This window comes from Photobacterium lutimaris (assembly GCF_003025555.1).
Lineage (GTDB): Bacteria > Pseudomonadota > Gammaproteobacteria > Enterobacterales > Vibrionaceae > Photobacterium > Photobacterium lutimaris.
In genome coordinates, this window is record NZ_PYMH01000001.1 from 519,043 (window position 1) to 576,470 (window position 57,428).

At 45.3% G+C, this 57,428-nt stretch carries 56 protein-coding genes (2 of these 56 only partly in view); 26 read left to right on the forward strand and 30 right to left on the reverse strand.

Annotated features, from left to right (window positions below; genetic code table 11):
- From acnD to C9I99_RS02075, 5 genes are all read left to right on the forward strand, one after another.
- Positions 1 to 2,453, forward strand: partial view of a Fe/S-dependent 2-methylisocitrate dehydratase AcnD gene (acnD, locus tag C9I99_RS02055; RefSeq protein WP_107347179.1) — the 3' portion only. The gene continues 133 nt to the left of window position 1, outside the view; only the last 2,453 of its 2,586 coding nucleotides appear in the window; the start codon falls outside the window, past its left edge; its stop codon occupies positions 2,451 to 2,453.
- 12 nt (positions 2,454 to 2,465) lie between these two features.
- Positions 2,466 to 3,671: a 2-methylaconitate cis-trans isomerase PrpF gene (prpF, locus tag C9I99_RS02060; RefSeq protein WP_107347180.1), complete on the forward strand. Its 1,206-nt coding sequence runs from the start codon at positions 2,466 to 2,468 to the stop codon at positions 3,669 to 3,671.
- Positions 3,672 to 3,784: 113 nt separating this feature from the next.
- The gene (locus C9I99_RS02065) at positions 3,785 to 5,659 is read left to right on the forward strand and encodes a propionyl-CoA synthetase (protein ID WP_107347181.1); all 1,875 of its coding nucleotides are present in this window, start codon (positions 3,785 to 3,787) and stop codon (positions 5,657 to 5,659) included.
- 145 nt (positions 5,660 to 5,804) lie between these two features.
- A complete protein-coding gene (locus tag C9I99_RS02070; RefSeq protein WP_107347182.1) occupies positions 5,805 to 6,113 on the forward strand; it encodes a hypothetical protein in 309 nt (102 codons plus the stop codon).
- 487 nt (positions 6,114 to 6,600) lie between these two features.
- A complete protein-coding gene (locus C9I99_RS02075) occupies positions 6,601 to 7,437 on the forward strand; it encodes a (2Fe-2S)-binding protein (RefSeq protein WP_107347183.1) in 837 nt (278 codons plus the stop codon).
- Between the two features lie 5 nt (positions 7,438 to 7,442).
- Here C9I99_RS02075 and C9I99_RS02080 read toward each other — a convergent pair whose 3' ends face one another.
- The gene (locus C9I99_RS02080) at positions 7,443 to 8,264 is read right to left on the reverse strand and encodes a bestrophin-like domain (protein WP_107347184.1); all 822 of its coding nucleotides are present in this window, start codon (positions 8,262 to 8,264) and stop codon (positions 7,443 to 7,445) included.
- Between the two features lie 202 nt (positions 8,265 to 8,466).
- Here C9I99_RS02080 and C9I99_RS02085 point away from each other — a divergent pair, with 202 nt between their 5' ends.
- Entirely contained in the window at positions 8,467 to 8,898 is a 432-nt protein-coding gene (locus C9I99_RS02085) for a universal stress protein (protein ID WP_107347185.1), read from the forward strand.
- Positions 8,899 to 8,906: 8 nt separating this feature from the next.
- On the opposite strand, the gene C9I99_RS02090 is transcribed toward C9I99_RS02085, so the two are convergent.
- Positions 8,907 to 9,434 carry a GNAT family N-acetyltransferase gene (locus tag C9I99_RS02090; RefSeq protein WP_107347186.1) on the reverse strand — a complete coding sequence of 176 codons (528 nt, stop codon included), beginning with the start codon at positions 9,432 to 9,434 and terminating at the stop codon, positions 8,907 to 8,909.
- Between the two features lie 275 nt (positions 9,435 to 9,709).
- Between C9I99_RS02090 and C9I99_RS02095 the strand changes: the two genes are divergently transcribed.
- From C9I99_RS02095 to C9I99_RS02105, 3 genes are all read left to right on the forward strand, one after another.
- Entirely contained in the window at positions 9,710 to 11,974 is a 2,265-nt protein-coding gene (locus C9I99_RS02095) for a glycoside hydrolase family 3 protein (RefSeq protein WP_107347187.1), read from the forward strand.
- 152 nt (positions 11,975 to 12,126) lie between these two features.
- Positions 12,127 to 12,609, forward strand: a complete 483-nt coding sequence (locus C9I99_RS02100) for a NanQ anomerase/TabA/YiaL family protein (protein WP_107347188.1) — start codon at positions 12,127 to 12,129, stop codon at positions 12,607 to 12,609.
- 13 nt (positions 12,610 to 12,622) lie between these two features.
- The gene (locus C9I99_RS02105; protein ID WP_243734282.1) at positions 12,623 to 13,003 is read left to right on the forward strand and encodes a hypothetical protein; all 381 of its coding nucleotides are present in this window, start codon (positions 12,623 to 12,625) and stop codon (positions 13,001 to 13,003) included.
- A gap of 92 nt (positions 13,004 to 13,095) precedes the next feature.
- Here C9I99_RS02105 and C9I99_RS02110 read toward each other — a convergent pair whose 3' ends face one another.
- The 8 genes from C9I99_RS02110 to C9I99_RS02145 all read right to left on the reverse strand — a co-directional run bounded on the left by C9I99_RS02110 (position 13,096) and on the right by C9I99_RS02145 (position 20,832).
- Positions 13,096 to 13,596, reverse strand: a complete 501-nt coding sequence (locus tag C9I99_RS02110) for a YgjV family protein (RefSeq protein ID WP_107347190.1) — start codon at positions 13,594 to 13,596, stop codon at positions 13,096 to 13,098.
- Between the two features lie 62 nt (positions 13,597 to 13,658).
- Entirely contained in the window at positions 13,659 to 14,309 is a 651-nt protein-coding gene (locus tag C9I99_RS02115) for a hypothetical protein (protein ID WP_107347191.1), read from the reverse strand.
- 76 nt (positions 14,310 to 14,385) lie between these two features.
- On the reverse strand, positions 14,386 to 15,012 hold the full coding sequence (locus tag C9I99_RS02120) for a bifunctional 4-hydroxy-2-oxoglutarate aldolase/2-dehydro-3-deoxy-phosphogluconate aldolase (protein ID WP_107347192.1): 627 nt from the start codon (positions 15,010 to 15,012) through the stop codon (positions 14,386 to 14,388).
- Between the two features lie 14 nt (positions 15,013 to 15,026).
- Entirely contained in the window at positions 15,027 to 15,992 is a 966-nt protein-coding gene (locus C9I99_RS02125) for a sugar kinase (RefSeq protein WP_107347193.1), read from the reverse strand.
- Complete coding sequence (gene uxaC / locus C9I99_RS02130) at positions 15,989 to 17,413, reverse strand: glucuronate isomerase (RefSeq protein ID WP_107347194.1); 1,425 nt, start codon at positions 17,411 to 17,413, stop codon at positions 15,989 to 15,991. The genes C9I99_RS02125 and uxaC overlap by 4 nt, the downstream gene beginning before the upstream one ends.
- Before the next feature lie 54 nt (positions 17,414 to 17,467).
- Positions 17,468 to 18,931 (reverse strand): fructuronate reductase, encoded by a 1,464-nt coding sequence (locus tag C9I99_RS02135; RefSeq protein WP_107347195.1) that lies wholly within the window; start codon positions 18,929 to 18,931, stop codon positions 17,468 to 17,470.
- A 66-nt stretch (positions 18,932 to 18,997) separates the two neighbouring features.
- Positions 18,998 to 20,299, reverse strand: coding sequence for a TRAP transporter large permease (locus C9I99_RS02140; RefSeq protein ID WP_107347196.1), 1,302 nt, complete (start codon positions 20,297 to 20,299; stop codon positions 18,998 to 19,000).
- A 20-nt stretch (positions 20,300 to 20,319) separates the two neighbouring features.
- Positions 20,320 to 20,832, reverse strand: a complete 513-nt coding sequence (locus C9I99_RS02145) for a TRAP transporter small permease (RefSeq protein ID WP_166645351.1) — start codon at positions 20,830 to 20,832, stop codon at positions 20,320 to 20,322.
- A gap of 301 nt (positions 20,833 to 21,133) precedes the next feature.
- On the opposite strand from C9I99_RS02145, the gene C9I99_RS02150 reads away from it, so the two are divergent.
- The 5 genes from C9I99_RS02150 (at position 21,134) to C9I99_RS02170 (ending at position 27,123) form a co-directional block, all read left to right on the forward strand.
- Entirely contained in the window at positions 21,134 to 22,117 is a 984-nt protein-coding gene (locus C9I99_RS02150) for a TRAP transporter substrate-binding protein (protein WP_107347198.1), read from the forward strand.
- A 104-nt stretch (positions 22,118 to 22,221) separates the two neighbouring features.
- On the forward strand, positions 22,222 to 23,007 hold the full coding sequence (locus C9I99_RS02155) for an FCD domain-containing protein (protein WP_107347199.1): 786 nt from the start codon (positions 22,222 to 22,224) through the stop codon (positions 23,005 to 23,007).
- 145 nt (positions 23,008 to 23,152) lie between these two features.
- On the forward strand, positions 23,153 to 24,337 hold the full coding sequence (uxuA, locus tag C9I99_RS02160; RefSeq protein ID WP_107347200.1) for a mannonate dehydratase: 1,185 nt from the start codon (positions 23,153 to 23,155) through the stop codon (positions 24,335 to 24,337).
- 182 nt (positions 24,338 to 24,519) lie between these two features.
- On the forward strand, positions 24,520 to 26,259 hold the full coding sequence (locus C9I99_RS02165; RefSeq protein ID WP_107347201.1) for a methyl-accepting chemotaxis protein: 1,740 nt from the start codon (positions 24,520 to 24,522) through the stop codon (positions 26,257 to 26,259).
- Positions 26,260 to 26,316: 57 nt separating this feature from the next.
- The gene (locus C9I99_RS02170; protein WP_243734284.1) at positions 26,317 to 27,123 is read left to right on the forward strand and encodes a siderophore-interacting protein; all 807 of its coding nucleotides are present in this window, start codon (positions 26,317 to 26,319) and stop codon (positions 27,121 to 27,123) included.
- Positions 27,124 to 27,199: 76 nt separating this feature from the next.
- Here the strand turns inward: C9I99_RS02170 and C9I99_RS02175 are convergent, their stop codons facing one another.
- Genes C9I99_RS02175 through C9I99_RS02190 form a run of 4 tightly spaced genes read right to left on the reverse strand, consistent with a single transcriptional unit; the run spans position 27,200 to position 30,829 of the window.
- The gene (locus C9I99_RS02175; RefSeq protein ID WP_107347202.1) at positions 27,200 to 27,961 is read right to left on the reverse strand and encodes an iron ABC transporter ATP-binding protein; all 762 of its coding nucleotides are present in this window, start codon (positions 27,959 to 27,961) and stop codon (positions 27,200 to 27,202) included.
- Between the two features lie 6 nt (positions 27,962 to 27,967).
- The gene (locus C9I99_RS02180; protein ID WP_107347203.1) at positions 27,968 to 28,915 is read right to left on the reverse strand and encodes an iron chelate uptake ABC transporter family permease subunit; all 948 of its coding nucleotides are present in this window, start codon (positions 28,913 to 28,915) and stop codon (positions 27,968 to 27,970) included.
- Positions 28,908 to 29,867 (reverse strand): ABC transporter permease, encoded by a 960-nt coding sequence (locus tag C9I99_RS02185; RefSeq protein WP_107347204.1) that lies wholly within the window; start codon positions 29,865 to 29,867, stop codon positions 28,908 to 28,910. The genes C9I99_RS02180 and C9I99_RS02185 overlap by 8 nt, the downstream gene beginning before the upstream one ends.
- A gap of 38 nt (positions 29,868 to 29,905) precedes the next feature.
- Positions 29,906 to 30,829 carry a siderophore ABC transporter substrate-binding protein gene (locus C9I99_RS02190; protein ID WP_107347205.1) on the reverse strand — a complete coding sequence of 308 codons (924 nt, stop codon included), beginning with the start codon at positions 30,827 to 30,829 and terminating at the stop codon, positions 29,906 to 29,908.
- A 298-nt stretch (positions 30,830 to 31,127) separates the two neighbouring features.
- Between C9I99_RS02190 and C9I99_RS02200 the strand changes: the two genes are divergently transcribed.
- Both C9I99_RS02200 and C9I99_RS02205 read left to right on the forward strand, forming a co-directional pair.
- On the forward strand, positions 31,128 to 32,051 hold the full coding sequence (locus C9I99_RS02200; RefSeq protein ID WP_107347207.1) for a LysR family transcriptional regulator: 924 nt from the start codon (positions 31,128 to 31,130) through the stop codon (positions 32,049 to 32,051).
- A 148-nt stretch (positions 32,052 to 32,199) separates the two neighbouring features.
- Entirely contained in the window at positions 32,200 to 34,194 is a 1,995-nt protein-coding gene (locus C9I99_RS02205) for a TonB-dependent receptor domain-containing protein (protein ID WP_107347208.1), read from the forward strand.
- Positions 34,195 to 34,279: 85 nt separating this feature from the next.
- Here the strand turns inward: C9I99_RS02205 and C9I99_RS02210 are convergent, their stop codons facing one another.
- From C9I99_RS02210 to C9I99_RS02220, 3 genes are read right to left on the reverse strand one after another with little or no spacing between them, the layout of a single operon-like run.
- Positions 34,280 to 35,125, reverse strand: a complete 846-nt coding sequence (locus tag C9I99_RS02210; protein WP_107347209.1) for a DmsC/YnfH family molybdoenzyme membrane anchor subunit — start codon at positions 35,123 to 35,125, stop codon at positions 34,280 to 34,282.
- Position 35,126: 1 nt separating this feature from the next.
- Positions 35,127 to 35,744 (reverse strand): DMSO/selenate family reductase complex B subunit, encoded by a 618-nt coding sequence (locus tag C9I99_RS02215; protein WP_107347210.1) that lies wholly within the window; start codon positions 35,742 to 35,744, stop codon positions 35,127 to 35,129.
- A gap of 10 nt (positions 35,745 to 35,754) precedes the next feature.
- Entirely contained in the window at positions 35,755 to 38,184 is a 2,430-nt protein-coding gene (locus tag C9I99_RS02220; RefSeq protein WP_107347211.1) for a DmsA/YnfE/YnfF family dimethyl sulfoxide reductase, read from the reverse strand.
- 406 nt (positions 38,185 to 38,590) lie between these two features.
- Between C9I99_RS02220 and C9I99_RS02225 the strand changes: the two genes are divergently transcribed.
- Positions 38,591 to 39,172, forward strand: coding sequence for a molecular chaperone TorD family protein (locus tag C9I99_RS02225; RefSeq protein ID WP_107347212.1), 582 nt, complete (start codon positions 38,591 to 38,593; stop codon positions 39,170 to 39,172).
- Positions 39,172 to 39,723, forward strand: coding sequence for a ferredoxin-type protein NapF (gene napF / locus C9I99_RS02230; protein ID WP_107347213.1), 552 nt, complete (start codon positions 39,172 to 39,174; stop codon positions 39,721 to 39,723). Before C9I99_RS02225 ends, napF begins: the two co-directional genes overlap by 1 nt.
- Before the next feature lie 55 nt (positions 39,724 to 39,778).
- Here napF and lhgO read toward each other — a convergent pair whose 3' ends face one another.
- Positions 39,779 to 40,996, reverse strand: a complete 1,218-nt coding sequence (lhgO, locus tag C9I99_RS02235; protein WP_107347214.1) for an L-2-hydroxyglutarate oxidase — start codon at positions 40,994 to 40,996, stop codon at positions 39,779 to 39,781.
- 340 nt (positions 40,997 to 41,336) lie between these two features.
- Between lhgO and C9I99_RS02240 the strand changes: the two genes are divergently transcribed.
- Positions 41,337 to 41,549: a hypothetical protein gene (locus tag C9I99_RS02240; protein ID WP_107347215.1), complete on the forward strand. Its 213-nt coding sequence runs from the start codon at positions 41,337 to 41,339 to the stop codon at positions 41,547 to 41,549.
- 60 nt (positions 41,550 to 41,609) lie between these two features.
- On the opposite strand, the gene C9I99_RS02245 is transcribed toward C9I99_RS02240, so the two are convergent.
- Together C9I99_RS02245 and C9I99_RS02250 are read right to left on the reverse strand one after the other, a co-directional pair.
- Positions 41,610 to 42,035 carry a DUF3010 family protein gene (locus C9I99_RS02245; RefSeq protein ID WP_107347216.1) on the reverse strand — a complete coding sequence of 142 codons (426 nt, stop codon included), beginning with the start codon at positions 42,033 to 42,035 and terminating at the stop codon, positions 41,610 to 41,612.
- Positions 42,036 to 42,135: 100 nt separating this feature from the next.
- Complete coding sequence (locus C9I99_RS02250; RefSeq protein ID WP_107347217.1) at positions 42,136 to 42,642, reverse strand: M48 metallopeptidase family protein; 507 nt, start codon at positions 42,640 to 42,642, stop codon at positions 42,136 to 42,138.
- A gap of 130 nt (positions 42,643 to 42,772) precedes the next feature.
- On the opposite strand from C9I99_RS02250, the gene C9I99_RS02255 reads away from it, so the two are divergent.
- The gene (locus tag C9I99_RS02255) at positions 42,773 to 43,225 is read left to right on the forward strand and encodes a methyltransferase family protein (protein ID WP_107347218.1); all 453 of its coding nucleotides are present in this window, start codon (positions 42,773 to 42,775) and stop codon (positions 43,223 to 43,225) included.
- A gap of 35 nt (positions 43,226 to 43,260) precedes the next feature.
- Here C9I99_RS02255 and C9I99_RS02260 read toward each other — a convergent pair whose 3' ends face one another.
- On the reverse strand, positions 43,261 to 44,037 hold the full coding sequence (locus tag C9I99_RS02260; RefSeq protein WP_107347219.1) for an AraC family transcriptional regulator: 777 nt from the start codon (positions 44,035 to 44,037) through the stop codon (positions 43,261 to 43,263).
- A gap of 148 nt (positions 44,038 to 44,185) precedes the next feature.
- Between C9I99_RS02260 and C9I99_RS02265 the strand changes: the two genes are divergently transcribed.
- From C9I99_RS02265 to C9I99_RS02275, 3 genes are all read left to right on the forward strand, one after another.
- Entirely contained in the window at positions 44,186 to 44,566 is a 381-nt protein-coding gene (locus C9I99_RS02265; protein WP_107347220.1) for a SpoIIAA family protein, read from the forward strand.
- 95 nt (positions 44,567 to 44,661) lie between these two features.
- A complete protein-coding gene (locus C9I99_RS02270) occupies positions 44,662 to 45,345 on the forward strand; it encodes an outer membrane beta-barrel protein (protein ID WP_166645352.1) in 684 nt (227 codons plus the stop codon).
- Positions 45,346 to 45,432: 87 nt separating this feature from the next.
- Positions 45,433 to 46,329, forward strand: a complete 897-nt coding sequence (locus C9I99_RS02275; protein ID WP_107347222.1) for a 6-pyruvoyl trahydropterin synthase family protein — start codon at positions 45,433 to 45,435, stop codon at positions 46,327 to 46,329.
- A gap of 59 nt (positions 46,330 to 46,388) precedes the next feature.
- On the opposite strand, the gene C9I99_RS02280 is transcribed toward C9I99_RS02275, so the two are convergent.
- From C9I99_RS02280 to C9I99_RS02295, 4 genes are all read right to left on the reverse strand, one after another.
- Positions 46,389 to 47,915, reverse strand: coding sequence for a phospholipase D family protein (locus C9I99_RS02280; protein ID WP_107347223.1), 1,527 nt, complete (start codon positions 47,913 to 47,915; stop codon positions 46,389 to 46,391).
- Between the two features lie 236 nt (positions 47,916 to 48,151).
- Positions 48,152 to 48,718: a cytochrome c3 family protein gene (locus C9I99_RS02285; protein ID WP_107347224.1), complete on the reverse strand. Its 567-nt coding sequence runs from the start codon at positions 48,716 to 48,718 to the stop codon at positions 48,152 to 48,154.
- Between the two features lie 8 nt (positions 48,719 to 48,726).
- Positions 48,727 to 49,125 carry a cytochrome c3 family protein gene (locus C9I99_RS02290; RefSeq protein WP_107347225.1) on the reverse strand — a complete coding sequence of 133 codons (399 nt, stop codon included), beginning with the start codon at positions 49,123 to 49,125 and terminating at the stop codon, positions 48,727 to 48,729.
- A gap of 53 nt (positions 49,126 to 49,178) precedes the next feature.
- A complete protein-coding gene (locus C9I99_RS02295; RefSeq protein WP_107347226.1) occupies positions 49,179 to 50,774 on the reverse strand; it encodes an FAD-dependent oxidoreductase in 1,596 nt (531 codons plus the stop codon).
- A 194-nt stretch (positions 50,775 to 50,968) separates the two neighbouring features.
- Here C9I99_RS02295 and C9I99_RS02300 point away from each other — a divergent pair, with 194 nt between their 5' ends.
- Positions 50,969 to 52,735 carry a sensor histidine kinase gene (locus C9I99_RS02300; protein ID WP_166645353.1) on the forward strand — a complete coding sequence of 589 codons (1,767 nt, stop codon included), beginning with the start codon at positions 50,969 to 50,971 and terminating at the stop codon, positions 52,733 to 52,735.
- A 2-nt stretch (positions 52,736 to 52,737) separates the two neighbouring features.
- Positions 52,738 to 53,349: a response regulator transcription factor gene (locus C9I99_RS02305; protein WP_107347228.1), complete on the forward strand. Its 612-nt coding sequence runs from the start codon at positions 52,738 to 52,740 to the stop codon at positions 53,347 to 53,349.
- A gap of 472 nt (positions 53,350 to 53,821) precedes the next feature.
- Here C9I99_RS02305 and C9I99_RS02310 read toward each other — a convergent pair whose 3' ends face one another.
- A complete protein-coding gene (locus tag C9I99_RS02310; RefSeq protein WP_107347229.1) occupies positions 53,822 to 54,409 on the reverse strand; it encodes a LysE family translocator in 588 nt (195 codons plus the stop codon).
- 110 nt (positions 54,410 to 54,519) lie between these two features.
- Here C9I99_RS02310 and C9I99_RS02315 point away from each other — a divergent pair, with 110 nt between their 5' ends.
- Positions 54,520 to 54,963, forward strand: coding sequence for an Lrp/AsnC family transcriptional regulator (locus tag C9I99_RS02315; protein WP_107347230.1), 444 nt, complete (start codon positions 54,520 to 54,522; stop codon positions 54,961 to 54,963).
- Positions 54,964 to 55,005: 42 nt separating this feature from the next.
- On the opposite strand, the gene C9I99_RS02320 is transcribed toward C9I99_RS02315, so the two are convergent.
- The 4 genes from C9I99_RS02320 to C9I99_RS02335 form a co-directional block, all read right to left on the reverse strand.
- Positions 55,006 to 55,773: a DUF2076 domain-containing protein gene (locus C9I99_RS02320; RefSeq protein ID WP_107347231.1), complete on the reverse strand. Its 768-nt coding sequence runs from the start codon at positions 55,771 to 55,773 to the stop codon at positions 55,006 to 55,008.
- A 175-nt stretch (positions 55,774 to 55,948) separates the two neighbouring features.
- On the reverse strand, positions 55,949 to 56,518 hold the full coding sequence (locus C9I99_RS02325) for a YceI family protein (RefSeq protein ID WP_107347232.1): 570 nt from the start codon (positions 56,516 to 56,518) through the stop codon (positions 55,949 to 55,951).
- On the reverse strand, positions 56,518 to 57,054 hold the full coding sequence (locus tag C9I99_RS02330; RefSeq protein WP_107347233.1) for a cytochrome b: 537 nt from the start codon (positions 57,052 to 57,054) through the stop codon (positions 56,518 to 56,520). Before C9I99_RS02330 ends, C9I99_RS02325 begins: the two co-directional genes overlap by 1 nt.
- A gap of 189 nt (positions 57,055 to 57,243) precedes the next feature.
- Positions 57,244 to 57,428, reverse strand: partial view of an HAD family hydrolase gene (locus C9I99_RS02335; RefSeq protein WP_243734285.1) — the end only. 535 nt of this gene lie beyond the right edge of the window; only the last 185 of its 720 coding nucleotides appear in the window; its start codon lies beyond the right edge, outside the window — the gene reads right to left on this strand; it ends in the stop codon at positions 57,244 to 57,246.

A 57,428-nucleotide genomic window follows, 5' to 3' on the forward strand; every position in this document is an offset into this window, starting at 1 on the left:
AGCAATTGGTCAGGCGTTGTGAGCCTGATTCGCTGACAGATTGCTTGAAACAAATCATCGAGCGTAAGCGGGATCTTGATTTCCCGTGGTATCCAGCACGAGTGGTTTGCCATGATATTTTGGGACAAACAGCCTTAGTTGACTTAGCCGGGCTGCGGGATGCCATTGCTGCACAAGGTGGCGATCCGGCGAAAGTGAACCCAGTGGTTGAAACGCAATTGATTGTCGACCATTCTCTGGCGGTTGAACATGCAGGCTTTGATCCAGACGCATTTGATAAAAACCGTGCAATCGAAGATCGCCGTAACGAAGATCGCTTCCACTTTATCGAGTGGTGTAAAACTGCCTTTGAAAACGTCAGCGTGATCCCTGCGGGTAACGGTATCATGCACCAGATCAATCTCGAAAAAATGTCGCCCGTAGTACAGGCCAAGAACGGCATTGCTTATCCAGATACCTGTGTCGGTACCGACAGCCATACACCGCATGTTGATGCTCTTGGTGTGATTGCTGTAGGAGTTGGGGGGCTTGAAGCGGAGACGGTTATGCTGGGGCGTCCTTCCATGATGCGCTTGCCGGATATCGTCGGTGTTAACCTGATAGGAAAACGCCAACCGGGCATTACCGCGACAGATATCGTGTTGGCGATTACCGAGTTCCTTCGTAATGAGCGTGTCGTTTCGTCCTACTTAGAATTCTTTGGCGAAGGGGCGAAAGATCTCACCATTGGCGATAGGGCAACTATCTCGAATATGACGCCAGAATATGGTGCAACGGCGGGGATGTTCTATATTGATGAGCAGACCATTACCTACCTCAAGCTCACCGGCCGTGACGAGCAACAGGTTGAGTTAGTTGAGCAATACGCTAAGCAAACAGGTCTATGGGCTGACTCCTTGGAGAGTGCCATTTACGAACGAGTATTGGAATTTGACTTGTCATCAGTCTCGCGCAACATGGCCGGTCCCTCGAGTCCGCATCGTCGCTTACCAACATCCGAACTTGCCTCTCGTGGGATTTCTGGTGAGTGGGAAGAGAAGGAAGGCGAACTGCCGGATGGCGCGGTGATTATCGCGGCTATTACGTCTTGCACCAACACCAGTAATCCACGTAACGTTGTCGCAGCCGGCCTGTTAGCCAAGAAAGCCAATGAGTTGGGCTTGGTACGAAAACCCTGGGTGAAGTCTTCCTTCGCGCCGGGCTCTAAAGTGGCCAAGCTGTACTTGGAAGAAGCCGGCTTGTTGACTGAAATGGAAAAGCTTGGCTTTGGTATTGTCGGTTACGCCTGCACCACTTGTAACGGCATGAGTGGTGCGCTGGATCCTGCTATCCAGCAGGAAATCATTGAGCGTGACTTATACACAACCGCTGTCTTGTCCGGTAACAGAAATTTTGATGGGCGTATCCATCCCTATGCCAAGCAAGCGTTTTTGGCATCACCGCCTCTAGTGGTTGCCTATGCGCTAGCGGGCACGATTCGATTTGATATCGAACGTGATGCTCTAGGGACTGATAGTCGAGGCAATCCTATTTATCTCAATGACTTGTGGCCGAGTGACGAGGAGATCGATGCGGTTGTCGGCCAGCATGTTAAGCCAGAGCAGTTCAATCAAGTCTACATCCAGATGTTCAAACTGCATGATGAACAGCGTAACAGCAACCCGTTGTATGACTGGCGTCCTATGAGTACCTACATTCGTCGACCGCCATATTGGGAGGGGGCGTTGGCCGGTGAACGCACCTTGTCGGGTATGCGTCCGCTGGCGGTATTGGGCGATAACATCACCACCGACCACTTATCTCCATCCAATGCCATTCTGGCCTCCAGTGCCGCGGGTGAATACCTCGCCAAGATGGAAGTGCCGGAAGAGGACTTTAACTCTTATGCTACGCATCGTGGGGATCACTTAACCGCTCAGCGGGCGACGTTCGCCAACCCGAAACTGTTCAATGAAATGGTTAAAGATAATGGCGAGGTGGTGCAGGGCTCTTTGGCTCGAATCGAGCCGGAAGGTAGGGTGACTCGCATGTGGGAAGCGATTGAAACCTATATGAACCGTAAGCAACCTTTGATTGTGGTGGCTGGTGCAGACTATGGTCAGGGATCGTCCCGTGACTGGGCGGCAAAAGGAGTACGTCTTGCTGGCGTCGAAGCCATTGTCGCCGAAGGCTTTGAGCGTATCCACCGCACAAACCTAGTAGGAATGGGGGTGTTGCCACTGCAGTTTAAGCAAGGTGTTGACCGCAATACTTTAGAGCTAGATGGTACAGAATTGTACGACGTTGTCGGAGAGATCCAACCGGGCGCTGATTTAGCCTTGGTCGTGACTCGTGCTAACGGTGAAAAAGTTGATGTACTTGTAACCTGCCGTCTGGATACGGCTGATGAAGTGTCGGTTTATCAGGCTGGTGGAGTATTACAACGCTTTGCCCAAGATTTCTTGGCTCAATAGGGGGAAATGGCAATGACAAATTCCTCATGCCAAGCTCAATTACAATCTCAAATTAAGGTGCCTGCTACCTATATGCGAGGTGGAACCAGTAAAGGGGTGTTCTTTAATTTGGCCGATTTGCCATCTGACGCTCAGGTGGCAGGCGAAGCCAGAGATCAATTTCTGTTGCGGGTTATCGGTAGTCCGGATCCTTATGCCAAACAAATTGATGGTATGGGCGGGGCCACGTCGAGTACTAGCAAAGCCGTCATTGTATCGAAAAGCCGCAAAGCGGATCACGATGTCGATTATCTTTTTGGGCAAATATCCATTGATAAACCTTTTGTCGACTGGAGCGGCAATTGTGGCAACCTCTCGGCGGCGGTAGGGCCTTTTGCCATTCATGCGGGGTTGATTGCCAAGGAGCGTATTCCTACAAACGGTATCGTTACGGTGCGTGTTTGGCAGGTTAATATTGAGAAAACCATCGTGATACACGTGCCTGTTGTGAATGGTTTTGTGCAGGAAACGGGTGAATTTGATCTCGACGGTGTGACCTTCCCTGCCGCTGAAATTCAGGTGGATTTCATGGATCCTACGGATAGCAGTGGCTCGATGTTTCCTACCGGTAATCTGGTCGATGATCTGGAAGTACCGGACATTGGTACGTTCAATGCCACCCTGATCAATGCCGGGATCCCGACCATTTTTATTGATGCAGAATCACTGGGCTATATCGGAACCGAGCTGCAAGATGACATAAACAATGATCAAAAGGCACTGGCAATGTTTGAGTGTATCCGGGCATATGGGGCATTGAAAATGGGGCTAATTACTTGTCTAGAAGAGGCTGAAACCCGCCAGCATACGCCGAAAGTCGCATTTGTCTCCAAGCCCAAAACGTATCTGTCATCGAGTGGAAAAGAAGTGGCTGAGCGTGATGTTGATGTATTGGTACGTGCGTTGTCGATGGGCAAACTGCATCATGCCATGATGGGAACAGCCGCCGTTGCTATTGCTTCTGCAGCCTGTGTACCGGGGACGCTAGTGAACTTGGCTGCGGGGGGAGGAGAGAAAAAGTCGGTGACATTCGGCCATCCCTCCGGAACATTGAAGGTAGGTGCGCAGGCAAAATCGTCGGAACAGGGGTGGGGGATAGCGAAAGTCACTATGAGTCGCAGTGCGCGCATTTTGATGGAGGGCTTTGTCCGCGTTCCCGCCACAGTTTTCGACAAATAGCGTTAAGTCAGCTTTTAATAACACGCCTTTTTATTAGCAATACCAGGATTTATACCCAATGACGTCATGACGAAAGGCAACATGAAGTCGCTGGGTAAATTTAAGGAAGCACTATGTCTGCATATCTGAAAGCATACCAGTTGGCACAAACTCAACCACAAGACTTTTGGCGGGAGCAAGCTCTGAAACTTCCGTGGTACCGATTTCCACAAACCATATTAAGCAACGATGAAAACGGCATTGAACGTTGGTTTGCCGACGGTGAGTTAAATACCTGCCATTTGGCGTTGGACCAGCATGTCGAAGCGGGCAGGGGCGATCAAACAGCCCTGATCTATGATTCCCCCGTGACTGGCACCAAAGTACAGTACAGCTACCAAGTGTTGAGGGATCAAGTTGCCAAGACGGCAGGTATGTTGGCGGATTTGGGCGTGTCGAAAGGGGATCGCGTCGTGATTTACATGCCGATGATCCCGGAAGCAGCGATGGCAATGCTGGCCTGTGCGCGGCTTGGTGCAATTCACTCTGTAGTGTTTGGTGGCTTTGCGCCTAATGAGTTGGCTGTCAGGATTGAAGATGCAGAGCCTACCGTCATTCTTACGGCCAGTTGCGGTATTGAAGTTAACAAGGTCATCCCTTACAAACCATTGGTCGATAAGGCCATTATGGATAGCCGTTGGAAGCCTGAGCATGTGGTCGTTTTCCAGCGAAATGCTTGCCGTGCTGACTTATCTGAAGCGAGGGATGGTGATTGGCAGGCTTTGAAAAATAAAGCGGATATGCACCCTTGTGTGCCAGTCAAGGCTACCGACCCGCTTTATATTTTGTATACCTCAGGCACTACCGGTAAACCCAAAGGTGTCGTAAGGGACAATGGCGGCCATGCCGTTGCGATGAAATACAGTATGGAGACAATTTATGATGTCGAACCGGGTGATGTGTTCTGGGCGGCTTCTGATGTTGGGTGGGTCGTCGGTCACTCTTACATTGTATACGCCCCGTTAATTCACGGCTGCACAACCATAATGTTTGAAGGTAAACCGGTTAAAACACCTGATCCAGGTGCGTTTTGGCGAGTCTGTAATGACTATAGCGTTAACGTATTGTTTTCCGCGCCGACAGCCTTTCGAGCGATTAAAAAAGAAGACCCAAATGGTGCCTTGTTGGTTGATTATCCGATGACGAGTTTAAAAGCGATATATATGGCTGGCGAGCGGTTAGACCCGCCAACGCTTGAATGGGTGCAAGAGAAAACGGGCCGACCGGTTATTGACCATTGGTGGCAAACGGAAACGGGTTGGGCGATTGCCAGCAATCCGGTCGGTCTTGAGAGTTTTGCTATCAAGCCCGGCTCAGCGACCATGCCTGTCCCTGGCTATGGTGTGGTCGTTCTGGATGAGTTAGGCGATGAAAAATCAACCAACCAGCAAGGATTCATTGCAATTAAAAGGCCATTACCTCCGGGTTGTTTACCGACGGTTTGGCGCAACCACGACAGATTTCAATCGGGTTATTTGAGTCAGTTCCCTGGTTATTATGTGTCAGGTGATGGTGGCTATATTGATGAAGAGGGCTATTTATTTGTGATGGGACGAATAGATGATGTCATTAACGTTGCTGGTCACCGATTATCAACCGGTGAAATGGAAGAGGTTGTGGGTGGTCATGAAGCCGTAGCAGAGTGCGCGGTTATTGGGATCCATGATGAACTGAAAGGTCAGTTACCTTTGGGCTTGGTCGTTTTGAAGGATGGGTATTACTCTGCCGATGGTGTTATTGAAAAAGAGTTATTGCAAAAGGTCAGGCACGAGATAGGTGCGGTTGCTTGTTTCAATCGTGCGCTGGTCGTCGAGAGGTTACCCAAGACGCGTTCAGGTAAGATTTTACGTCGGGTGATAAGGCAAATTGCTGATGGTGAGCAGTATGTGGTGCCGTCAACTATTGACGATCCATCGAGCCTTGGTGAGATTGAAAAGGCGCTGAATTAATTAAATGCTGAGCGAAATACAGTAATGAGGTGGGTATCACCCTATGTGGCAGATGATTAATGGACTGAAAGTTTCTATGTGATCTTGATCATGTTTGGATTGTGGACTATCAATAGAAACAGTGCATTGCGAAAAGGAGGATGCTATGCCTTTCAACTTTATTATTATTGGGTTCGCACTTGCTGCCCTTGCGCTTGATAAACTGTCAATTTTTGATGATGACACGGCTGATTACGTCAATGTGCCAATTTATCAGGTCAATAGTAATGCTGATAAAACACCTGAAAGGACGTTGGCTAATAAAGCCAAGGTTGTATACCCTGCAGAAACGCTCTCCCCACGAAACAGTATCGATGAATACGATGCGATGATGACACCTAACGGAACACCACATGCTTCGTTAAATGTAAAACAGGTGGTTTTAGGGGGGATGGTAGTGCCAACTGATTATTAAAAAGCCACTTATGTGGCTTTTTGATAGTCCCTTAAAAATGCCAGTCGCGCTTTAGTTAGCGCTGACTGTGTTCCTGTTTTTAGTTTATGCCTAACCAGTTTGGCATCCTTACTCATAATAATATTCCTATGCAATCCATGCACGCTTTACCAACGTTGCTTATATTTTGATTTTATTAGCCATATAGTGTGACATTAGTCCCAACTATATGTTTTTGTTGCATGTGAATATATACAAAACTGCCGACTAATTAAAGATTTGAAAGATTACGGTTTGATGAATCCCAGCTTTATGTGATCTCTATCAATATTATGCCTGTTGATTCGTATGCTGCTATGAAGTGATGGCTCAGATTTTCTACTGTGTGTTATGTTGACTAAGCGCCCCTTGAACCAATATGCAGTTAAGATAGAATCACTTGGGTATAATTGGCTCTAGGTTGATTACTCTACCTCCTGCCTGCATTTTTCTTGAAGTAGACTTTATAATGACTTTATCTGCCGATTTGGCTCCTTTTTGGCTCGGAGAGCCGACACAACCAACGCTTGAATCTCAATTAGATTGGCTATTCCAGTGTGAGCCTTTCTTCCGTCTCCAATATGGTGAAGTGGGTCAGCCACTTTCTGAGTGGATAGGTAAACACCTTGATACAACTATTCAGGCATTTAGCCAAGATGTCGATACGCGACAAGCGGTAGGTGCATCCTTGTGGTTGAAAAGCTTTACTGCCCATCTGTGTTCAGGCTTGGCAGCGTTAAGGCTTAAGTTTAACCGTGTTCCTGTGCTATCTATTGATTTTATCAGTCTTGATGTGGCGACTAATGGAAAGTTAAAGCGAGTTGGTATCCCCACAGAGAGTTCGTTTTTCTGTCTTGAGGAAGATCCTCTTGCCCACAGCTCTCAGGCAAGAGTCGTCGAATCGGAGCAAGCGTTAGATCAACACTTGTCTGACTTAGTGATAGCGATTGGACAATATTTGGCACCTCAATTTAAAGAGCAAAAGGTCAATACCCCTCAGTTCTGGGGAGCGATAGGTTATGCGCTAGGGTTAGTTTTTCAAAAGCTTACTCAGCATGGTCATGATAAAGCGTTAATTGATCGCTTACAGCCTAAAGCGGATGCGTGGCTAGCGGTAATCTTACCTGATTATGCCGAGTTAAACCGCGTGAAGGCAGCAAGCCAAGGGAAAGTCGGTATTTACTATATTCGTCGTGAAACCTGCTGCCTGAAATATAAATTGGATGGCAAGAAAAATTGCGCGACTTGCCAGCAACGTGAGCCTGCAGAACAGCTTGCTCTCTATCAATCAAAAGTACCTGTTTAATAACCCTATTCACTGAGTTTTAGTTTTCCCACATCATCGGGGTATAGCACTTTGTCCAAGCTGTCACGAAGATCCACAAGGGGCTGCTGACTGATTTCGATGATTGTTCTTACCGGCCTGTCGAGCTCGACGATTAAAGTTAACACCAAAGAAAACGCCAGCGCAAAGGGGAGGGCTGCAACCAGCGCTCTTCCTTTGTTTTGCGCGCCAACTTGAACGCCGTTCAACGCTATGGTCAAGAATGTCAGTAGTCCTAGCGTAAACCAGATACTCATCGGAATCCTTCCTCTTATTCCTTTATTCATCCTTTCGGTGTGGATATCAATCACCTCATTGAGTGAATTGATATACAACAACAGTAACTCCGGTGAAGTGCTCCCATGCGAGTCAATGGCTTGGTTCCATAATTTGAGTTGTAACGTTTCACTTTCTTTTATGATGTTATTGATGACCCGCTTTGGGTCCTCTTTATTTTGGACGACGCGTAATGTGACATACTCACGCAGTAATTCTCGGCTGCGTGAACGATAAGGTTCAGCCAGTAAGCCGGTACGAAGGATGGTAGTACCTACCGCATTGGCTTCAGTAAGGACTAGTTGCTTTCTTTCTCCTGATTTTGCCGCCGCCATACTAAAAGTGATGGCGAGAATGAAGGCCAGCAGGCTAGCAAGCCCCGTAGCCATAGGGCTAATAGATTGGCTGTACTCGTTGGATGGAAAGCGAAGAGCTAAGCGATATCCGAACTCAAACATCAGAGCAATAGCCCCGAAAATCAGCCCTAGGATGATAAAAATTGACAGAGAATCGATGAAGGACTCTTGATACATACAGTAACCTTGAAAAGAAACTCAACCAAACGTATTAGAACGGCATTTGGCCTGATAGGGTGAAACAAGTGATACATCAGGCATCTGGCTAACAGTATAGCGGGTCATAGTTGTCCCGATTCTTAGATGCGCAAGTCTTTATCAGTTTGGTATAAGCTAAACTCTTAGTGTTGTTACGTTATGTTCTCCCGAGGGATAGCAAATGAAATATAAGCATGTTTTGTTAGCCGTTAACTTTGATGCGAATGCTGAATATTTGGTAATGAAAGCCGCTGAACAAGCAAAAGCTCATCAAGCTCTACTTAGCGTGATTCACATTGATCCAGACTTTACTGAATTGTATGAAGGGGTCAGGGAGTTTAATCCGGCAGAGTTTGATGAGTCTGTGCATAGCCAGTCTGTCCAAGACATGGCGACGTTGTTGAAGGAAGCAGATTATCCAATTTTCAAACATATTTTCTATGCCGGTTATGTAGAAGATCAAATCATTAAAGCCATTAACGAGTTTGACGTCGACCTTCTGGTGTTCGGTCATCATGAATCAAGCTGGTTCCACCAATTGACGTTATCCAGCAGTGAGCCATTACTAAGAAAAATGCCTTGTGACCTGCTGTTCATCCGAGTTGAACGTTGATACGCCAACTAGCGTTCTAAAATAACAGCGGTTGATGTCCAGCCATAGACTAGCTCATCAACAAAACTGCCTTCAGGTGCTTGCCATTGCTGGCTAATGATAGGTTTGCCACCCATATAGTCATAAAAGTGTTGGGCGCTGATGTTCTGGCTCAATACTTCGAGATAAGCGCCAGAGTGGCTTGCCTCTGTCTGAATAATGCGGGTGGCATGCTGTAGCAAAGCCTTTCCAACACCTTTGCCCTTGGTATCTTTGTCGACGTGAAGGTTTTCTATTAATGTTCCCTGCTCACTATCCTGATCTAGATAAATACAGATAAAACCAAGCAGGTTCTCGTTTTCTAAAGCGACATAGATCCGCTGGTTTTCACTCGGTTGGCTAAACCGTTGCTCCCAAATCGCGCCACGTTCTTGGAAAACGTCTTCAGAAAGATATTTTTCGTCCAACAACCCGGTATAGACAGACTGCCAACTTATAGCATGAAGCCGGGTAATATCGTGTTGATGTTTGCTTTGAGCTGGTTTGACGATAATCACGAAACCTCCTTATCCACACTGCATATCTTGTTTACTACATTGATATTACTTCAAAAAAAGCCTTTTTCAATATCAGCTTTATCGCGTCGGTTCTGTGACCATGCAGCAAATAAATTAAATAATTCTATTTGTAAATGCGATATCGTGATCGAGGTAAACCAATATCATAAACTGGTTGATCCTGATCGCTTTATTAACATTAATTGGTTAACCAATGGGTGGTGAAGGGTAATATTTATCCTGTTTCCAATACCCTATAAATATAAAGGCCAATAATGAAAAATACACTCTTTACCCTAGCGCCTATAGCGGTGGCACTCATTCTTGCTGGTTGTAACTCCTCATCAAGTTCTAATGATGGCAAAGATGATCTTATCCAACCACTTGTCCAATCACGTATTCATGACCTTCTAGATGTTGATGGTTACCAATTCCGTGATGCCAATGGCGATGGAGTACTTAATCCATATGAAGATTGGCGTTTAACCTCTGAAGAACGTGCGGCGGATTTGGTTAGTCGCATGACCCTCGAAGAGAAAGTTGGCATGATGCTGATTGATACTTTGAATGCAGAGGCCTACGGATACATTGGTAGTCAGCACCAAGACTTTGTTAACCGTCAGAAGATGAACCGTTTTATCTTCCGAAATAATATCCTCACACAAGACGAAATTGATGCGCTGACAGATGAAGAACGCCAAGATGGTGGTGCTGCTGGTGGCCCTGGTGGCCCGAACTATAGAATCAGTCCCATGGAAGCTGCCCAGTATATGAATAGTATGCAAGAGCTTACCGAGCGTACTCGATTAGGTATCCCTGCATTATTCAAATCGAATGCGCGTAACCATATTGACCCGAATGCTAAATCCGGTATCAATGTTGATTCTGGCGCCTTCTCAGCATGGCCAAAAGAGGGCGGATTGGCTGCAACGGGTGACATGGAACTTATCGCTGAGTTTGGTGAGGTGATGCGGGCTGAGTGGAATGCGATTGGTCTCCGCGGTATGTATGGTTATATGGCTGACTTGGCAACCGAACCACGTTGGTATCGTGTACATGAAACCTTTACCGAAGATGCTGATCTAGCATCTGACATCATGGCATCCTTGGTTGGAAACCTACAAGGTAAAGAGGTTAGCTCCGACAGTATCGTGCTGACCATGAAACACTTTCCCGGTGGTGGCCCACAGTTCCTCGGCGCTGACCCTCACTATATAGCAGGTCAGCATCAGAGCTATCCTGCCGGTAATTTTGATTATCACGTTAAGCCTTTTAAAGCCGCCATTGATGCCGGTGTAGCAGCCATGATGCCTTACTACGGCATTGTTGGCGGTGGTGAGTGGTCAATTAACAACCCAGATGAAACGAATCTAGATGCGGGAGGCGTGCCTCTCGGTGATCTCTTGCATGACCGCGTGAAAGATACTGTGCGTGTGCCGAACAATGATTATTCTACTCATGTCGGTACGCCGGCTGGTAATGTTGGTGTTGCTTTTTCAAAGGGTATTTTGGATGGTCTTTTGCGTAAGGAGCTTGGTTTTAGCGGCGTGATTAACTCCGATACGGGTATCATCAATGATCAGAACAATGTGCATACTGATTATGAGATGATGCATAACAACCGTGCGTGGGGGCTACAAGATAAGGATAAATCCGAGCAGTTTGTTATCGCCATTGAAGCCGGCACCGATGTATTCTCTGGCTTTAACCGAAACGATGAGATTCGTTCCGTTGTGGAGCAGGGGCTAGTCTCCGAAGCTCGTATCGATGAATCAGTAAAACGCCTATTGAAAGTACAGTTTGACTTAGGGCTATTTGAGAATGCCTATGTTGATGCTGAGAAAGCCAATGAGATTGTCGGTAATGCAGACTTCCAAGAAAAAGCACAACTGGCCCAACGTAAAGCTGTCGTGCTGCTGGATAATTCGGGAGATGTTCTGCCCCTGGCTAAAGCATCTAGCTTATTTACCATGGGCTTAGATGGCAAGATTGCTGAAGAGTATGGTTACGATGTCACTACCGGTGATGATGAGAACGGTAACAAAATTGTTGATGCAACCGGTAACGATCATGCATTAATTCGTGTACGAGTCGATAATATTCCAGCGGTCATTTCAGGGGATATCCCGAATAATCGTGCCTTGGTATTTGGTGGTTCGGATTTTGACGAATTGTCAGTACTCGATTTTACGAGCATGGCAAATTCAGAATCTTGGGTAATCACTCCGACTCTTGATGATATTCAGGCTGTGATGACAGAGGTTGGTGCTGAAAATACCGTCCTCTCAGTGTATTTCCGTCAACCATACGTGCTTGACGATACAAGCGGCCTTAAAGATGCAGGTGCGATTCTTGCGACCTTTGGTTCTGATGACCGTGCGGTTATGGATGTGGTGAGTGGTGAGTTTAACCCTCAGGGCAAACTACCATTTGCCCTTGCCAATAGCGCCCAAGCGATTATTGACCAAGACTCAGATGCGCCGGGCTACAAAGAAGGTGGCACGCTATATAAATTTGGTCATGGTTTGAGTTACAAATAAGCTTAATATCACATACATGTTGAGACAAAAGAGCCTGATACATACCAGGCTCTTTTTTTTGAACTCGGTCTACAAATTCAAATTAACTGGTCAATCAAATTATTCAGGCGGTATATAATGATATAATCATCAATCAAATTAGTGAGGTCTTTGTGTACAGAGGTAATTTATGCTCTCTGGATAGCTATCGTCATATTCCATATAAATTAGTCGAAATTATCCAACTGGTAAAAAGAAGAATTCAAACGAACGATGAAGAGGGGACTTATCCTGTAATTGATGATAAGGTCTTTTTCTTTGTCGTTGAAGATGAAACAAAATGTTTTGCTGAAACAAGATCAGAAATTCATGACAAGTATATTGATATCCAAATCATACTGAAAGGGATTGAGTGCTTTGGATATAGCGAACAGCCATTTTATTCTATCGAGAAGGATTTTCTTGAGGACAGAGATGTCGCTTTTAGCCAGGAAGTAATAGATGAGAAATTTGTCACTTTATCTCAGGGTGATTTTATTATTTTTAATACTAGGCAGCCTCACCGCCCCCTAATTGCAAAAGAAAAGCCTGAGCGGGTTAAGAAAGTGGTTATAAAAGTAAATAAAGAATATCTGAATAAATTTATTGAGGTGTAAAATGAACACTTATATGAATATGCTGGAATGGGAAGATGACGCTATTCCACATCGGCTATGGATCGAGAGGCTTGATAATAATCAGACTCGATTATGCATGAAAGTGATTAAAGATGTTGACCCAGAGATGTTATACCTTGAATTACCGGTCTCGCAAGAAAAAGTGATGGGAGCTTGGCAGGGAAGGGCTGCGGCTGTTTCTGATGCTTATGATGATGGCTGTCTTTATTCGCAAGTCCGAAGTTTGTTTAATTTAGACAATGGGTGTGTTGTTTGGACGGTAAACCACATACAGCTGGCTGATAACAGAAAGATGTCTGCAGATAAACTCGCCTTCGTTCCTGGTATGACGCATGATCAGGGGTTATTGAAATCTATTTATGCAACTGTTTAATTTATCTTGTTCTTCATTATAAAAGTCATTTCAATTAGAAAGTCCACATTTCTAGAAAAATAAAGCGCACCAAGTATTACTTGGTGCGCCTTTTATATCGTTTTTTTCGACATAAACATTCTGGATATAGTATATAAGTTGACTATGATAAATGTTGACTCCATTAGTGTTCCTCCAATTGAACCTAACAATAAATTATTTGTTAGCCAGCAAAATGAGTTGAATAAAATCAGCAGGCGTAATTTAATGCCTTCAGCTTGAAATAGAGCCCATGTTGCGACAGATGCACCAAATATTGTTAGCAACTCATAACTATGTTGCAGGCTAGGTAAACCCATGAGCCAAAGTAAACCGATAAAGAACCACATGACTCTTTTTGATTTTGTCTGGGTTGACGCATAACTTCTCAGCGCACTTATCCCACATCCAAATGCGGCAGTAAACGCTCCCATTAAAATAAAATGACAGCATAAAATGACTTGGAAAATAGTTAGGTGTAAGCGAAACTTGTTTCCGTTTTGATGAAGAAATGCCGATGCTCCAACGGCAAAAGCAAATAGCCCAACCCCCTGGGCAAAATCAAGTTCTAACATAATATCCCTTTGGTAACTTATATATTGGCAACATGCATTCAATAACCCGGCTTTTTGAGCAATTAGTCTTTGGGTAAATAATCAGCGATAGCTTTACAGCATAATTCTGGGCTGGACAGTACAGGTGCTGGTGGCTGGTTGATATAGCCAAGTGCTGGAGCCATTGAGGCTTGGGCGAGTACGATATTATCGTATCCATAGACTTCTTGTTCTACGTATTCTGCGATGACTTTAGCATATGATTCTGTATCGCCATTAGCATAATATGGCCAAGCGTTAGGAATAACGGCATAAGAGATATCAGGCGAGGTACCGTGCTGTTGGGCACATTGCGCTAACAGAGAGAGGGTCGGATCTATGGTACTGTCGAGAGCAGCGAGAACATGAACTCTTGTTTGGGTGATGGCTTTTTCTGCCATCGGACGGTCAACACGGATCACTTTAGAATCAATATTGTCTGTTTGCTCTGCGGCATTACCGATGGTTGAGCAAGTGCAGATGATAATATCAGCACCGGTTGCAGCAATGTCTTGTACTTCCTGCTGGATGAGGCTGACAACGGCCTCTGTTAGGCCATCGGCCATGGCTTGCTTGAGTAGTTGCTCATTAACATGATGAGCAATCATAACATTGTCGTCGGATAGGTATTGTTCGATATAGGGACAAAATAACACCTTATTGGCATCTAAAGTGTAGAGAAAAGCTATTTTCATTGTGTGCAATCCATAGCAAAAATGTTGGCAAAAGAAAGGCTTCCCAAAGGAAGCCTTAGCAATCTAACGTGATTGGTTATGCTACAAGATCAGCCGCTTCACGCGCAAGTTTGCCAATTTCATCCCAGCGGCCTTCGTTGATCATCTTTTTATCAACCATCCATGTACCACCACAAGCAAATACGCGGTCAATGGCAAGGTAGTCTTTAATATTCTTGGTATTGACACCACCCGTTGGCATGAACTGGATTTGTGTGTACGGGCCAAGTAGTGATTTAACCATATTGATACCGCCAGACGCTTCTGCTGGGAAGAACTTCAATGTTGTGATGCCCATTTCAATGGCGGCTTCAACCGCGCTAGGGTTATTAACACCAGGGACGATATCAATGCCAAGCTCTTGGCAGGCTTTAACTGTATTCGGGTTGAAACCAGGAGAAACAACAAACGTCGCACCGGCTTCCTTGGCGGCAATCGCCTGCTCGCGGTTCAATACCGTACCGGCACCAATTAACATATCAGGTTGTGCTTCACGCAGGAGTCGAATAGCTTCAACGGCCGCATCTGAACGGAAAGTGATCTCTGCGGCCGGCAGGCCATTTTCGGCCAGTGCTTTGCCTAGAGGGATAATATCTTCCGCGCGATCAATAGCGATCACGGGAATGACTTTAATTTTTGCCAGTTGCTGTGCTGTTGTGCTCATTGTTGAGTCTTCCTTCATGATTGTTCAGAAAGAGCGGTTTGCTCATTGGTAAATTGAATATGTGCCATCACATCTGCAGGTATAATCGCGCCCTTATGCTGAATGACTGTGCCAGCTAGTTGGTGGCCTTGTTCGGAACACATCGCTGGAGATTTCCCCGTGAGCAAGCCTGCCATGAAACCGGCATTGAATGAATCACCCGCTGAGGTTGTATCAATCACGTCTTTAACCGGTGTTGTTGCGACGAAAGTGCGTGTTTCGGTGGTGAAGTCCTCAAAGTAGTTACCTTTGGCGCCCATTTTTACAACCGCTTTTTTGACCCCTGCAAATTTGAGTCTTTCCAAAGTGATTTCTTCGCTGCTATCACCCCATAGGTTGGCTTCATCGTCGTTGGTAACCAATGCTAGTGACGTGACGGCAAATATTTGGCGGTAACATTCACGGGCTTGCTCGGCTGAATCCCATAGGGCTGGGCGGTAATTGGAATCGAAGAGTATCTCAACGCCTGCATTTGCAAGCTGGCCAAGTAGATCAATAAGTTGCTGGCGGTCTTTGTGAGGTAAGATCGCAAGACTTATTCCGCTCAGGTAAACCATGTCCATCTTTGTTAGTTGCTCAGCGATACGGGCAAAGTCAGGATGCTGCAGCATATAACGGGCCGCAGACTGGTTACGCCAATATAAAAAAGTACGCTCGCCCTGTTCATCCAACTGGATCAGATACAGGCCTGGTTGGCGAGAGCTGTCTCGTAATACCAACTCAGTTCCTACTCCTTCCTGTTGCCAGCGCTGTAGCATGCCTTCGCTGATGGTATCGTTACCCAGTGCTGATACATACTCAATGTGAGCTGTTTGGCTTGCTGTTCGAGCCAAATAGACGGCGGTATTCAGCGAATCGCCCCCATATGTCTGCTGCATATCACCAAAGGGTGCGCCATTGAGTTCGATCATGCACTCGCCGATAAGGGCTATGCGTTTCATGCTTGCTCTCCAGGAAGGGTGAAGTAGCGCTTGGCGTTGCCGAAGCAGATATCCTGTACCATCTTGCCGAGCATGTTGATGTCGTTGGGGACTTCGCCATTTTCCACCCATTGGCCAATCATGTTGCACAGAATACGGCGGAAATACTCATGGCGGGTGTACGAAAGGAAGCTACGTGAGTCGGTCAGCATACCTACGAACTGGCTTAGTAGGCCAAGCTGCGACAATTGCTCCATTTGGCGTTGCATACCGTCTTTCTGGTCGTTGAACCACCAACCAGAACCGAACTGTACTTTGCCGGCAATACCACCGCCTTGGAAGTTACCGATCATGGTTGCCATCATTTCATTGTCGCGCGGGTTCAGGCAGTAAATAATTGTTTTTGGCAGCTCATTGCTGAAATCCATGTCATCCAGAAGGGAGGCCAGCTGGAAAGCAAACGGACGGTCACCTATCGAATCAAAACCGGCATCAGCGCCAAGAAGCTTGAACATACGGGTGCTGTTGTTACGTTGGGCACCAATGTGTAGCTGCATCACCCAACCACGCTTAGCGTATTGCTTGCCAAGCCAGACTTGCACCGCAGTGCTGAATTGATCGACTTCTTCTTCAGAAAGTACTTCGCCAGCCAGACGGCGAGTGATCATAGTGTTCAGTGCTGATTCTGACGGGACTTTGCCGTAGCGTACGATTTCGATGCCGTGGTCTGCTGCGCGACAACCGTGCGCTGCGAAGTGATCTAGGCGACGATCAAGGGCTGCCAGTAAGTCAGCAAAAGAGGAAATTTCGATATCAGCGGTTTCGCCTAAAAGCTGCATATATTCTGCAAAGCCATCTAGTTCGATTTTGAATGCACGATCTGGTCGCCAGCTTGGGGCGACTTCGATGTCACAGCTTTCATCTGCAGCAATGGCTTTATGGTGTTCTAGTGAGTGGATTGGGTCATCGGTTGTGCCCGCCATGACCACATTCATCTGCTTCATAATGCCGCGAGCTGAAAATTCTGGGCTCGCTAGCATTTCATTACATTCGTGCCAAATACCTTCTGCTGTCTCAGGGCCAAACAGTTTACCGGTGATACCAAATGGGCGGCGAAGTTCAAGGTGGGTCCAGTGGTAAAGTGGGTTGCCTAGTGTTTGAGGGACTGTTTTTGCCCATGCCATGTACTTATCGAAATCAGAGGTTGCTTTACCTGTAATTAAGGCTTCTGGGATACCGGCTGCACGCATACCACGCCACTTGTAGTGATCGCCTTCTAACCACATTTGGCCGATATTATCGAATCGACGGTTCTCAGCGACTTCCTGAGGGTTCAGGTGGCAATGGTAGTCATAAATTGGCATATCTTTGGCGTAATCATGGTAGAGCACACGCGCAATTTCATTGGAAAGTAGGAAGTCATCACAAAGGAAATTTTTCATTTTTGGCTCCAGAAAAACACTGGGCGATCATGTCGCCCAATGTTGAAAGGGGGGTTATAGGGAAGCAACAGCGGCACGTGCGCCTTTGGTAATGATCAACTGGTAAGCTTTGGTAACCGCTTCTACAATTTCATTGTTTTTAATTAAGTCCGTGCCGAAAATAGCCTCAATACCTAAAATGGCTTTGACGACCGAGGTATTAATACCGTGCTCTTGGTAGATAGCTTTGAATTGCTCAACCATAGGATCGCGAACATCAATTGGGTTGGCTTTTTCATCTACACCGCTGATGTAAATCATCCAGCCGGCAATACCCATCGCCAGCCATTTGTAATCAGATCCTGCAGCGAGGTGATGACGCAGCGATCCACCCATGCGCTGGGGGATTTTCTGGCTACCGTCCATCGCAATTTGCCATGTTTGGTGTTTTAGGCTTGGGTTGGTAAAACGCTCGATAAGCAGTTTGGCGTAAGCGTCAAGATCTGTACCCTCTGGCATGGTCAGGGTCGGAGCCTGTGCCAGCATCATCATGTCAAACGCCGCTTTACGGTAGCTTTCGTTGGTCATGGTGTCTGAAATATGTTGGTAACCGCCTAGGTAGCCTAAGTAAGCGAGAAATGAGTGGCTGCCGTTAAGCATACGTAGTTTCATTTCTTCAAATGGAACAACATCAGTAACGAATTCCGCGCCCGCGACATCCCACTCAGGGCGGCCATTAACGAAGTTGTCTTCGATCACCCACTGGCGGAAAGGTTCGCAGGCAATACCGCATGGGTCAGCAACACCAACACGTTCGGTAATTTCAGCTAATGTTTCCGGTGTGGCTGCGGGTACGATGCGGTCAACCATCGTACATGGGAAAGTCACATTGGCTTCAATCCAACCCGCCAATTCTTGGTCAACCAAGTTGGCAAAGTCCAATACAGCAGCACGGGCCACATGGCCATTTTCTTGTACGTTGTCACAAGACATGACGGTGAAAGGTTTAAGGCCAAGCTCGCGGCGGATACGCAGTGCTTCAACGATATAGCCAATTGCAGACTTTGGTTCGCGAGGGTTTTCTAGGTCGGCTTTGATCAGACTATTGTTCTTATCCAAGCGACCGGTTGCAGGGTCGGCACAGTAGCCTTTCTCAGTAATCGTCATTGAAACGATGGCCACCTGTTCTTCTGCCATTTTCTCAAGTACCGCGCGTTGCCCATCAAAGTTTGGGTGCAGTGATTCGGTGACCGAGCCAATCATTTTGACAATGGTTTCACTTGCCCCTTTTTCTGCCACAGTATACAGATGTTCCTGTTCACGAAGTTGGGTAATCAGCTCTTCGCCGCCGAAAAGGTTTATCTCACAAATACCCCAGTCGCTACCGGTTTTTTCTAGCATTTCATTGGTAAACAACGCTTGGTGGGCACGGTGAAAGGCACCAAAGCCAAGGTGAACGATACGGCTTTTTAGCGTAGAACGATCATAGTTAGGGCGAATAACGTGGGTGTTTACGTTGCTGTTAGCGATATTATCCATTGTTTTGTCCTTGATTCCGCCAGCTACGCTGGCGGAATATTTATTTGGGGAAGTAGAAATGCTTGATCAGTAACCTAGCACTAGGCCTGGTAGGAATAGGCTAAGCTGAGGAATAAAGGTTACAGCCAGTAGCGCAACAATCAGTGCGGCATAGAATGGCAGTAGTGGTTTGATAATCTTATCGATGGAGACTTTGGCCACCGAACAACCGATAAACAGTGCACTACCTACCGGCGGTGTACAGATACCAATCGCTAAGTTGAAGGTCATCATGATACCGAAGTGAACCGGGTCGATACCGAGGTCTAGGGCGATGGGTAGAAAGATTGGTGTAAAGATAAGTACCGCTGGGGTCATATCCATGAAGATACCAACAATCAATAGGATTAAGTTGATGATCAGCAGGATAACCAATGGGTTTTCAGACACCGCCAGTAGGGCATCAGCAATCATATAAGGGATATCGGCATTGGCCATCGCCCAAGACATCCCCATTGAAGCACCGACCAGCAGCAATACAATTGAGGTCGTTACCGCTGACTCAAGGATAATTTTCGGTAAATCTTTGAATTTTACTTCACGGTAAATCAACACGGCGAGTATGAAGGTATAGACGACCGCAATGGCTGAGGCTTCAGTTGCGGTGAAGATACCGCCAATAATACCACCCATGATGATGACGATTAGCATCAACGAAGGCAGGGCTTTAATCAGCGTGTCCCATACTTCAGCGAGGGTTGGTTTCGGTGCTAGTGGGTAGCCACGGCGTTTGGCAATGAAACCCGCAACACACATCAAGCTAAGACCCATGATGATCCCTGGGATATAGCCACCTAGGAACAGCGCCGCAATCGATGTACCACCAGAAACCAAAGAGAATACGATCAATGTATTACTTGGTGGGATCAGCAAACCGGTCGGGCAAGACGTAATGTTAACTGCTGCCGAGAAATGCTCATCGTAACCGTCTTTCTTTTGTAGCGGTGACATGGTGCCACCAACAGCAGCTGCAGACGCGACAGCCGAGCCAGAAATAGAGCCGAACATCATGTTGGCCATCACGTTTACGTGCGCCAGTGATCCCGGAAGTCGACCACCTAATACTTTGGCAAAGTTGATAAGACGGATTGCGATGCCGCCTTGGTTCATGATGTTACCAGCTAGAATGAAGAACGGGATAGCAAGCAGTGCAAAGTTATCTAAGCCCGCAGCCATTCGTTGTGCCACAACGGCTATTGCAGGCTCAAGCGGTAAGCTCATCATGATTGTTGCAAGTGACGATAAACCGATAGCAAAAGAAACAGGGATCCCCAAGGTAAGGAGAACTGCAAAGCTACCAAAGAGTGTAAGAATGACTTGCCATTCCATAGTGGTAATCCTTTATTTAATTAATTCTGTTGGGCTTCAGCGGCCGGGATATTGCCAGAGAGTAGTTGTGCGACTTTTTCGTAACCGAAAATGGCGGAATAGAAGATCATCAACGAACCACTTATCGGCAGGCAGAAGTAGATGTAGCCCATTTCTAGGCCTAGAGCTGGGGTTACCTGCCCAGTTGACAGTGTTTTTAGCGCTAGGTTTGTGCCGCCGTAAACCAAAACGATGAAAGCAAAAGCGGCAATTGCAAGCTGGATAACAATCTCGTTGATTAACTTTCGCTTGCCGCTGAGCTTCATAGTGAGAAGATCAATAGCGAGGTGGCGTTTCTGACCGGTCGTATAGGCGGCACCAATTAAAGCAACCCACATAAAGAGATAGCGAGCCAGTTCGTCAGTGATGGTGCTTGGTTTACCAATGACGTAACGTGAAATTACCTGCCAAATTACACAGAAAACCAAGAAAGAAGAAAGCGATACAGTAAACATCGCTAATCCTCTATTTATATAACCAACCATTTTATTCATCTTCAGTTCCTTTCAATGGGGATACGTACCTTTTGGTTTGGTTAACCAATGCAAGAGGTTCTTAATAAGTTCTCTGTATAGGCACGGTTGTTTCTGGCTGAAATTATAGGGAAGGGCGATAAAAAGTCATGTGAGGGGCATCACATTTACATTGGTTGACCAATTCGGTGGGGTTTATTGTGATATAGGTCAACCAATTTAACTTTTTGTTTTGACGGTTTGGTATTTTGACGACAATATTGGCTCCGTAAACAAATATACCCTACATAAATGGATTACCAATCTCACGGAGATAACAATAATGATGACACGTAAGAATGTGTTAACAGCAGTAATCGGTGCAGCTTTAACTTTCGGTGCAACAGCTTCTGCGTACGCTGCAACAACCCTAAAGCTAAGCCATAACCACCCACGTGACCATGCTGTACACCAAGCAATGGACGCGATGGCAAAAGAAGTGCGTGCTCTTACTGATGGTGAAGTGCGTATCCGTATTTACCCTGATGCACAGCTTGGTACCCAGCGTGAGTCAATGGAACTGATGCAAAACGGTGCACTAGAAATGGTGAAGACCAATGCTGCTGAACTAGAAGCATTTGCCCCTGCTTATGCTGCCTTTAACCTTCCATACCTTTTCCGCGATAAATCACACTATTACAATGTTAAGGAAGGTGAAGTTGGTGAAGAGATCCTAGCTTCTTCACGTGACAGTGGCTTTGTTGGTGTAACTTATTATGATGCCGGTGCACGTAGTTTCTATACTTCGAAGCCAATCAATACACCGGAAGATCTTAAAGGCATGAAGATCCGTGTTCAGCCTAGTCCTTCTGCAATTGCTATGGTTAACGCATTGGGTGGTAGCCCTACACCGCTAGCATACGGTGAGCTATATACTGCACTTCAGCAGGGTGTTGTTGATGCCGCTGAAAATAACATTCCATCATTTAGCTTGAGCCGTCATGGTGAGGTTTCGAAGTACTTCAGCCTAGACGAGCACACCATGGTTCCGGATGTACTGGTGATTTCGACTAAAGCGTACGATGGTCTTTCTGAAGAGCACCGTGAAGCGTTGAAAACCGCGTCAATGAACTCGATGGAGCTAATGAAGAAACTTTGGGCTGAATCAGAAGCAAAAGAACGAACAAATGCTGAAAAACTCGGTGTTAAGTTTGTTAAACCAAATAAATCTGCGTTCGTAGAAGCAGTACAGCCTATGTATGATGCGCTAGAAACATCAAACCCAGAGCTGAATGCAATTGTTGAGCGTATCCAAGCGGTTCAATAAGACGATAAAGCAAACAAAACAAATTTAATAACAAGGTGTTGCCACACTTTTAGATATAGAGGTTGACCAATTTTATTTGGTCATTATGATGGCGTAATAGTGCAATGGAAAATAGTGACAATATCATCATGATGCCTTTTGAACCGAAAAGACCTTACCAAGAGCTAGGGTTGGTGCTGAGACAAGAGTTAATAGACGGCCATTATCGTGTTGGTGATCGGCTGCCCCCTGAGCGTGATATAGCAGAAAGGCTTAACGTCAGCCGTACCGTGGTTCGTGAAGCGATTATTATGCTCGAGCTTGAAAACTTAGTTGAAGTGAAAAAAGGTTCTGGTGTTTATGTTCTTAACATTCCTAGTCAGGCGAATAGCCGAGAGAATGTGATCAGCGATGATGCGGGGCCGTTTGAAATGCTACAAGCAAGGCAGTTGCTGGAAAGTAATATTGCTGAGTTTGCCGCTATTCAAGTGACGCCAAGTGATATTGTAAAAATGCGCACAGCACTTGAATTGGAGCGCAGTGAAATTGCAAGTGGCTCTGAACAATGCACAGGTGATGAACAGTTTCACCTATGCATTGCGGAAGCAACACAAAATTCAGTGCTGGTCGATATGCTCAAGCATTCGTGGGAGCGACGTGAACAAAGCCCGATGTGGAAAAAGCTTCATACTCATATTAATGATATGGCTTACCGCGAAGAGTGGTTGGAAGATCACGCACGTATTCTCGCCGCAATGCAACGTAAAGATCCGATTGCAGCTAAGAACGCCATGTGGCAACACCTTGAAAATGTAAAACAACGCTTACTAGAACTCTCAGATATTGATGACCCGAATTTTGATGGTTATTTATTTAGCTCAAATCCGGTTGTTCTCCTTGGTGGCGAATAAATATCAATGATAATTAATGGTGCGGGCCAATATATATTGGCCACAATTTTCTGACAGTTAATTCTTAGCTGTTATTTTAAAGTCAACAATACTTAACTTGAAAATGTTCAAGCGGGTTAAGTATGTCTGTAAAAAGGTGATTGTCATGGAACAAACCTGGCGCTGGTATGGCCCTAATGATCCTGTTTCTCTAGATGATATTCGTCAGGCTGGTGCAACAGGTATAGTCAACGCATTACACCATATTCCGAATGGTGAAGTGTGGACTAAAGAAGAAATCCTTAAACGCAAAAAGATTATTGAAGAGAAAGGATTAACTTGGTCTGTTGTTGAAAGCGTGCCTGTACACGAAGAAATTAAAACGCAAACAGGTAACTACCAACAATGGATTGATAATTACAAACAAACATTACGTAATCTTGCTGCGTGCGGTATTGATACGGTTTGTTATAACTTTATGCCCGTTCTCGATTGGACACGTACTGATTTAGAATTTGAAATGGCTGATGGTTCTAAAGCTCTGCGTTTTGATCAAATTGCTTTTGCGGCGTTTGAATTACATATTCTTAAGCGACCTGGTGCTGAAAACGATTATTCAGCAGAAGAGCAAGCACAAGCTCAAGACTATTTTAATAATATGTCTGACGCTGACATTGCTAAGTTAACCGGTAATATTATTGCTGGCCTTCCAGGTGCTGAAGAAGGTTACACGCTGGAAGAATTCCAAGCTCAATTAGATCGTTATGCCGGCATAGATAAAGATATGTTACGCCAGCATATGAAGCATTTCCTGAGTGAGCTGATGCCTATCTGTGATGCCAATGGTTTGAAGATGGCGGTTCACCCAGATGATCCACCGCGTCCAATCCTTGGTCTGCCTCGTATTGTCTCTACAATTGAAGACATTGAGTGGCTAACTACAGAAGTACCAAGCAAGAACAACGGTATTACCATGTGTACAGGCTCTTACGGTGTGCGTGGTGATAATGATTTGGTCAACATGATCAAACAGCATGGTGATCGCATCTACTTTACTCATTTGCGTTCTACTCAGCGTGAAGAAAACCCAATGAGCTTCCATGAAGCGGCCCACCTCGATGGTGATGTTGACATGTATAATGTCGTAATGGCCATTTTGGAAGAAGAACAACGTCGTGACGAAGCTGGCATTACCCGTTTAATCCCGATGCGACCAGACCATGGTCATCAAATGCTGGATGACCTTAAGAAAAAGACAAACCCAGGATATTCGGCCATTGGCCGCTTGAAAGGTTTAGCTGAAGTTCGTGGTCTGGAGATGGCGTTGAAGCGTGCTTTTTTTAAAAAGTAAATAGTCCTTATACCCATATGAATTGAGTATACATTAACAACGTTTGGCCCGATTATCGGGCCTTTTTTTGTTTCTTGATCAAATCGACATTTATTTTTTGGCTCTCCATGTAAGGTGTTTCTTCCCCATTATTCTATGGGCTATTTCTTGTACCTCAACACTTGCCACTACAGGGATTACATATGGCAAATAAACTATCATTTAAAGTTAAAATTATTACCACTTTGATAGCGATATTAATAGCAACGGTGATTACGTCATTCTTTAGCGTCAATTATTACCTGAGCCGTTATATTTTTGACAGTGATGCCGAAAGTATCAATGCACAGATTAGCTTAGTAAAAGATAAGCTATATGATGATATCCGTAATAAGGTTTTGATTTCTGAAAACATTAGCTTAGATATAACCAGTATCCAAGAAGTGACAGAACGTGCGGGATTTTATGCCGCTGCGAAAGTAATAGCTGATTTTGTCATTACCAATGAGGGGCGTATTGATGATGAAGTGGAAGCGAGTCGCTATATCGAGCTTGTGAATAGTGTGAGTAAAACGGCTGTTAGTGATATTTTTTATCAAAATGATATCCCATTAATATCAATAACTGTACCCAGTGCTAATGGTGGTGATATCTTTTATCTGGATTTGAGAAATACCCAGCAACTGCTTTCGCAGTCTTCTGTCGAAGGGAGCTACTTTGATCTGACAGATAATAAAGGAACTCAACTTTTCAGTAATCGCATCGATGGCGATCTTATCCCCTATACCAATCAGTTTGCTGTTGGTGATAGTCAGTGGACACTGACAGGCTACATTGATCGGGGTTATATTCAACAAAACACCAATGCCTTAAGTGGCAGTATCACTATGGCGCTGGTGCTGGTGGCATTGATTTCTATTCCTTTGAGCATTCTATTTATCAATACCATCTTCAAGCACTTGAGTGTACTGAGAAGCATCATTGTTGGCTTATCGCGTGGTGATGCAGATTTGACGCGGCGGTTGGAGGTGTACAGTAACGATGACTTGGGCAAGATTGCCAATGGCATCAATCATTTTATCGAGAACCTGCAGAAAATGATGTTGGAAGTGTCGCAGTCGAGCCAAGAAATCCAGCATGAGGTTACTGCGTTAAAGGCCAAAGCCGATTCAAATAAGTCGCTTCTTATCCGCCATACCCAAGAAACGGAAAAGGTCGTTACCGCGATAAATGAAATGAGTGCAACAGCAGAATCCGTTGCCCATAGTGGTAAAAGTGCGGCTGAGTTTACTTATGAAACCAATGTCGAGGCAGAAAAATCGAAAGATGTCGTTAAGGTTGCCTCATCGTCAGTCAATCAACTGTCGACCGAAGTGGAAAGTATGTCTGATTCTATTCAGACCATGAGCAAGGACTTTGAAAAAATCGATGCGGTACTGCACGTGATTGGCGAAATTGCAGATCAAACCAACTTGCTTGCTTTAAATGCGGCGATAGAAGCCGCTCGAGCGGGCGAGCAGGGACGAGGTTTTGCTGTGGTCGCTGATGAGGTTAGAGCTCTGGCGGCAAGAACGCAACAGAGTACCTCTGAAATCGATACCATGTTATCTGACTTACGCAAAGCGACCTCTGTGGTTGTTCAGTCTATGGACATCACCAAGGGAAGCTGCGCGCAAACTGTAGAGCATACGGCAAATGTCATGGCGTCTTTGGAATCGATGACGGGATCAATCAGCCAAATCAACGATCTCACTACTCAAATTGCTACGTCGGCTAATGAGCAAAGTGTGGTGACAGAAGAGGTGAACAAAAATATGATTGCCATCCACGATATGATCAATGAGCTAAATTGCAATGCTGATGATTCTGTCGCCAGTACCGAGCAATTAGCTGTTACCAATAGTCAGTTAAATGCCATGGTGGCAAACTTTAAGTTGAAGTAACGTACACACTTAAGTGATAATAAGTACTATTATCACTTTGTTTGTGTGGAGAGTTACATGGCCCAGGCGATGAGTCCAAAGATGTTATCTGTTGAGGGAAGAGAGTATATTACCCCCAATATGATCCGGTTGACGCTTGGCGGTGAAGGGAGCCATCACTTTTCTCAAGAGAGCATTGGGCAATATGTGAAGTTTCTTTTTACGGCCAACGGCAGTACTGATATCAGTGCGATACCTGAAGGGCAGAGACCGATGATGCGAACCTTCACGGTGTCGGGGTATCAAGCAGAATCAGGGACTATCACGATAGATATTGCCAAGCATGAGTTGGCAGACTTAAACGGCGAGATTACGCCAGATATCGGAGGCTATGCGTCTCGCTGGGCATTATCGACACAAGTTGGAGACAGTATTTCTTTGGTTGGACCTCGTCCGATTCAGGCTATGCCAGTTGAAGCAGAGCGTTTCTTGTTAGTGGCAGATATGACGGCTCAAACTGCGCTTCAGGCTAAGCTGGTGCTATTGCCCGATAGTGCCTCAGGTTATGTGGTGTTGGATGTACCGACTGAAGCAGATGTACAACCTCTTGAGCTGCCTGATGGCATGAAGCTGGTCGTCAATATCAGTAGTGAAAGTTCGTTATCTGATTGTGTCAAAGCGTTAGCTCTAGATAGTAACGACTTTGCTGTATGGTGTGGCTGCGAATTTAGTGAGATGCGTGCTGTTCGTAGTTACATCACTTCTAAGAAAGGTGTCGATCGCAAAATGTGTTACTTCAGCAGTTATTGGAAGCATGGCGTGACCGAAGATGGCCACAAAGTGCTGAAGCGTGAAGATAATGCTGCATTGGAGCAGAGTAAGTAGTAAACACTGCTCTTGTTGATATAAAGAACCCCGTGGCATGTGAATGCCGCGGGGTTTTTGTTTAGGTGGTTGCCAGTTAGCTACCGTAATACATACAGATACGGCTGCCATCAACGTCTTGGATCTTGAATGGGATATTATAGATATCTTCCATAATGGCCTGTTGGATAACCTCGTCGACTTTACCGCTTTTAATCACTTCCCCTTTTCGCATTGCGACAATGTTATCGGAATAGCAAGATGCGAAGTTGATATCGTGGATCACAATCACAACTGCTTTATTCATCTTATGGGCAAGCTGGCGGATAGTCTGCATGATCTCCACTGAGTGTTTGATATCAAGATTGTTCAGTGGCTCATCAAGGAAAATGTAGTCAGTATCTTGCGCCACAACCATGGCGATAAAGGCCATTTGACGTTGGCCACCACTGAGTTGGTCCAAGAACTTATCTTGAATATGGGTGATATCCAAATGTTCCAGCGCCTCATCAATAATACGGTTATCCTCGTTTGTCAGGCGCCCCTTGCTGTGTGGGAAGCGGCCAAAGGCAACCAGCTCACGAATCGTAAATCGCATATTGATGTTGTTTGACTGGCGCAACACGGCCAAGCGTTTTGACAGCTCTTGGGTGTCCCACTGCGATAAAGGCTTTCCTGCTATTAGTACTTCCCCTGCATCACTTTCGGTAAGGCGGCTTGCCATTGAAAGCAGGGTACTTTTACCCGCGCCATTAGGGCCAATGATTGAGGTTACTTCTCCTAATGGGAACAGGGCGCTCGCCTCGCTAACCACCAAGGTGTCGTTATATTTTTTTGAGAGTCCAGTTAATTTAATCATGATAAATCAAAACTTGTTACGCATTAGAAGATAAAGGAAGTAACTACCACCAACAAAGTTGATGATGACACTGATAGTGGTATCGAAAGCAAAGACATTTTCAATTAGCCATTGACCACCCACCAGGAGCACTACCGACATAGTGCTTGCTGCCAGCATAAGGAAAGTATGATGGTAGCTACGAAATAGCTGCCGGGTCAGGCTGACGACGATTAAGCCGAAGAACAGTACAGGCCCCACTAAGGCAGTTGAGATTGCCACCATTACGGTGATCACCATCATTACCTGCATCGTGACCTTGTGCGTATCTACGCCTAAGCTTTTGGCATTGTCAGTACCCAGCCAGAACACATCCAGTTTATGGGCAAGTGAATACAAGATAGCGATACAGATCCCCAGCGGAATAGTTGACCAGTACACCAGTTCGGCATTGACGTTATTGAAGCTGGCAAACATGGTGTTCTGTAAGTTGGCAAACTCGTTAGGGTCGAGGATCATGGTAAAGAAGTTGGAAATACTGCTAAACAGGCTGCCACAGACGATACCAATGAGTAGCAGAGTGAAGACATTGCTATTGGCCCGACGGAAATACAGGCTGAACAGTACCATGGAGAAAACGCTCATCGTTAGAGTCGTGATCAGAAAGTTAACTTTCGCATCAGCAAACCACACACTCATACTACCAAACATCACGATGATGATGACCTGAATCATTACGTAGAGCGAATCGAAGCCAAGGATAGACGGCGTTAAAATTCGGTTGTTGGTAATGGTCTGAAATACCAGTGACGAAGTTGAAATCGCAATAGCGGCCAGAACAATTGCCATTACTTTCGGTAATCTTAGCGACAGAAAGAACTGGTAATTCTGGGCGTTGAGGCCCTGACCAATAAAGTAGACAGTAATGAGTAACCCCAATACTGCAAGCAGGGAGACTTTTACACTGTCACGCATTGGATTTATCCTTCAGTACTAGAGCAATAAATACCGCACCACCGAAGATGCTGATGATCATCGAAATTGGCATTTCATAAGGGAAGATAATCAAGCGACCTAGGATATCGCACGTTAATACCATCACTATGCCCCAGTAGGCTGTCCAAGGCAGGTTACGGCGCATGTTATCGCCCATAAAGATAGCGACTAAGTTTGGAATGATTAACCCCAGAAACGGAATGACACCAACGATCATAACGACGGTCGATGCAAGGATTGCCACTATCAACACGCCAATGAAAACGATCTTTTGGAAATCTAAACCAATATTTTTAGCAAAGCTTTCACCGACACTGGCGGCACTAAACTGGCTGGCGTAGTAGTAGGCAATCATACAAGCCGGTAGGGCTAGGTAGAGGAATTCATAATTGCCTTGCAGTACCGAAGCAAAGTTGGCGACCGTCCAGGCCGACATGGTTTGAACCAAGTCATAACGGTAGGCAATAAAAGTGGTCATTGCTGAAATGACATTGCCGTACATAATACCAATCAATGGTACTAACACGGCATTCTTGAACTGCAGCCGTTGCAGGAATTGCACAAAGATCAATGTACCCACTAGCGCAAACATAAGGATAACCCCAAGGCTTACCCAGCGGTTGGCGCCGGCAAAAAACACGATCCCCATGACATAGCCAAGCATTGCACAGTCAATCGTGCCGGTTGTTGAGGGGGCGGCGAATCGGTTTTGGCAGACTTGCTGCATGATCAGACCTGCAACACTTAATCCTGCACCGGCCAAACAGATGGCGAGTAGGCGAGGTAAGCGGCTACCAAAAAGAATGGAGAGGGTATGTTCATCGCCGGCTAGCAAGCTTTCAAAGCTGATATTGGCTACACCAATAAAAAGTGAAAAAGCCGCAAGGGGGAAGAGGGCGATAACCGCCCAGAGTAATTTTTTATTATGCATGAGTATTTATGCCCGGCTATTGCCGGGCTGATAGGTTGTTATTGAGTAGAAGTTACCGCTTTGCGAGCATCATCAATCATGATTTCCGTGGCATTTGCACCTGCGATAGTGAGGTACCACGCGCTTGGGTTAAGGAAAACAATGCGGTTGTTCTTGTATGCTGGCGTGCTTTTAATCAGCGGGTTGTCAAATAGCTGCTGGGCTTTGCCAGAGCTTTGGCCAATTGCACTTTCGCGGTCAAGGATGAAAAGCACATCTGGCGCGGCATCGGCAATGAACTCAAACGAAATCAGGTTGCCATGAGGGTTTTGGGTGTCAGAGGTACGCGCAGGTTCGAAGCCAAATTCGTCAAATAGGACAGAGAATCGGCTGACTTCGCCGAACATTGAGATGTTATTGCCGTTGTTCATCACAGCCAGTGTTTTTAGGCCTTCTTTCTGGACTTGTTCGCGCACTTCAGCCATCTGCGCTTCAGTTTCTTCAATCAGTTGCTCGGCTTCTGCTTCCTTGTTGAAAACGTTGCCCAGCATACGCCAGTTCTTCTTGGTGTCTTCCCAGTAGTTGCCGTTCTCAACAACATGCATGACAGTGGGGGCGATTTGAGACAGGGTCGGGTAGGCATCAACCATGCGGCTTTCGGCAATGATCACGTCAGGCTGTAGGGTGAAAATTTGTTCGAAGTTCGCTTCTTTCATGCTGCCGATAGAGGTGGCTTTCTCACTGTAGTCGGCTAAGTACTCAGGTAGCATTGTGGTTACTGCACCGACAGGCTCAATACCCAGACGGTTGAGTGTATCAAGACTGCCGTGACCGCCTACCACCACAACGCGCTGTGGCGTTTGCTCAATGGTGGTGGTGCCTAGTGAGTGTTGAACCGTAACGGATTCTGCCAAAGCCGGGGCATTGATTGCTAGCGCACCCAGAATGAGTGCTGATTTTAATGCAGTGGTAAAGCGAGTCATAACGAACCTTGTAAATCTTAGAGCTGATTAAAAGCTGATAAGCGCAATCTAATCACAAATGAGAATTGTTTTTATTGATATTACTCATGAAAGGGGCATAAAGCCTAGTAATATTAATGTTTGCTTACACTCTATCGCTTGGAAAGCCATTTGTAGCACACTTGAACCACATTACTGCATACTTGATGTGGATAGTGATTATTTGTATATTGAATATGATTATCATTTGTATGCGCGTTATGGGGCTCGTATTGGTCCTTCTTCTGCTAGCCATTGCCAAAAAACAGACAATTAAATTATGAATTTATGCCAAATTGATATTAGTCATCTTATCGTGCTCAAGCACCTCTTAGAGCGAAAGCATGTTTCGAATACCGCCCAGGCATTGAGTATCAGTCAGCCATCAGTGAGTCGGTCGTTGCAAAAGTGCCGAGCCCTGTTTAAAGATGAACTATTGGTCAGATCAAGCCATGGCTATGAGTTGACGCCAAAAGCCGAGTCGGTGAAGACGGAAATTAGCTCCATGCTGGCTTCTTTGGAACGCTTGGTCCACGACCAAGAGTTTGATCCAAAGACATGTCAAAAATCCTTGAAGGTGTTTGGCTTGGTGCCGCAAGTCAATTGGCTGCTGCCAAAGGTGTTTCAGCACCTACGGGAATATGCTCCCTTGCTTACACTAGAGCTAGATACCGTACCTAAGCGCCACTTTGATGCCTTAATTGCTGGGGATGTACATTTTGTCCTCTCAACTCAGCAACCACCGTCATCAGAGCAAAACATATACCGTAGCTTTATTGCATCGCGTGATTACAGATTACTGATGAGTGCAGATCATCCTTTAGCCGAGCAGGAGCTGACTCCCGAAAAGCTAGTGGAATGCCAATTTGGGCAAATTTCATTGCATGGCGATAGAAATTTATCTATAGAGAAACGCTTCAGAGATCTCGGGCTGACTGATCGAAACAAACCGGTCTCCACCCCTTTGATGCTGACTAACTTCAATGTCGCTCCGGCCATGGCTGAGCACTCTGATGTGATTTTTCATCTGCCAACGCCTTTTGCTGAAGAAGCCTGTATCAATCGAAATTTGGTGGCTTGTCCTGTGCCTGAAGGGCTGCGTTCGCCTTATCAAGATGTCTACTTGTATTGGCACAAGCGATATCACAATGATGAGTTGTGTATGTGGTTTCGCGAAGTAATAAGGCAGTTATACATAAGCTGAATTTGAATTTCGGTGTCTGTATTTATTCAAAACTCGAATAATCACAATTCAAAACCCGAATGGAACTTGTATTGTCATTTTATTGAATAAGATATCTAATGCGAATCATTCTCGTTATATTTGGTTTTGTAGTTCTAAAAGGACGTTTATGTATACCAGCACCCACTTCATTCGCAAGCCTCTAGCAATGGCTGTCGCTTCTGTGTTTATTTCCATGCCTGTTTATGCAGAGTTTGATCGACAAGACGAACAAACGGATGAGCAAATGGTGGTTACCGCAACACGTACCGAGACCACCTTAGCGAAGGCTCCTGCGTCAATATCGGTGGTTACGGAAGAAGATATTCTTTCAGAGCCGAGCTTGGCATTGAATGATTTGGTGAAGAACATTGCGGGCGTAGAAAGCCAAATGGACGGTGGACGGGCGGGGCGTGAAATGATCTCGATTCGCGGTCTGAATCCTAAATTTACTATGATTCTGGTGAATGGTCGTAAACTTAGCTCTTCAAATGCTATTTTCCGCGGCAATGACTTTGACCTGTCTGCAATTCCCAAAGAGAGCATTGAGCGGGTCGAAGTCATCCGTGGCCCGATGTCAGCACTGTACGGCTCTGAAGCTTTAGGTGGTGTAATCAATGTCATCACCAAGCAACCGACCAACGAGTGGAACTCACAAATTAGCGGTGACTACAGCTATCGTGATGATGACAACGGTGGCCAATATTCAGCAGGATTTAATACCTCTGGTGCGTTGATTGACGATGAGTTGTATATGTCGTTGGCTGTAAGCCAAACAGCGCGCGATGCTTACAGTGCTTTCTCTGGTCAGGCAGAAGGTTCAAACGGTGAATATGATCGCTCACAAGCGACAACACTTGAAGAACGCGAAACCCTTGCCGTAAGCGGTAACGTATTATGGTATATCAATGATATGCATGATATCGCTTTCGATTTTTCTTATACCGACGATGAACGTGACGGCATCATTGAGTCAACAGTAGGCCTTACTGATTCTGACTCACGTGTAAAACGTGATATGCAAGCGGTAACCTACAACGGTATGTTCGATTGGGGTGAAGCGCAACTTCGCTATAACCGTGATGCGGTATCAAGCGTCGATGCAGCGGAAGTTGACACGGGTGTCTCTGACATTGATGAAACCAACCAGCAGGTATATGGCCACGGTACTACCTATATCGGCAGTCACACGCTGACTTTTGGTGGTGAATGGAGCTATTCAGAGCTAGATAACCCTGAAAGCCTGACAAAAACAGGTAAAGCTGATGTTCATGAACAGGCACTATTCGTGCAAGATCAGTGGGAGATCAACGACGCTTATACATTGACGTATGGTACACGCCTCGATTTCCATGAAGCCTACGGTAGTCACTGGAGCCCACGCGCTTATTTGGTTAACACGGTAACGGATAAGCTAACGTTGAAAGGTGGCGTAGGTTCTGCTTTCAACGCACCAACATTGCTGCAAACCTCAGAAGAAAACGTGATTAATAGCTGTAAGGGTGATTGTCAGGTTGTCGGTAACCCAGATCTAGATCCTGAGACCAGCGTCAGCTATGAAGTGTCTGCTATCTACAACGAGGCGCTTTGGAGTATTGAAGCCGGCCTGTTCCGTAACGATATTAAAAACCTGATCGATCAAGACCGTGATAATGCTGTGGGTATCTCACCGGATGGTCGTGATATTTACACTTACAAGAATATCAACAAAGCAATGACTCAAGGTCTTGAATTAACAGCTCACTATGATGTGACGGAGTCAATCCAGCTTAACGGTGCCTATACGTATCTGGATACTGAAGATAAAACAACGGGTAAAGAGCTAGAAGATCGTCCAGACCATCAGGCAAACGTGCGCATGACGTGGTATGCCACTGAGTGGATGGATACTTTCTTGCGTGTTAACTACACAGGTGAAGCCCTGATTGATACAGGCAGCGATTTATACCGTCCAAGCTTTACTACTGCGGACCTGGGTATGAACTACCTGATCAACAGCGACTGGCGTTTGCGTGCCGGTGTGCGCAATATTACCGATGAGCAGTTTGATGATTTCGAAGTTACTCGCCGTAGTTACTCTATTGAGCCTCGTAGCTGGTACTTGGGTATGACTGCAAACTTCTAAAGTATTAATCAGTACGCAGCTCAAAAAGCAACGGGAGCCTTTATCTAAAGGCTCCCGTTTTGTTTTACTCGCTTAGCGAAATAGATTAGATACCGACAGTCATGTGTAGGCCGTAGAAAATACCTCGACCAACCAACTCAGAAAGCAGTACCAAGCCGAAGCTTACCACCATGACGGGTACACCCGGACGGCTGTTCATCAGGTTAGGGATAAACCATACGGCTAGAGCGCCAAGTAGTAAGCCGACACGGATGATCTGAAGCTGCGCCATATTGGGGATAAGCTCTGTCGCGGTGGTCACAGAGGTTTGGATATCAGCTAGCCCGATAAGCTGGCTGACCAACGCCGTCAGGCTGATAGCCACGGCGATAGAGCCAACAAATGGCAAAGCACGGTCAAGTGTTGCCATCTTGTGTTGAGCACCAGTGAGTAGCAAGTGGCCGAAGATAAGACCAGATGTCAGCATAGTCATCACAAAAGCTATTGGGGTATAGATGGTATTCCAGGTCGGTACGGTATCAAGAAGATAAAGTCTGATCATTGAGTACATAAAGGCAATACCGACGATCATACCCGCCGCCAGCAGCAGCTTACGCAGGCTTTCATTGCCTTTGTCCAGCATCTCTAGCAACCAGTAACCACTGCCTAATGCAAAGAATACGCTTCCGGTGAAGATTTCATTGGACAGCCAAGAGCTGCCAACTTGGTTGAGCGCATTGAAAGCGCGCAGTGGGCTGCCAAGGTGCATAGTAGAAGCCACGAAACCCAGCCCCATCAATACCCAAAGAAAGAACATTGCTTTATGAAGGCGATCGTTGACACCGATACAAAGTTTGCCTTTTAAGATCACCCCACCAAGTAGTAGGTAAGCACCGACAGCAGTTTGTGCCAGCACGGTAAATAGGATCAGGGGCCATTCATGCCAAGCCATTTTATACCTCCTTAGGGTTTGCTAGGAAACCGCTGCGATCGCCGGTCGGGCGGGCATGACGATTTGGTTTGATGACAATGTTCGGTTTGGTCTTCAGTGAAGAGGGTAATGGCGCAACATCGGCGTTAGTACCGTACTTTTTGCGTAGCTCATCAATAGGGCCAAACTCCAGTGCGCGTAGTGGGCAAGAGCTAACACAGATAGGCTCAAGGCCTTGACCTACACGCTCATAACAGCCGTCACACTTGGTCATATGGCCTTTATCGGCGTTGTACTGTGGTGCGCCGTAAGGGCAGGCCATGGAGCAATATTGGCAGCCGATACACACATCTTCATTGACGACAACCAAGCCATCTTCTTCACGCTTATGCATGGCACCCGATGGACAAACATTGGCACACGCTGGTTCATCACAGTGGTTACAGGCGATGGAGAGGTAGTAGGAGAACACATCCTGACGGAAGGTTTCGCCTTCTTTTATCCAGTTACCCCCGGTGTATTCGTAAACGCGGCGGTAGTTGACGCCGATATCAGTGTCTTTGTTGTCCTTGCACGATAGCTGACAGGTTTTACAGCCGGTGCATTTGCTTGAATCAATATAAAAACCGTATTGTTTCATGGTTTAAGCCTTATGCCTTTGTTAGCAGTTGCACGTCGATGAGGTTGGTATGCTGTGGGTTCCCTTTTGCCAATGGGCTTGGTCTTAGGGTTGTCAGCACGTTCATGCTACCGCCATGATCTACACCTTTCTTATCCGGTGCATACCAGGCACCTTCTCCGAGTGCCGTTACACCGGGCATCATTCTCGGGGTAACTTTTGCAGTTAGGTGTATCTCACCTCGCTCGTTAAAGATGCGAACCGGATCATCATGCTTAATACCGCGTTGCTGGGCATCGATTGGGTTTAGCCAAATCTGTTGTGGTGCGGCTTCCATTATTTGTTCGACGTTGCCGTAGGTAGAGTGGGTACGTGATTTGTAGTGGAAACCCGTCAGCTGTAGTGGGTATTCATTGCGCTTAGGATCATCCCATCCGTCATGCGTGGAGGTATAGACAGGTAGTGGGTGAATAACATCACCTTTAGGCAGTTCCCATTCAGCAGCAATATTGGCCAAACGCTCTGAATAGATTTCTATTTTTCCAGAAGGGGTGGCAAGAGGGTTGCTTTCTGGATTTTTACGGAAACTTTCGTGAGCAACGAAATGTTCAGTCTTACGTTTGTAGATACCTTTTTCGCGCATAGTCTCAAAATCAGGTAGGCTAGGATCAGCCTTACGCGTTTCGGCATATAAATGACGTAGCCAGCCTTCTTGATCCCGCCCTTCTGTAAATTCCTTTTCAATACCTAGTCGCTTGGCGACTTCAGTACAGATGTCATAGATACTGCGGGCTTCAAAAACAGGCTTAATGGCTTGGCTGGCAAAAATGAAATACGGCATATTTGCCGCTGCACCGTCCATACAGAAGTCAGACTGTTCTGAGGTGGTGAGATCGGGCAGGATGATGTCAGCGTATTTGGCTGATGAGGTCATGTGATTGTCTATCACCACAATCATTTCACATGCTTTATCGTCTTGCAGAATTTCGTGAGTACGGTTGATGTCCGAATGCTGGTTGAGCATGCTGTTGCCCGCGTAGTTCCAGATGAACTTGATTGGCACATCAAGTTTGTCTTTACCTCTAACACCATCAGCCTTTGCCGTCATCTCCACGCCCCTGAAGATGGCATCGGTCCATAGGAAGAATGAAATAGACGTTTTGACTGGGTTCTCTGGAATAGGGAAGCGCACGAAAGGTATAGAAGTGTTGCCTTCCCTTGCGCCAGTGCCGCCGCCAGCAATGCCCACATTACCTGTTAAAATAGAAAGCATTGATATGGCACGGGCGGTGAGTTCACCGTTAGCATGACGTTGTGGTCCCCAGCCTTGGAATATTGCACATGGTTTCGTTGAGGAAATTTCTCGGGCCAATTTGATGATAACATCAGCGGGTATACCGGTAATGTCAGCGGCCCACGCAGGGGTTTTCTCAATACCATCAGTATCGCGTCCTAAGATATAGGACTTATAGTCAGAGTTAGCCGGTGCCGAGGCTGGCAGCGTTTTCTCGTCATAACCGACACAATATTTATCCAAAAATGGCTGATCGACCAAATCCTCTTTGATCATGACATGGGCCATACCAGCGACAAGTGCGGCATCAGTACCAGGACGAATGGGGATCCACTGATCTTCACGTCCACCAGCAGTGTCGGTATAACGCGGATCGATGACGATCATTTTAGCGTTTGAGCGGCTTTTAGATACTGTTAAGTGATGTATCTGGCCGCCACCTGACATACGGGTTTCTGCTGGGTTATTACCAAACTGAACAATGAGTTTGGTGTTCTCGATATCTGAAAAAGAGTTATTCGCCCCACTTCCGTAGGTGTAAGGTAAACCCGCTGCGATTTGTGCCGTAGAGTAGGTGCCATAGTGGTTCAAATAGCCACCGCTTAGGTTCATTAAGCGGGCAAGAAGGCTTGAGCCAGGAGGCCAAGACTTAGTGACGGTACCGCCTAGCGTACCGGTTCCATATTGGAGGTAGATGGCTTCGTTGCCATATTCTTTACGTATCCGCATCAAATTATTGGCTACCTCGTCGAAGGCCTCCTCCCAACTGATGCGCTTGAACTTCCCTTCACCACGTTTACCGACACGTTTCATTGGGTATTTCAGGCGATCTGGGTTGTATACTCGGCGGCGCATAGAGCGGCCGCGTAAACAAGCACGAATTTGGTGGTTACCATATTCGTCATCACCGGTATTGTCGGTTTCTACCCATTTAATTTCGCCATCAGCAACATGCATACGCAATGGGCAACGGCTACCGCAGTTAACGGTACAGGCACTCCAGACAACTTTTTCTTCGGATGTTGTTGCAGCAGCAACAGGGGATGATTTAAAGGGTAGGGATATACTACCTGCAATGGCTGCTAATCCGCCTACAGCCGATGTGGATTTCATAAAATCACGACGGCTAAATGTAGGGGAGAGGAGCTGCTTAATTTTGTTTTTCATAGCTCGACATTCTCTTGATTTTTGTTATTTACACTACTTTAGAGGTAGAGGGCAATCGAGATAATCGGCTGGGAATATGTGGTTAGCTTTGTTTTTTATCAATAAAGAGCGGTTTTAAATGCAATGAAAGCATAAAATATATGGAAGCGTGATAATCATCATATAAATATTTGCGAGTGGCTTGTTCTTTACAAGAAAATGGGTTGAAAGTCACCTCAATAATAATTCTCATTTACTATCAAGAGCTTAAGATATGCTTTATTGTCTTAGAGCATGTTTTTCGTGTTTGCTATCGGCTATTGTTCCTGATGGAAGTGTTAATAGATAACTTTATGTAATTGCTGACTCTATTGGCATAATTAAAACTTATCTCACAATATTACATATTCTGGAGGTAAATGTGACCATGGAGCACATTTCAACAATCGCCCGTATTCTGGGTAGTTTGTTTTATTATCCACTTACCCATGAGACGAACCGACAAGTCTGTCAGATGATTGCTGATAATGACGAACAAGAAGCTTCACCGTTTGCAGAGTTGCTTCAAGCTGTTGAGGCTGACGGTGCTGAAGATCTTGCGATGGACTTCCAGCAGCTGTTTGAAGGCTGTGAAGTGATGCCAGCACCGCCATGGGGATCGGTATACCTAGACCGTGAGCAAGTCATTTTTGGTGAAACCACCGTTGATTACCGTCGTTTTCTGGCTGATAAGGCAATGAGCCTTGATACGGGGATGCGTGAGCCTGAAGACCAATTCGGCTTAATGCTGATGGCAATATCTAAATTGGCTGAAGCTAATGATAATGAAGCAATTAAGGCACTGTTATCGGTACATTTACTGCCTTGGGCCCCTCGCTATCTTGAACTTATGCAGAAAAATGCCAATACGCAGTCTTACCAATTGCTAGGTGCGATGGCACAGCAGTGGTTGGCATTTATCACCGAAGAACTCGCCGTGTCAGCTGTGGAGAAAAAGGTGTATTTCTAATGGCTGAACGTGACGAACGATATTACAAAGCGTGTATGGAGCATTACACGGTAAGCCGTCGTGGTTTGCTTCGAGGCTTGTTTTCTGGTGCAAACCGCGTAAAGAAAGAGGCGCAAGCACCGATGATCGTTCGCACGGTTCCCCGTCCTCCGGGTGCTATCGCAGAAGCGATGTTCCTTCAAGTTTGTCAGGAATGTGATGAATGCGAGAAGGCATGTCCCCAGCAGGTCATTGAACGGCCGGAAGGCTATCCTCAGCTAAATCTTGAATATAATGATTGCAGCCAATGTGGTGAATGCCAGAAAGCGTGTCCGACTCAAGCTCTCTCTTCGCCTACCACAGACATCGGTGTTCGCCCGACATTTTCTTCGCGATGTGCTAACCGCTTATCAGGTTACTGTGAGTTATGTGCCGAGCAGTGCCCGCATCAAGCCATAGAAATCAGACAAAACCAAGTGCCAGTGGTGAAGGCTGATTCCTGTGATGGGTGCGGCCAGTGTCGTACACCCTGCTACAGTGGTGCGATTACCATGGCTTTCCTCAGTGTGTAAGGTATCTATTAATTGCCAATGCTGATCATGGCTACCTGATGCTGAGCCTATATCATCAGCGCACGAAGCGCCTTAATACCTTGTCACAGAGGTAACTGCCGATGGGTATTGCTGAGGTTGCTGCTGGGGAAGGGGCATTGCAGACATGAAGGCTGCGTGGGCTTTCGGCAAACAGGAAATCATGAACCAGCGAACCATCGCTTAATACGGCCTGTGCGCGGATCCCAGCAGGGTACGGGTGTAGATCGACCGTTGTTAATTGTGGGCAGTATTTATTGACCAGCTTGAGATAGCCAGGTTTCCACCATGAGTTTTTCGTTTCGACTAATCCTGCCTTTAGATGATTCGCACTGACGTTCCAAAATCCTTTAAACGCTAACATTTCGATTGTGTCTTTGGCACTGAAGTTTATACGGCGGTATCCCTCTCGCTTCCAACCCTGCACCGCATTTGGACCAACGGTCACTGTGCCATCAATCATTCGGGTGAGATGCACACCCAAGAAGGGTAAGTCTGGATCAGGGATTGGGTAGATTAAGTGATTGACAATTTGGTTATGCTGCGGGGCTAAGCGGTAATATTCACCACGGTAGGGAATGATCTGAAAGTCAGTCTGGATGTCCATCATCTGTGTTAGGCGATCAGCCATTAACCCAGCACAACATATCAAGAACTTGCCTTGCAATTTAAAAGGTTGGCCATCACTTTTGCATTCAACAGAAACCACGCCTGAATCCTCTTGGAGAGCGGTTACTTCAGTACGTCTGGCAATTATCCCACCGAGTTGAACAAATAATTCAGCCATTTTATTGGTGATTTTTCTGTAATCTACGATGCCTGTGGCATTGACCAATATCGCCCCAAGGCCGGTTATATTGGGTTCTTGTTGCTGTAGTTGCTCTTGGTTTAGTGGTGTAACGTCAATGCCATTTTCTAAGCATCGTTCATAGAGCGCCTGCATTCTTTCTAATTCGGCATCGTCAGTGGCAACTAAGAGCTTGCCACATTGCTCGAAAGGGATTTGATGTCCAGTACAAAAGGCTTTAGTTGCTCTTTCTCCCTCTTTACAGAGTGTTGCCTTCAGGCTTCCTGGCGCATAGTAGACGCCAGCATGGATTACCCCACTGTTATGGCCCGTCTGATGTGCTGCAAGCGTGTCTTCTTTCTCTACGACGATAATTGATGCATCGGGTTGTCGTTGTTTTAGCTGCCAAGCTGTCGATATACCAATAATCCCACCACCCACAACGATGTAATCGTACACCTTACTCATTAGAGGTCCTTTTCTATGAACGTTTACCCTAGCAATAGGGTGCTGAACGGCAATACTCGCCATAATAGGAATAAGTATAGGTAAGTAGAAAAGTGAAAGCTGCGAGCTTAGCCACAGAGCGATATGTTTAATCCATCGCTATTCACACTATGTATATTGGTGAGTATTTGTTCGATTTTGTATCTCGAAGGTGTTTGTCACAGCGAAGCTAACTAATTGGATATAAAGTATTTACTCAAGGTAGAGGCAAAACCGGCAGGACGCACCATACTTGTAACGTATTCCACGTGACTGATGTTTGTCAGACGTTGTTTGGGTATAGCAATAGGAGCGAAAAGTGATGCTAAAGAAAGTGAGTGAGGTCGATTTTTATAAGCTTTTCACTGTGATAGGTGGCTATCTTCTTTTCTTTTTTGGTGCTTTTCATCTATTACAATGGATGAAGAGTAGCACCTTGCTTATCTATGCTTTTGTTGTTATCTCAGTTGTTGTCAGTGCGTTGCTGGTTCTGACTTTGTATAAGCTCAGGAAGAAGCGTCATGGCCATAATTAATAAAGAAAACAAAAAAAGCCAGCTAGGCTGGCTTTTTTGCATGCGGTTTAGCTTACAGGCTTAATATTTGCCCATGTAGGCATAACCTGTCATGAATGCCGCTTCTTGGAACTGACGAAGGCCAGTCGCACGGAATTCGATAGCAAGTGGATTGCGCTTTAGCTTTTGTTTGATTTCTTGGTTAGTCATGAAATCAACTTCAATACCTTCAATCAACTGAATAGCAGCTTCAAGTTTGAAGCCAACCGCGCTACCTGCGAATTTACCACGTGTTTCACGCGTACGGATCACAACACGATCGATTTGGTAGTCATCCAGTAGCTTTTTGAAAGTTTGCTGGAATTTACGCATCTGCTCATTGTCCATTGAGTCTTGCATGATGAACTTTTGAGAACGGCACTCAGGAAGATCAAAAAGACCGTCATTCTGGGAAAGAAGGCAAATTATGGCTTCGTTGCTACGAAGCTCAACAGCACAAATTTTCATGTAAACACCTAATAATGTAGTTAGCTGGGTATTTTAGGCAAAAGTGTAATAATTGCCAGAAATTAAATGATCCAGATAGCTAGTTTTATACCCAAATGACTTAGTTGTATAGCGGGCCGTCGATTTCAAGCAGGGTTAACAACAAACGGGCATCCAGCTCTAGCTGGTGGTAGTCAGGCTCCATATGGCTGCATAACTGGTAAAATGCCTTGTTGTGATCTTTTTCTTTAACATGTGCTAATTCATGAACCACGATCATTCGCAGTAGAGGTAGTGGTGCCTGTTTAAAGATAGTCGATACCCGTATCTCATTTTTTGACTTGAGCTTATTACCATGTACCCGTGATACAAAGCTGTGCATACCCAATGCATGGTTGACCATATGGATCTTGCTGTCGTAAGCCACTTTGCTGATTGGAGATGATTTTTTAAGGTACTGATTTTTCAACTCGATGACATACTCATAGAGCGCTTTTTCTGACTGGATCGCATGTTGCTCTGGGTATTTGTTTAGCAGGTAACGCTTGAGATTACCTTGCTCAACCAGTTGACTGACTTGGTCAATGAGTTGGTTGGGGTAGCCTTGTAGGTATTTTAGTTCTTTCATATGAAGAGTCGACGCAGGGTGGAAGCGAGATTCTAAACATTTTGTGAACGGTGGGCAATGCTACGCTAGCTCTATCAGTGCAATCAGTTATAAACTAGAAATAAAGTGGTGATAAGGAAAGGAGATAGAGATGGAATTACGTTTGCCACCCCCGTTAATACTCATTATTACCTTAGGTTGTATGTACGGTCTTGCTCAATACTGGCCACTCTACACGTTTGCCTTTGTCGCTCAGTCTTACCTAGCACTGCTTTTTTGCCTAATTGGTACCATCCTTGGTTTTAGTGCCGTTTGGTCTTTTGCGAAGGCTAGAACAACCATTGATCCCAGATTTCCCCATAAAACATCCAAGCTTGTTACGGCCGGAATTTACCGGCATTCACGCAATCCTATGTACTTAGGATTGTTTTGTTTCTTGTGCGCAGCATTCGTTTATCTATCCGCACTTAGCCCGTTACTCATGATCGGGCTGTTTGTGTTCTATATGAATAACTTTCAGATTGCCCCTGAAGAGGCTGTGCTACAAGCGATGTTTGGTGAGAAGTTCGAGCAATACTGCCAACAAGTTAGGCGTTGGTGCTAAGTTTTGAGTTCCGCTATAGAGGTTCTTGCTCTTCATTAAATGGAGTGTTTGATATATGTGCTGGGGGTCGTTCCCGTCTGCTTCCGGAAAAAGCTGATAAAAGCGCTATCGCTTGAAAAGCTGAGTTCAAAAGCGACGGTAGACACAGATTTGTGTTCAGCCAGTAGTTTAATGGCTTGCATTAAACGCCATTGCTGGCGCCAAGCTTGGTAGGGCATTCCGGTTTCACGAGAAAAAATGCGTGAAATGGTTTTCTCACTGGCCCCAATAGACAGTGCTGCTTCATTCAAAGGTGGCGGTGCGCTCTCTTCACTATTGAGCTTTTTAAGCCAAGTTTTTAGCCTGGTATCAGAGGGTAACGGTAAAAGTAAGGGTTCATCGGGTGCCACCGCGAGTTCTTGCCAAAACAAATTCACAAGCGATTCTTGTTCAGAGAATGGCATCTGCCATGGCCAAAAAGCCATTCTTTCTATCAGTTCCCGAAGTAATGGGTTTACCCCGATAATCCTTAATTTATCGAACTTTTGTTCTTGGTGTCGCGTATCGAAATAGATTGAGCGATAGGCAACGACATTCGTCATGACCGCGCAGTGGCTAACACCTGCTGGGATCCAAGCGGCTCGGGTTGGGGGTAAAATACATTGCTGATTGTCCAGTGTAATACTCATGCATCCAGAAGGGGCATAGAGCAGCTGTGCCTTATAGTGGCTATGCATACCTGAATCATGACGGCCGACCTTGGCTGCGATGCCAACAATCTGGCTGGGAATAGTGTCTGGGTTGAACGGGGTCTGTTCGTTGATAAGTGCCATGTCAAAAATGTTCGTGCTGGGCTTATATTAAATAATAGCGATATCACCAAGTTAAGTATACGTAGAGATGCTTCGTTGACTGCAATCTGCTACTTCAAGTCACTAGGGTATAAACTATTGAGGTGGCTGAATTAAAAGAGGAACAATCATGAGTTATATCCATGGTATCCACCTTGAGGTCGAGCGGTTAGAGGATCTTGTTTTTATGGAGCTGAAAGCCGTTGGTACTTTGACTCACGCCGATTATGAGAAAATTACCCCGTTAATTGAAGAGGCGCTAGAGGGTATTGAAAACCCGATTGTGAATGTTTACTTGGACGGTACAGAATTCGAAGGATGGGATCTTCATGCCGCATGGGATGATATTAAGTTAGGGCTGAGGTTTGGACGTAAATTCAACAAAATTGCTATATACGGCAACCAACATTGGCAAGAAATAATGAGCAAGGTAGGGAGTTGGTTTGTTAGTGGCGAAGTCCGGTATTTCGAGGATTCCTTAGAGGCAATTAGTTGGTTGAGGGAAGAATGAGCTGGCTAGCATTGCAACCGTGTATACATTAAGATATTGATAGTTTTGGGAAAGGTCAGCAGACCCTAATTAGAATGATAAGTTTCGCTACAGGTATGGTGAAAATGAAAAGGAATGTAATTGCGTCTGGGGTTCTGTTGTCATTGTTTTCAGTGCCAGCATGGTGTGATGAAGGTGTCGCAGCGCAGGCGGTGCTTGAGCCGGAGGTTCAAGCTTCTGGTTTTCAGTATTTTGTTGGACTTCGCGGTGGAACAAATTTAATTGGCAGTGATAATACAGCCTCTGTTACCACAGGTAATATCGACTCTGATGATGATGACTTTGGCGCTTTTGGCGCGCTGGATTTTGGTGTGTACATGCCAAACCAGCAGGGGCGTGTGTACTATAGTTTTGAATATCATACAACGACCACTAAGTTTGACGGTCAGGATGCTTATGATATTAACGTTGGGCTGCACCTTCTAAATGCGGATCATATTTTCCGCTCACAAGCATCAGTTAAGCCTTTTGTCGGTATTCATATGGGTTATGCATTTGCCGAAACAGACTCTGATTTTTCTGGCAGTTATGACGAGAGTGGCGTTGTTTTTGGTTTCCAAGCTGGTTTGGGTTGGGAAGTCATCGATGATTTGGGGCTTGAAGTAGGTATACGCCATACGGTATTGCCATCAGAGCGCCGTTCTTGGAAAGCTGAAAACAGTGCTGGTGATTCAGTGACGGTTGAAACCCAGTTAAAAGGGGTAACTTCTGTCTATCTTGGCGCCAACTATCGTTTTTAGTGGATGAGTGGAGCACTTGAGCGGTTTACTCAAGAATTTAGCTGCGTATAATGCCATGCCGCAACCAGAATCAGTAAGGACTTCAGTTTGAAGCTATTTGTTAGAGATCTTACCGTCATCGATGCCTCTTACCTTTGCCAACATCGAGGTATGGTAGGCGAGAGTTGGATCCTAGATGTGGTTATGTCGGGCGAATTGAATGAGATGAGCATGGTGCTTGATTTCAGCCGGGTAAAAAAACAAATTAAACAGATCGTTGATGAATATGTTGATCATCGCTTAATTGTTCCGAGCCAAAGCAATGCAATTCGAACGGCAACAACAAAACTAGGCTATGCCACGGTTGATTTGTTGCGTGAAGACAAAAGCCTTCATCTGCACTGTCCTGAGCAGGCTTACTGCTTGATCGAAGACAGTGAAGTCACTATCGAATCGGTTACTCGCCACATTTATAAAGTGCTTGAAGGCAAGTTGCCTGAAAATGTTCAGGGGTTGGAGATAACACTTCGGCACGAGCAGATCTCGGGCCCTTTTTATCACTATAGCCATGGTTTGAAAAAGCACGATGGTAATTGTCAGCGCATTGCCCATGGTCACCGCTCTCCGGTTGAACTTTTGATCAATGGGTTGCGTGATCAGCAACTAGAGCAACAGTGGGCAGATCGCTGGGAAGATATCTATCTTGGCAGTACAGAAGACGAGTGTACGCTGGCGGAGCTCAACCTGAGCCCGTTTGCCGCAGAGGCGAGTGAGCAGAGCCATTATGCATTCCGCTATACGGCCCCTCAGGGTGAGTTCGAGTTGGCTATTGCTCGAAGCGATGTAGAGATGCTTGATACCGATACGACCGTAGAGCTATTGGCCCAGTACATTGCTGCGCAAGTTAGTGAGTCTGTTGAGGTTGGCTCAACGGTTGACGTTATTGCCTATGAAGGCGTTGGCAAAGGCGCAATCGCATCAGCAAAAGGTCGCTTGAACGCATAGAGGACAACGTCCTTTGGTAAAAAGCCCCATTAACTTACGTGTTGATGGGGCTTTTTCATTTATAGTTGATTTTCTATCGGTAACATCCCGGCAAACCAAGCTGAGAATCGTAACCATATACTGGCATCAGGCTCTGAGCGGTTAATGCTTCCGCTAAGGTCATTATGCCATTCCAGTTCACCGTCTTCGTTTAACGCTAGCCGATAAGTATTCTTTCGCAGATTGCGTTCTATTTCTTGATACACAATTTCGCCAAATTCTTCTGACTCGATCAACACGCCCATTTCTGTATTAAGAAAGGCAGAGCGAGGATCAAAGTTAAAAGAACCGACAAAGAGATCTTTACGGTCGATAATGAAGGTTTTTGCGTGCAAACTGGTTCGAGAACTCCCCAGCCATGAGCGCTGTTTTTTTAAGCTGGGATCAACTTTTACCTCATATAACTTTACCCCTCCAGCAAGAAGTGGCTCTCGGTATTTGGCATACCAACCGTGAACAGCAAAGACATCATTTGATGCAAGGGAGTTGGTAATAATAGTCACATCGATACCCTCTTCCACTGCTTTAATTAATGAACTAGCGCCTTGTTCAGTAGGTACGAAATAAGGCGAAATCAGCAGTAATTCATCATTGGTCTGCGCAAGAATCGCCCCGAGCTGGTGGAGCATAAGGTCGGTATTTTCTGGTGAGTAAATCTTTGACGGCAAATCATAATGTACTTCAGCCTTGCCCCAGAAAAAATCTAACGATTCATCTTTTATGTGCTGGGTCAGGGGGAGCTCAGCAAATGATTTGATGTATTTTGAATTTTTGAAGTCTCGTTTAAGGTCATTTTCCCATTTTTCAATGTCAGCATCGGTTGGTTTGCTTGCTTGGCGAACGAGTGATTCGATGGGGGTCGACGGCTTACTGTTCCAATACAGGTCAAATTGTTCGGAGACTTTTGGGACGGTATCGCCAAGCATTAGGATATCAAAATCACCAAAATCAACAGAGCCGTTAGCGGCAAAGTACTCATCGCCAATATTTCTCCCCCCAGTAATGACGAAGGCATTATCAGCAATTAACGCTTTATTGTGCATTCTGCGATTCATGCGGTCAAAATCACTGACAAAATCAAATACGCGAGCAACTCGGTTTTCAAATGGGTTGAATAGGCGAATCTTGATGTTTGGGTGGCTTGTAAGTTGTGCCATTGATTTATCATTGCGTGACTGCATATCGTCGAGCAATATTCGTACACGTACTCCACGTTCAGCGGCTTGGTAGAGAGCATACGTCATTAATGAGCTGGTACTATCATTACGGTAGATGTAGTACTGCAGGTCAATACTGTGTTCGGCACCATAGATAAGCGCTAAGCGTGCCAAAAATGCTTCCTGCCCATCGCCTAGCGGATAAAAGCCAGTCAATGCAGAGTGTTTGTTGATATAGGGAAGCGCTTGGCCTGCAAGCTGTGTCTGTGAATCAAAAGGGATCGTATAACTGGGAACTTTCTCTGCCGTGGGCGTGGAAGAGCAGCCAATAAAAGAAAAAAAGCTAACTAAGAGAGCTAGGTAACGAAAAAAAACAAACAAGTAAGCCATGGGGGGAGGGCTGATTCCTTTCTACATGATGTGTGAAATTTTAATTGGCGTGGCTTATGTTGACAATTAAAAATTAATCATTTGAGCTATTTGTCGGTATTTAGCTAACGAAGCTTACAAATAATGAGCGAGCATGGGGTTAGGAAACATACAAGATGGTAGACGTATGCTTGTCGGTTGAATGGATTAAGTAAGGCCACCAAAACGTTAAGTGTTGACGGCCTTTGGTTAGTTATCTACTCAGACTCAAAATCGTATTCTGGATAACGGTTGTTTAGCTCACTTCTTAACATACCGTTATGGCCAACAGTGACATGACATGAAACACACTGAATAGGCTCACCTTGCTCTAACTGGGCTTTATAATGTGCGTGTGTTTGTAAGGACTTTGGATTCTTAGCGTCTGTTTTGTCGAGTAATTTCTGGTGACACTCCAAACAGCCACTATCAAAAACAAACCTTTCCCGCTCGTGACGACGAGCTATCCAGTCAATTTTATCTGTATCGGTAAAGTTTTCGACAAGCACGTCATTTATGCCGTGTTTGGTCTTATCTAGCATGTAAGCAAATACCGAATCTTGAGGTAAGTGGCAGTCGACACATTGGGCAACAAAACCATGTTCGTTCTGGCCACCATGCACATCGAGTTCGAAGGTTTTGGCCATCGGTTTCATTGAGTGGCAAGCCCCGCAGAACTCAGCACCTGCTGTACTGTGCGTAATTTCAGCGGTAATAAGGCTAGCACCGGTACCAAGTGTTCCACCAATGACGAGTAAAAGTACAATAAACCATTTTTTATTCATAAAAACTCCTATGGTACCTTACCCATCCATGATGTGGTTTTGTGGCAGTCAGAACATAAGTTTGTTGATGGTTCGTGTTCTGAGTGGCACTCATAGCAATCAAGAGAGTATCCGTCATGAAATGAGTTATGCGGGTTGGTGTGGTTCTTATCCATAAACTGAAGCCTATCCGCCACCTTTTTCGCGCTACCGTGACAAGATAGGCAATTTTCGGTTTCTAGTGGCTCGTATTCCTCAGGGTCATTCCCCTGATGGCACATCACGCACTCAAACTTTAACGCTTTGTGGTGAGGTTTTAAGGTGTATTCATCGGCTAATGACGTCCAGTCTGGCTCGTCGCTGGCGTATAATTCCGGTGCAACTGACATTACTAATAGCGTCAATATAGAAAGTAATACGTATTTCATAAGCAAGAATTCTTGTCTAAATGAAGGGTGGTTCGCACCACCCGGAATAGGATTTATACCCAAGGTTTTGCTTTTGCAGCATTTCTACCTGCGACCATACCGAATGTTCCACAATCAATCGTTGAACAAGCTGTCAGGCGGATATAGCCATATGTACCTGCGGATGCTTCACCACAAACAAATGCGCCTTCAATGGGGTCACCTGTAACGACATCGACAGCTTCAGCATTCGGGGTGATCATTGCTCCGCCCTGCGCATAGTTATAACGAGGGTTTAACTGCATGGCGTAATATGGCGCCTGCGAGATTGAGGTTGCACCTTTCAGAACACTTTTGGGCTTATGAAATTCGTCCTGATCTTGTTCCATATTTGCATTATATTTATCGATATTTGCCTGCAACAGATTGATATCCATTTTGAAGTTGTCGGCAAGTGCTTGTAGAGACTCGAACTTCCAGATCGTACCGTTAATGCCGTTTTTACCATCCATAGACAGGTGTAGACGCTGCTGGTCGTGATAATGTTCGGCCCCTTTTTGGTCGTAAATCAGTACAGTATGCTCGCCGTCAATATGGCGACGCTCCTCCAGAATAGCCATTCCAATGGCTTGGCGATCATTATTGTTGTACTCATCAACAAACCTTTCACCAGTGCGTGGGTTAACGAGAATGCCCCAGCGAATATCTTCAGTTGGAATTGGGAATGCAAAGCGGAATAGCGTCATATGAATGGGTTTAAAGCCCGCGTTGACCATGGCTTTAATGGCGCCTGCTGTTGCACCTGGCTGTGTTGTTGAGGCGGCGTTGTACATGGCGCCCACTTCGTCGCCACGAAATTTGCGGTCTTGGTTATAGCCACCCGTTGCCATGACTAAGCCGCGTTTCACCTTGTAGTATTTCACCTTACCTGATTTGTTAATCGCAGGGTTGTCGTTATCGCCGAGATCATCATGCTTACGGCTGAAGCGATATTTTTCGCGGACCTTTACTCCAATCACACGTCCTTCGTCGTTACGTAGGATTTCGTCAAGCTGAATCTTTTTGCGAATCTCTACATTGGTTAGGTTAGTTGCGCAGTAGTTCTGCAATTTTCTAATCACTTCAGTACCGCCGCCTTTAGGCCAAACACAGCGAGGTTTAGAGTGACCGCCAAGTTTTTTAACGCCAGTACCATCACCTATCGACATGTCATACTCAACGCCATGATCTTTAAGGAAGTTATATAGCTTTAGTGTTCCTTTAGCCGCTACTTCAGTGAGTTCTCTATGGTTATAGCCCTTGGCCTCACGCTCGATGTCTTTTAGCAGTAATTGCCATGAATCATCGGTTACGCCAGTATTTTTTTGTAAGTCAGAACCGACGACGGCCATATTGAGGCCAGAGATCAGTGATGAGCCACCTAGGCGTGACATTTTGTCGGCGACAATAACCTTAGCGTCTGGAGTGGTTTCAGCGGCTCGAATAGCGGCAATCATCCCAGCCATTCCTGAACCGACAACCAATACATCCATCTCCTCATCCCACTGAATATCATTAGGGTTGGTTGCGGCATAAGCTGCGGATGAAAGGCCAAGGGCTGAAACGGGGGCTATTGCTGCGGCACCTAACCCCATTTTCAAGAACTGACGGCGTGAATTATTTTCAGACATACTTGTTGCTCCCTATATACAAATGTGTTTCATATCCTCAATTTCCTTGTTGGACATTTTCTAAGGGAACAGGCTATTACCTCTATAGTGGTAAACCGCAGTTTTCCGCTATGATTGATCTGAGACAAAAAAGCTATTTATCAATATGAGACGCTAGACACAGATTTGGCATGTGTCGTAGTAGGGCGAATTCATTGAAAATAAAGCACCTGATTTTTTTGTTGAGTTTACTGGCTAGTTTCTCGAGCTTGGCAGAGCAGAAGCTAGTGAGGATCGGTGTGCTTGCGTTCAATGGGCCGGCTTATACATTGGCACGCTGGCAGCCCACGATTGACTATCTCAATGCGGCTTTACCTGAGTACCATTTTGTTATCGTACCCGCAGACATTCCGACTTTAGATAACTTGGTAGAAAGTGGTCTTGTCGATTTCACGCTCACCAATGGGGTTCACTTTTTAATCTATAAATACAACAACCAAGCAGTGAAAATGCTTAACCTCAACCCTTTCCATGGTGAAGCTAAGCATGCGATCGGTTCTGCATTAATTGGGCGGGTCGATGAGCCAGATATAATAAGCCTAAAGCAACTTAGAGGCCGTTCTATTATTTCAGTTAGTGATAAAGCTTTTGGTGGTTTTAGGGTTATGCTGAGAGAGTTTATGGAGGAGGGGATTGAGAAGGGTGACCTCAAAAAGCTGACATTTATTGGCTATCCGCAGCAGAAATTACTAACAAAAGTTCTGAACAAAGAGGCTGATTTTGCAATCGCTCCCACTTGTTTGTTAGAAAGGAAAATTAGAGATGGAACCATACCCGCTAATAGTCTGAAAGTCATTCGCAAGCAGGTGCCGGAGTCTAATTTCGCTTGCCAAACGTCGAGTAAACTTTATCCGAACTGGACACTGGCACGAATGAAGCATGTTCCAGCAGATTATGCCAACCATATAGCCAGAATATTGTTAACCATACCTCCTGCAAGTGAAATTGCGGTAGCGGGTCGTTACGGTGGGTGGTCGGTCCCCATTGATGACAGTGCAATTTACCAATTAATGGATGACATTAGGGTGAGTATTCAGCCGTCATACCTTACAAGGTTGTGGGTGCAGTATCGTGGCTGGGTATTAATATCAATTGGTTTATTACTGCTGTTTTTTGGCTATCATTTCAGAGTTAACTATTTGGTTCATATCCGCTCAGCTCAACTTCGTAATGAGATAGAGCAGCATGAGCGAACTGCACAGCTGCTTGAAAAAGAAACGGATCAACTCTACAAAGCACAACGCATTTTATTAGGAGGGGAATTAGCATCGGGTGTTGCGCATGAACTTAACCAACCTTTGATGGCTATTGGTTCTTATGTATCAGGCTGTAAAAAAAGATTAGCTCGTTCTGAGTTGGGCCAGCAACAGCTTATTGAAGTGTTGGGTAAAATTGAACAGCAAACACGAAATGCTAGCCAAATCATTCAGCGGATGCGCAACTTTATGAAAGTGCACAATAACGAAATCGAATGTTATTCAATTAAAACATTACTTAGCAAAACAATACTCATTTTCCAACATACATTTAAGCAGCATAACATTAAATTGGAGATGAATGATAAAGATACCTCTGTTTATATCGATCCGGTACTTATTCAGCAGGTGTTTGTTAATTTAATTCAAAATAGTATTGATGCTCTAAAAGATAACCCAATTGACGAGAGAGTGATATCGATTATTACTGATCACGATGACAGCCATTTAAAAATAGCATTTTCTGATAACGGTTGTGGTATTTCAGATGAGCAACTAAAACAGCTATATATGCCTTTTCATAGTAGTAAAGATGCAGGCTTAGGGCTTGGAATGGTGATATGTAAACGAATCATTGAGGCACATAATGGTTCAATTGAAGCCAAACAGCAAACACGAGGAACCCATTTTTTGATTACTTTACCTAGAAACTTAGCAAAGGATTGATTATGCCATGCACTATATATTTAGTTGATGACGATGCGGCTATCTTGGATTCTGTATGTTGGCTGCTGGAAGGAGAGGGGTTTGATGTTAAAACATATAATAGTGCAGAGAACTTTTTAGACAGCGTAGATATCGAGCAGCCAGGTGTGATTTTGTTGGATATAAACATGCCGGGTATTGATGGGCTAGAGCTGCAAAAAAGACTCGCCGAGAAAGAGAGCAATTTTGTTATTGTTTTTTTGACAGGCCATGCAAGCGTTGAAATTACCAAAACCGCCTTTAAGAGAGGGGCGAATGACTTATTACAAAAGCCGGTTAATGGAGAAGAGTTGTGCTGTGCGATTACCCAAGCGCAGGACCTGGCAATCAGTCTCTCTTCATCAAAGCAAGCGACTGCCGATTTAGAAGCGCGAGTTGCTTTGTTAACTGAAAGAGAAAAAGAGTTAGTGCCTCTTATTATCCAAGGGAAACCAAATAAAGTGATTGCTGATGAGCTTTGCATTGCGCTGCGCACCGTTGAGATCCATCGACATAACCTGTTTAAGAAGATGGGGGTCACGTCAGGAATTCAACTTGCTTTTGAAGGACAAGGAATACTTGGTTTACTAAATTAAGCCATAAAATTGGTTAATTGGTCGTACTCTTTCGATTAGATTTATGCTTCGTTATCGTTGGTGGTTTTGCGGGTCACATCACAGATTGTTGCTTTGTATAAAGCTCTGAAACCATATCAATTTCTTATCCTATTGGTCGGGTTGGGGTCTGCATGTGTGGGTTTATTCTGCAATCTGTTATTAATTCGTGATAAGTATCTGTCGCGGACGGTAGGTCTTGGATTGAAAATGAGCAAAGGGTATTTCATTGCATATCAATTTACGTATATTGGAGTTAAGTCCATAAATCACAAAAGATTAACAAGTGTTGACGGACGATGACTTAGACCGTGGTATGTGATTTTTTAAAAGGAGTTAATGTTATGGCTAGACGTGTATCAAACAAGCGAATTAAAGAAATTTTAGATAATGCAAAAACGAAAAAATAAACCTTAATAGCCTCCTATACGGAGGCTTTTTTTCCACATTACCATTACAAGACCTGAAGCAGTGATGCTAATAGCAATGCTGCCATTCCATAATTAAACCACTTCATTTTAGCCGGTTGTTGGAGAAAAGCCTGAAGCTGTTTACCAGCATATGTCCAGATGCTGACTGACGGTATGTTAACAACGGCAAATACCAATGAAATAAGTGCTATCCCACGCCAGTCAGTCGTTGTGTTATAGATACTGACTGTCGTAATTGCCATTGTCCACCCTTTGGGGTTTACCCATTGGAAGCCGGCTGCAGAAAGGAACGACATTGGCTGATAATCGTTTTTATCTGAATGAGACGGTTTGCTGCGAGCGATCAAAATTGCGAGGTGGATAAGGTACCCAATGCTAATGACTTGCAAAACCTGGTGCAGCACTGGATAGCTTTGGAAAACACCGACTAAACCTATCCCGACTAATATCACCATGAAGCTAAAGCCAAAGATGATGCCCAGCATATGGGGGATCGTGCGCAAGAAACCCACGTTTGCACCAGAAGTCATTAACATAATGTTGTTAGGCCCTGGTGTGACAGTGGAAACGAAGGCAAATGCCACAAGAGCTGCAAAGTGGTGGTAATCCATAATATTGTCCGATGGTGTGTTTTACATTAGTCTGTATATTAATGAATGAAAGAGTGAATTTTGTGTCTATTTTTGCTCTAAGATTAAGCTAACCACAATGATGTTGCGTGATGGATAAATTTGACGAAAGAATCTTGCAAGAGCTTAAAAGTGATGGACGTTTGACCAATGTTGAGCTGTCTATGCGAGTAGGCTTATCTGCTTCTGCCACCCTGAGACGGGTTCAAGAGCTAGAGCGACAGAAGATCATTACAGGGTATAAAGCGATACTGAACCATACCAAGATGGGAGTAGGCTTCATTGCATACGTGAATGTTGGATTGGCTAACCACAGTAAGAAATCACAATTGGAATTTGAATCGCATATCGAGCTGACCAAGGAAGTGGTTGAATGCCACAACATTACTGGTGCTAGCGAGTATTTAATACGTGTTGAAACGGCGGACTTAAATGCCTATAAACGTTTTCATGCTGATGTGCTGGGTGAAATCCCCCAAGTCAATTCAATCACGACGATGGTGGTAATGGATACGCCAAAAGATGAGCGAGGATAAGGAAAAGGGCACGGGAGTGCCCTTTAGGAAATAATAAGGTGGTTACTCGTCGCCACCGAAGTCGAAATCGTCACTACCGCCAAAGAAGCTATCATCGCTGCCAAAGCCGTTGTTAGCGAAGGTGTCATCGAAGCCTGTATTTTCAAAGCCGTCACTGCCAAAACCTGCATCACCGAATCCGGCATCGCCAAAGCCGCTATCAGCAAGGTCGCTGCCACCTAAACCATCAGTGCCAAAGCCGCCGGTATTGCCGGTATACTCCGAAGTAAAGCTCGAGGAGTCATCAAGGAAACCACCGCTGCTTTCTTCAGCTCCAGAGCTGGCTAGCGCGTCTTGCGAAGGTGTTTCTCCCGCAGCCGTATCTTCTGCCACTGAGTCAGTTGCCGCCATGGCCTCTGCTGCTGGGTCGTCGTTATTGAATAGCATGTTGCTGATCATATTACCTGCAACCATGCCGACAGCAACGCTAGCGGCCGTTTGCATAAAGCTACCAAAGGCACTTGGCTGATGGCTTGGCTGAGGTGGTTGAGGGGCCGGGCGGTTGCCCCCCATCATTTTGCTTAATGCGCCACGGTTCGCTTCCGTTTTATGGTGGTCGACACATTTTTCGAGGTATTCATTCTTTTGCTTGAGCTCTTTCAGTGCCATTTCTTGAACCAACACAGCCTGAGTCAACTTATAGATGGCACCATCCTGAGAGCCAATTTCATTGCTGATCAAATTCTCTGCTTCTGAATCTTTTGCTTTATTTGGGCTCTGTTTCAGTTTATTGGCAACATTTTGGATCAGCTCTTTTTCTTGCGGCGTCATGACTTACCTTCTCATTGAGTAGCACATTATTATGCTTTGTTTTTATGACCTTCATCCTAGCCTATGGTTCCTGTTTCAATCTGTAACGATAGGTAACTAATGCTGACTATTGATTGAAAGGTATACAAAAAATCCGGCTGGTAGCCGGATTTTGCAATGAACTGACATTCAATCTCTACTGACGCACGCCTTCGACATGCAATTCGATATCAGCATAGCTCGATGAACCCATGACCTGAATGCCAAAATCGTCGAAATTGATGCGTGTGGTTCCAGTGAAGCCTGCACGGTACCCCCCCCATGGGTCTTCACCTTCACCGATGAACTTAGCGTCGATAGCCAGAGGTTTAGTTTGGCCGTGTAGGGTCAAATCACCAAAAATTGTCATTTCACCATTGCCTTTAGGCTCAACTTTGGTTGACGTAAAAGTCGCGGTAGCAAATTTACTGGCGTCAATGAAGTCGGCACTGCGTAGGTGTTTGTCACGCTCGGCGTGGTTACTGTCAAGGCTCGTAGTATCGACATTCACGGTCACTTTAGAAGCAGACAAATTTTTAGGATCGTAGCTAAAACTGCCATCAAAAGTATTGAAACGTCCTTTGATAAAGCTATAGCCAAGGTGTTCGACTTTGAAGTTGATTGATGCATGGGCACCTTTGGTGTCGATGGCGTAGTCAGCGGCTTGTACAAAACCAGAAACGGATGCTGCAGCCATTAGTCCCATGGCGATGATGTGCTTTTTCATTATTTTACTCCCAACATTTTTTTTAGCGTGTTGTCTTTATTAATAAAGTGGTGTTTGAGTGCCGCAAGGGCATGTAGGCTAGCGAGCCCGATGAGTGTAAAGGCGAGGTAGTAGTGCACCTCACCTGCAATGTCTGCTTGGCTAGGAAATAATTCGCCAAGAGCAGGCACGGCGAACCAATCAAAGACTTCGATAGCACGACCATCTGCGGTCGAAATGAGATAACCTGAAATAAAAATACTCACTAGCAAGATATATATCAGCGCATGGGCTATTTTTGCCGCAGCAATTTCCCATGCTTGCCCTTCAATGGAAGGTTGCTTTTTAATGTGTTTCCACACCAGCCTGAAAAGCGTCAAAATAGCCAGGCAGATTCCTACAGATTTATGCCAGTGGGGAACAGGTTTGTACCACTGTGAATAATAGGTAAGATCTACCATCCATAGACCGACTGCAAACAAGCCAATAATGGCGACTGCTGACAGCCAGTGAATAACGATGGATAAACCATCATATGATTTTCTGTCCTTGTTCATCTTTCTCTACCATATGCTACTTATAGGGATATTGTAGACACCACTGTCAGGAATATAAGTAGCAACAGTTGAACAACAACATCAATTTATTCGAATAACATCTATAGGTAGAGTGACAGAAATAGCAGATAGTATGGACGTTAAAAGCCATTGCCAAAAATATAAGGCAATGACTTTGACAGCGAGGGTTCAGCGCAGGATATTATTGTCGTGACGCCAATCCATAATTGTCCATTCGTTCATTTGGGCATGTAATGCTAGTGCTGGATCTGGGTTGACGGCAAAGGGGCGATCGACGGCATCAAGCAGAGGAAGATCATTGATAGAGTCGCTGTATCCGTAGCAGCCCTTAAAGGCGGTATCTTGTTGGTCAA

Bases quoted from the DNA above. Each gene is read 5' to 3' on its own strand.
- C9I99_RS02315 (WP_107347230.1), top strand. From the start codon at position 54,520: ATGGATAAATTTGACGAAAGAATCTTGCAAGAGCTTAAAAGTGATGGA.
- C9I99_RS02185 (WP_107347204.1), bottom strand. From the start codon at position 29,867: ATGCATAATAAAAAATTACTCTGGGCGGTTATCGCCCTCTTCCCCCTT.
- C9I99_RS02065 (WP_107347181.1), top strand. From the start codon at position 3,785: ATGTCTGCATATCTGAAAGCATACCAGTTGGCACAAACTCAACCACAA.
- C9I99_RS02290 (WP_107347225.1), bottom strand. From the start codon at position 49,125: ATGAAATACGTATTACTTTCTATATTGACGCTATTAGTAATGTCAGTT.
- C9I99_RS02190 (WP_107347205.1), bottom strand. From the start codon at position 30,829: ATGACTCGCTTTACCACTGCATTAAAATCAGCACTCATTCTGGGTGCG.
- uxuA (WP_107347200.1), top strand. From the start codon at position 23,153: ATGGAACAAACCTGGCGCTGGTATGGCCCTAATGATCCTGTTTCTCTA.
- C9I99_RS02220 (WP_107347211.1), bottom strand. From the start codon at position 38,184: ATGAAAAACAAAATTAAGCAGCTCCTCTCCCCTACATTTAGCCGTCGT.
- C9I99_RS02330 (WP_107347233.1), bottom strand. From the start codon at position 57,054: ATGAACAAGGACAGAAAATCATATGATGGTTTATCCATCGTTATTCAC.
- C9I99_RS02255 (WP_107347218.1), top strand. From the start codon at position 42,773: ATGGAATTACGTTTGCCACCCCCGTTAATACTCATTATTACCTTAGGT.
- C9I99_RS02270 (WP_166645352.1), top strand. From the start codon at position 44,662: ATGGTGAAAATGAAAAGGAATGTAATTGCGTCTGGGGTTCTGTTGTCA.
- C9I99_RS02325 (WP_107347232.1), bottom strand. From the start codon at position 56,518: ATGAAAAAGCACATCATCGCCATGGGACTAATGGCTGCAGCATCCGTT.
- C9I99_RS02260 (WP_107347219.1), bottom strand. From the start codon at position 44,037: ATGGCACTTATCAACGAACAGACCCCGTTCAACCCAGACACTATTCCC.
- C9I99_RS02320 (WP_107347231.1), bottom strand. From the start codon at position 55,773: ATGACGCCGCAAGAAAAAGAGCTGATCCAAAATGTTGCCAATAAACTG.
- C9I99_RS02280 (WP_107347223.1), bottom strand. From the start codon at position 47,915: ATGGCTTACTTGTTTGTTTTTTTTCGTTACCTAGCTCTCTTAGTTAGC.
- C9I99_RS02285 (WP_107347224.1), bottom strand. From the start codon at position 48,718: ATGAATAAAAAATGGTTTATTGTACTTTTACTCGTCATTGGTGGAACA.
- prpF (WP_107347180.1), top strand. From the start codon at position 2,466: ATGACAAATTCCTCATGCCAAGCTCAATTACAATCTCAAATTAAGGTG.
- C9I99_RS02225 (WP_107347212.1), top strand. From the start codon at position 38,591: ATGGAGCACATTTCAACAATCGCCCGTATTCTGGGTAGTTTGTTTTAT.
- C9I99_RS02200 (WP_107347207.1), top strand. From the start codon at position 31,128: ATGAATTTATGCCAAATTGATATTAGTCATCTTATCGTGCTCAAGCAC.
- C9I99_RS02155 (WP_107347199.1), top strand. From the start codon at position 22,222: ATGGAAAATAGTGACAATATCATCATGATGCCTTTTGAACCGAAAAGA.
- lhgO (WP_107347214.1), bottom strand. From the start codon at position 40,996: ATGAGTAAGGTGTACGATTACATCGTTGTGGGTGGTGGGATTATTGGT.
- C9I99_RS02305 (WP_107347228.1), top strand. From the start codon at position 52,738: ATGCCATGCACTATATATTTAGTTGATGACGATGCGGCTATCTTGGAT.
- C9I99_RS02105 (WP_243734282.1), top strand. From the start codon at position 12,623: ATGAATATGCTGGAATGGGAAGATGACGCTATTCCACATCGGCTATGG.
- C9I99_RS02215 (WP_107347210.1), bottom strand. From the start codon at position 35,744: ATGAAACAATACGGTTTTTATATTGATTCAAGCAAATGCACCGGCTGT.
- C9I99_RS02140 (WP_107347196.1), bottom strand. From the start codon at position 20,299: ATGGAATGGCAAGTCATTCTTACACTCTTTGGTAGCTTTGCAGTTCTC.
- C9I99_RS02120 (WP_107347192.1), bottom strand. From the start codon at position 15,012: ATGAGCACAACAGCACAGCAACTGGCAAAAATTAAAGTCATTCCCGTG.
- C9I99_RS02110 (WP_107347190.1), bottom strand. From the start codon at position 13,596: ATGTTAGAACTTGATTTTGCCCAGGGGGTTGGGCTATTTGCTTTTGCC.
- C9I99_RS02240 (WP_107347215.1), top strand. From the start codon at position 41,337: ATGCTAAAGAAAGTGAGTGAGGTCGATTTTTATAAGCTTTTCACTGTG.
- C9I99_RS02175 (WP_107347202.1), bottom strand. From the start codon at position 27,961: ATGATTAAATTAACTGGACTCTCAAAAAAATATAACGACACCTTGGTG.
- C9I99_RS02265 (WP_107347220.1), top strand. From the start codon at position 44,186: ATGAGTTATATCCATGGTATCCACCTTGAGGTCGAGCGGTTAGAGGAT.
- C9I99_RS02180 (WP_107347203.1), bottom strand. From the start codon at position 28,915: ATGCGTGACAGTGTAAAAGTCTCCCTGCTTGCAGTATTGGGGTTACTC.
- C9I99_RS02095 (WP_107347187.1), top strand. From the start codon at position 9,710: ATGAAAAATACACTCTTTACCCTAGCGCCTATAGCGGTGGCACTCATT.
- C9I99_RS02115 (WP_107347191.1), bottom strand. From the start codon at position 14,309: ATGAAAATAGCTTTTCTCTACACTTTAGATGCCAATAAGGTGTTATTT.
- C9I99_RS02310 (WP_107347229.1), bottom strand. From the start codon at position 54,409: ATGGATTACCACCACTTTGCAGCTCTTGTGGCATTTGCCTTCGTTTCC.
- C9I99_RS02150 (WP_107347198.1), top strand. From the start codon at position 21,134: ATGATGACACGTAAGAATGTGTTAACAGCAGTAATCGGTGCAGCTTTA.
- C9I99_RS02250 (WP_107347217.1), bottom strand. From the start codon at position 42,642: ATGAAAGAACTAAAATACCTACAAGGCTACCCCAACCAACTCATTGAC.
- C9I99_RS02165 (WP_107347201.1), top strand. From the start codon at position 24,520: ATGGCAAATAAACTATCATTTAAAGTTAAAATTATTACCACTTTGATA.
- C9I99_RS02080 (WP_107347184.1), bottom strand. From the start codon at position 8,264: ATGTATCAAGAGTCCTTCATCGATTCTCTGTCAATTTTTATCATCCTA.
- C9I99_RS02170 (WP_243734284.1), top strand. From the start codon at position 26,317: ATGGCCCAGGCGATGAGTCCAAAGATGTTATCTGTTGAGGGAAGAGAG.
- C9I99_RS02135 (WP_107347195.1), bottom strand. From the start codon at position 18,931: ATGGATAATATCGCTAACAGCAACGTAAACACCCACGTTATTCGCCCT.
- C9I99_RS02075 (WP_107347183.1), top strand. From the start codon at position 6,601: ATGACTTTATCTGCCGATTTGGCTCCTTTTTGGCTCGGAGAGCCGACA.
- C9I99_RS02085 (WP_107347185.1), top strand. From the start codon at position 8,467: ATGAAATATAAGCATGTTTTGTTAGCCGTTAACTTTGATGCGAATGCT.
- napF (WP_107347213.1), top strand. From the start codon at position 39,172: ATGGCTGAACGTGACGAACGATATTACAAAGCGTGTATGGAGCATTAC.
- C9I99_RS02210 (WP_107347209.1), bottom strand. From the start codon at position 35,125: ATGGCTTGGCATGAATGGCCCCTGATCCTATTTACCGTGCTGGCACAA.
- C9I99_RS02070 (WP_107347182.1), top strand. From the start codon at position 5,805: ATGCCTTTCAACTTTATTATTATTGGGTTCGCACTTGCTGCCCTTGCG.
- uxaC (WP_107347194.1), bottom strand. From the start codon at position 17,413: ATGAAAAATTTCCTTTGTGATGACTTCCTACTTTCCAATGAAATTGCG.
- C9I99_RS02295 (WP_107347226.1), bottom strand. From the start codon at position 50,774: ATGTCTGAAAATAATTCACGCCGTCAGTTCTTGAAAATGGGGTTAGGT.
- C9I99_RS02245 (WP_107347216.1), bottom strand. From the start codon at position 42,035: ATGAAAATTTGTGCTGTTGAGCTTCGTAGCAACGAAGCCATAATTTGC.
- C9I99_RS02125 (WP_107347193.1), bottom strand. From the start codon at position 15,992: ATGAAACGCATAGCCCTTATCGGCGAGTGCATGATCGAACTCAATGGC.
- C9I99_RS02145 (WP_166645351.1), bottom strand. From the start codon at position 20,832: ATGAATAAAATGGTTGGTTATATAAATAGAGGATTAGCGATGTTTACT.
- C9I99_RS02205 (WP_107347208.1), top strand. From the start codon at position 32,200: ATGTATACCAGCACCCACTTCATTCGCAAGCCTCTAGCAATGGCTGTC.